The organism is Gordonia polyisoprenivorans (genome assembly GCF_017654315.1).
GTDB classification, from domain to species: domain Bacteria; phylum Actinomycetota; class Actinomycetes; order Mycobacteriales; family Mycobacteriaceae; genus Gordonia; species Gordonia polyisoprenivorans_A.
This window is the reverse complement of sequence record NZ_CP072203.1, coordinates 2243923-2301593: the sequence shown is the minus strand read 5'-3', so window position 1 is coordinate 2301593 and position 57671 is coordinate 2243923. Positions and strand designations below refer to the sequence as shown.

50 protein-coding genes and 1 pseudogene (2 of these 51 only partly in view) are annotated in these 57671 nt (G+C 66.1%); 23 read left to right on the top strand and 28 right to left on the bottom strand.

Annotated features, from left to right (window positions below):
* The 10 genes from J6U32_RS10265 to J6U32_RS10220 form a co-directional block, all read right to left on the bottom strand.
* On the bottom strand, nt 1–475 hold the 5' portion of the coding sequence (locus tag J6U32_RS10265) for a hypothetical protein (RefSeq protein ID WP_208795243.1). The gene continues 365 nt to the left of window position 1, outside the view; the window shows 475 of its 840 coding nt (coding positions 1–475); its start codon is at nt 473–475; its stop codon lies beyond the left edge, outside the window.
* Nucleotides 476–541: 66 nt separating this feature from the next.
* Nucleotides 542–1504: an MlaD family protein gene (locus tag J6U32_RS10260; RefSeq protein WP_020171837.1), complete on the bottom strand. Its 963-nt coding sequence runs from the start codon at nt 1502–1504 to the stop codon at nt 542–544.
* Nucleotides 1501–2511 (bottom strand): MlaD family protein, encoded by a 1011-nt coding sequence (locus J6U32_RS10255; protein ID WP_208795241.1) that lies wholly within the window; start codon nt 2509–2511, stop codon nt 1501–1503. Before J6U32_RS10255 ends, J6U32_RS10260 begins: the two co-directional genes overlap by 4 nt.
* Nucleotides 2511–3584: an MlaD family protein gene (locus J6U32_RS10250; protein WP_208795239.1), complete on the bottom strand. Its 1074-nt coding sequence runs from the start codon at nt 3582–3584 to the stop codon at nt 2511–2513. Before J6U32_RS10250 ends, J6U32_RS10255 begins: the two co-directional genes overlap by 1 nt.
* Nucleotides 3584–4597: an MlaD family protein gene (locus tag J6U32_RS10245; protein ID WP_208795237.1), complete on the bottom strand. Its 1014-nt coding sequence runs from the start codon at nt 4595–4597 to the stop codon at nt 3584–3586. Before J6U32_RS10245 ends, J6U32_RS10250 begins: the two co-directional genes overlap by 1 nt.
* Entirely contained in the window at nt 4585–5601 is a 1017-nt protein-coding gene (locus tag J6U32_RS10240; RefSeq protein ID WP_208795235.1) for an MlaD family protein, read from the bottom strand. The genes J6U32_RS10245 and J6U32_RS10240 overlap by 13 nt, the downstream gene beginning before the upstream one ends.
* On the bottom strand, nt 5601–6680 hold the full coding sequence (locus J6U32_RS10235; protein ID WP_208795233.1) for an MlaD family protein: 1080 nt from the start codon (nt 6678–6680) through the stop codon (nt 5601–5603). The genes J6U32_RS10240 and J6U32_RS10235 overlap by 1 nt, the downstream gene beginning before the upstream one ends.
* Before the next feature lies 1 nt (nt 6681).
* The gene (locus J6U32_RS10230) at nt 6682–7548 is read right to left on the bottom strand and encodes an MlaE family ABC transporter permease (protein WP_208795232.1); all 867 of its coding nucleotides are present in this window, start codon (nt 7546–7548) and stop codon (nt 6682–6684) included.
* A gap of 4 nt (nt 7549–7552) precedes the next feature.
* Complete coding sequence (locus tag J6U32_RS10225; protein ID WP_208795231.1) at nt 7553–8413, bottom strand: ABC transporter permease; 861 nt, start codon at nt 8411–8413, stop codon at nt 7553–7555.
* A 92-nt stretch (nt 8414–8505) separates the two neighbouring features.
* Nucleotides 8506–9897: an aldehyde dehydrogenase family protein gene (locus J6U32_RS10220; protein WP_208795223.1), complete on the bottom strand. Its 1392-nt coding sequence runs from the start codon at nt 9895–9897 to the stop codon at nt 8506–8508.
* 323 nt (nt 9898–10220) lie between these two features.
* On the opposite strand from J6U32_RS10220, the gene J6U32_RS10215 reads away from it, so the two are divergent.
* Entirely contained in the window at nt 10221–11036 is an 816-nt protein-coding gene (locus J6U32_RS10215; RefSeq protein WP_208795221.1) for an enoyl-CoA hydratase-related protein, read from the top strand.
* A 42-nt stretch (nt 11037–11078) separates the two neighbouring features.
* Here J6U32_RS10215 and J6U32_RS10210 read toward each other — a convergent pair whose 3' ends face one another.
* Genes J6U32_RS10210 through J6U32_RS10200 form a run of 3 tightly spaced genes read right to left on the bottom strand, consistent with a single transcriptional unit; the run spans nt 11079 to nt 14011 of the window.
* The gene (locus J6U32_RS10210) at nt 11079–12377 is read right to left on the bottom strand and encodes a TetR/AcrR family transcriptional regulator (RefSeq protein WP_208795219.1); all 1299 of its coding nucleotides are present in this window, start codon (nt 12375–12377) and stop codon (nt 11079–11081) included.
* A gap of 9 nt (nt 12378–12386) precedes the next feature.
* Complete coding sequence (locus tag J6U32_RS10205) at nt 12387–13253, bottom strand: alpha/beta fold hydrolase (protein WP_208795217.1); 867 nt, start codon at nt 13251–13253, stop codon at nt 12387–12389.
* Nucleotides 13250–14011 (bottom strand): nitroreductase, encoded by a 762-nt coding sequence (locus J6U32_RS10200; protein ID WP_208795215.1) that lies wholly within the window; start codon nt 14009–14011, stop codon nt 13250–13252. The genes J6U32_RS10205 and J6U32_RS10200 overlap by 4 nt, the downstream gene beginning before the upstream one ends.
* 195 nt (nt 14012–14206) lie before the next feature.
* Between J6U32_RS10200 and J6U32_RS10195 the strand changes: the two genes are divergently transcribed.
* Both J6U32_RS10195 and J6U32_RS10190 read left to right on the top strand, forming a co-directional pair.
* Entirely contained in the window at nt 14207–15532 is a 1326-nt protein-coding gene (locus tag J6U32_RS10195; protein ID WP_208795213.1) for an oxygenase MpaB family protein, read from the top strand.
* Nucleotides 15529–16680 (top strand): annotated as a pseudogene (locus J6U32_RS10190) (CaiB/BaiF CoA transferase family protein). Before J6U32_RS10195 ends, J6U32_RS10190 begins: the two are co-directional and overlap by 4 nt.
* A 67-nt stretch (nt 16681–16747) precedes the next feature.
* Here J6U32_RS10190 and J6U32_RS10185 read toward each other — a convergent pair.
* Genes J6U32_RS10185 through J6U32_RS10170 form a run of 4 tightly spaced genes read right to left on the bottom strand, consistent with a single transcriptional unit; the run spans nt 16748 to nt 22978 of the window.
* Nucleotides 16748–17887: an acyl-CoA dehydrogenase family protein gene (locus J6U32_RS10185; RefSeq protein ID WP_208795211.1), complete on the bottom strand. Its 1140-nt coding sequence runs from the start codon at nt 17885–17887 to the stop codon at nt 16748–16750.
* Nucleotides 17884–19068: an acyl-CoA dehydrogenase family protein gene (locus J6U32_RS10180; protein WP_208795209.1), complete on the bottom strand. Its 1185-nt coding sequence runs from the start codon at nt 19066–19068 to the stop codon at nt 17884–17886. The genes J6U32_RS10185 and J6U32_RS10180 overlap by 4 nt, the downstream gene beginning before the upstream one ends.
* Nucleotides 19069–19073: 5 nt before the next feature.
* A complete protein-coding gene (locus J6U32_RS10175; RefSeq protein WP_244332774.1) occupies nt 19074–22046 on the bottom strand; it encodes an alpha/beta fold hydrolase in 2973 nt (990 codons plus the stop codon).
* Nucleotides 22043–22978 carry an alpha/beta fold hydrolase gene (locus J6U32_RS10170; RefSeq protein WP_208795208.1) on the bottom strand — a complete coding sequence of 312 codons (936 nt, stop codon included), beginning with the start codon at nt 22976–22978 and terminating at the stop codon, nt 22043–22045. The genes J6U32_RS10175 and J6U32_RS10170 overlap by 4 nt, the downstream gene beginning before the upstream one ends.
* A 79-nt stretch (nt 22979–23057) precedes the next feature.
* Between J6U32_RS10170 and J6U32_RS10165 the strand changes: the two genes are divergently transcribed.
* Nucleotides 23058–25100, top strand: coding sequence for a flavin-containing monooxygenase (locus tag J6U32_RS10165; RefSeq protein ID WP_208795206.1), 2043 nt, complete (start codon nt 23058–23060; stop codon nt 25098–25100).
* Between the two features lie 92 nt (nt 25101–25192).
* On the top strand, nt 25193–27031 hold the full coding sequence (locus J6U32_RS10160; protein ID WP_208795204.1) for an AMP-dependent synthetase/ligase: 1839 nt from the start codon (nt 25193–25195) through the stop codon (nt 27029–27031).
* 75 nt (nt 27032–27106) lie between these two features.
* Here the strand turns inward: J6U32_RS10160 and J6U32_RS10155 are convergent, their stop codons facing one another.
* A complete protein-coding gene (locus tag J6U32_RS10155) occupies nt 27107–27739 on the bottom strand; it encodes a TetR/AcrR family transcriptional regulator (protein WP_208795202.1) in 633 nt (210 codons plus the stop codon).
* Between the two features lie 126 nt (nt 27740–27865).
* On the opposite strand from J6U32_RS10155, the gene J6U32_RS10150 reads away from it, so the two are divergent.
* On the top strand, nt 27866–29038 hold the full coding sequence (locus tag J6U32_RS10150; protein WP_208795200.1) for an acyl-CoA dehydrogenase family protein: 1173 nt from the start codon (nt 27866–27868) through the stop codon (nt 29036–29038).
* A gap of 83 nt (nt 29039–29121) precedes the next feature.
* Here J6U32_RS10150 and J6U32_RS10145 read toward each other — a convergent pair whose 3' ends face one another.
* The gene (locus tag J6U32_RS10145) at nt 29122–29913 is read right to left on the bottom strand and encodes an enoyl-CoA hydratase/isomerase family protein (RefSeq protein WP_208795198.1); all 792 of its coding nucleotides are present in this window, start codon (nt 29911–29913) and stop codon (nt 29122–29124) included.
* Nucleotides 29914–30079: 166 nt separating this feature from the next.
* Between J6U32_RS10145 and J6U32_RS10140 the strand changes: the two genes are divergently transcribed.
* From J6U32_RS10140 to J6U32_RS10100, 9 genes are all read left to right on the top strand, one after another.
* Nucleotides 30080–31702 carry a class I adenylate-forming enzyme family protein gene (locus J6U32_RS10140; RefSeq protein ID WP_208795196.1) on the top strand — a complete coding sequence of 541 codons (1623 nt, stop codon included), beginning with the start codon at nt 30080–30082 and terminating at the stop codon, nt 31700–31702.
* A gap of 4 nt (nt 31703–31706) precedes the next feature.
* The gene (locus tag J6U32_RS10135; RefSeq protein ID WP_208795195.1) at nt 31707–32576 is read left to right on the top strand and encodes an acyl-CoA thioesterase domain-containing protein; all 870 of its coding nucleotides are present in this window, start codon (nt 31707–31709) and stop codon (nt 32574–32576) included.
* Nucleotides 32577–32578: 2 nt separating this feature from the next.
* Nucleotides 32579–34159, top strand: a complete 1581-nt coding sequence (locus J6U32_RS10130; protein WP_208795193.1) for an AMP-binding protein — start codon at nt 32579–32581, stop codon at nt 34157–34159.
* Nucleotides 34160–34185: 26 nt separating this feature from the next.
* Entirely contained in the window at nt 34186–34950 is a 765-nt protein-coding gene (locus tag J6U32_RS10125) for an enoyl-CoA hydratase/isomerase family protein (protein WP_208795191.1), read from the top strand.
* A 17-nt stretch (nt 34951–34967) separates the two neighbouring features.
* Nucleotides 34968–35456, top strand: a complete 489-nt coding sequence (locus tag J6U32_RS10120) for a nuclear transport factor 2 family protein (protein WP_208795190.1) — start codon at nt 34968–34970, stop codon at nt 35454–35456.
* Between the two features lie 31 nt (nt 35457–35487).
* Nucleotides 35488–36360: an SDR family NAD(P)-dependent oxidoreductase gene (locus J6U32_RS10115; RefSeq protein ID WP_208795189.1), complete on the top strand. Its 873-nt coding sequence runs from the start codon at nt 35488–35490 to the stop codon at nt 36358–36360.
* A gap of 184 nt (nt 36361–36544) precedes the next feature.
* The gene (locus tag J6U32_RS10110; protein ID WP_208795188.1) at nt 36545–37519 is read left to right on the top strand and encodes a pirin family protein; all 975 of its coding nucleotides are present in this window, start codon (nt 36545–36547) and stop codon (nt 37517–37519) included.
* Entirely contained in the window at nt 37516–38010 is a 495-nt protein-coding gene (locus J6U32_RS10105; protein WP_208795187.1) for a MarR family winged helix-turn-helix transcriptional regulator, read from the top strand. Before J6U32_RS10110 ends, J6U32_RS10105 begins: the two co-directional genes overlap by 4 nt.
* The gene (locus tag J6U32_RS10100; protein WP_208795185.1) at nt 38007–38747 is read left to right on the top strand and encodes a pirin family protein; all 741 of its coding nucleotides are present in this window, start codon (nt 38007–38009) and stop codon (nt 38745–38747) included. The genes J6U32_RS10105 and J6U32_RS10100 overlap by 4 nt, the downstream gene beginning before the upstream one ends.
* Before the next feature lie 72 nt (nt 38748–38819).
* On the opposite strand, the gene J6U32_RS10095 is transcribed toward J6U32_RS10100, so the two are convergent.
* The 3 genes from J6U32_RS10095 to J6U32_RS10085 form a co-directional block, all read right to left on the bottom strand.
* Nucleotides 38820–39797, bottom strand: coding sequence for a cation diffusion facilitator family transporter (locus J6U32_RS10095; protein WP_208795183.1), 978 nt, complete (start codon nt 39795–39797; stop codon nt 38820–38822).
* A gap of 135 nt (nt 39798–39932) precedes the next feature.
* Complete coding sequence (locus tag J6U32_RS10090) at nt 39933–40598, bottom strand: MspA family porin (RefSeq protein WP_208795181.1); 666 nt, start codon at nt 40596–40598, stop codon at nt 39933–39935.
* Nucleotides 40599–40638: 40 nt separating this feature from the next.
* Nucleotides 40639–41325 (bottom strand): MspA family porin, encoded by a 687-nt coding sequence (locus tag J6U32_RS10085; RefSeq protein ID WP_208795179.1) that lies wholly within the window; start codon nt 41323–41325, stop codon nt 40639–40641.
* 337 nt (nt 41326–41662) lie between these two features.
* On the opposite strand from J6U32_RS10085, the gene J6U32_RS10080 reads away from it, so the two are divergent.
* The 6 genes from J6U32_RS10080 (at nt 41663) to J6U32_RS10055 (ending at nt 48162) form a co-directional block, all read left to right on the top strand.
* Nucleotides 41663–43534 (top strand): amino acid transporter, encoded by a 1872-nt coding sequence (locus J6U32_RS10080; protein WP_244332919.1) that lies wholly within the window; start codon nt 41663–41665, stop codon nt 43532–43534.
* Between the two features lie 97 nt (nt 43535–43631).
* Nucleotides 43632–44051, top strand: coding sequence for a hypothetical protein (locus tag J6U32_RS10075; RefSeq protein WP_208795175.1), 420 nt, complete (start codon nt 43632–43634; stop codon nt 44049–44051).
* 622 nt (nt 44052–44673) lie between these two features.
* Nucleotides 44674–45576 carry an ABC transporter ATP-binding protein gene (locus J6U32_RS10070; protein ID WP_208795173.1) on the top strand — a complete coding sequence of 301 codons (903 nt, stop codon included), beginning with the start codon at nt 44674–44676 and terminating at the stop codon, nt 45574–45576.
* 31 nt (nt 45577–45607) lie between these two features.
* Nucleotides 45608–46423: an ABC transporter permease gene (locus tag J6U32_RS10065; RefSeq protein WP_208795171.1), complete on the top strand. Its 816-nt coding sequence runs from the start codon at nt 45608–45610 to the stop codon at nt 46421–46423.
* 28 nt (nt 46424–46451) lie between these two features.
* Nucleotides 46452–47555, top strand: coding sequence for a sensor histidine kinase (locus tag J6U32_RS10060; RefSeq protein WP_208795169.1), 1104 nt, complete (start codon nt 46452–46454; stop codon nt 47553–47555).
* The gene (locus J6U32_RS10055; RefSeq protein ID WP_208795167.1) at nt 47548–48162 is read left to right on the top strand and encodes a response regulator transcription factor; all 615 of its coding nucleotides are present in this window, start codon (nt 47548–47550) and stop codon (nt 48160–48162) included. The genes J6U32_RS10060 and J6U32_RS10055 overlap by 8 nt, the downstream gene beginning before the upstream one ends.
* 41 nt (nt 48163–48203) lie before the next feature.
* Here the strand turns inward: J6U32_RS10055 and J6U32_RS10050 are convergent, their stop codons facing one another.
* Complete coding sequence (locus tag J6U32_RS10050; RefSeq protein ID WP_208795165.1) at nt 48204–48713, bottom strand: mycothiol transferase; 510 nt, start codon at nt 48711–48713, stop codon at nt 48204–48206.
* Nucleotides 48714–48840: 127 nt separating this feature from the next.
* Between J6U32_RS10050 and J6U32_RS10045 the strand changes: the two genes are divergently transcribed.
* Both J6U32_RS10045 and J6U32_RS10040 read left to right on the top strand, forming a co-directional pair.
* Nucleotides 48841–50304 carry an LLM class flavin-dependent oxidoreductase gene (locus tag J6U32_RS10045; protein ID WP_208796048.1) on the top strand — a complete coding sequence of 488 codons (1464 nt, stop codon included), beginning with the start codon at nt 48841–48843 and terminating at the stop codon, nt 50302–50304.
* Nucleotides 50305–50374: 70 nt separating this feature from the next.
* Nucleotides 50375–52018, top strand: a complete 1644-nt coding sequence (locus J6U32_RS10040; RefSeq protein ID WP_208795164.1) for a YibE/F family protein — start codon at nt 50375–50377, stop codon at nt 52016–52018.
* A 22-nt stretch (nt 52019–52040) separates the two neighbouring features.
* Here J6U32_RS10040 and J6U32_RS10035 read toward each other — a convergent pair whose 3' ends face one another.
* From J6U32_RS10035 to sfnG, 5 genes are all read right to left on the bottom strand, one after another.
* A complete protein-coding gene (locus J6U32_RS10035) occupies nt 52041–52958 on the bottom strand; it encodes a hypothetical protein (RefSeq protein ID WP_208795162.1) in 918 nt (305 codons plus the stop codon).
* A 193-nt stretch (nt 52959–53151) separates the two neighbouring features.
* Entirely contained in the window at nt 53152–54069 is a 918-nt protein-coding gene (locus tag J6U32_RS10030) for a hypothetical protein (protein ID WP_244332773.1), read from the bottom strand.
* A gap of 76 nt (nt 54070–54145) precedes the next feature.
* The gene (locus J6U32_RS10025) at nt 54146–55780 is read right to left on the bottom strand and encodes a serine/threonine-protein kinase (RefSeq protein ID WP_208795160.1); all 1635 of its coding nucleotides are present in this window, start codon (nt 55778–55780) and stop codon (nt 54146–54148) included.
* A gap of 92 nt (nt 55781–55872) precedes the next feature.
* Nucleotides 55873–57141, bottom strand: coding sequence for an SfnB family sulfur acquisition oxidoreductase (locus J6U32_RS10020; RefSeq protein ID WP_208795158.1), 1269 nt, complete (start codon nt 57139–57141; stop codon nt 55873–55875).
* A gap of 1 nt (nt 57142) precedes the next feature.
* Nucleotides 57143–57671, bottom strand: partial view of a dimethylsulfone monooxygenase SfnG gene (gene sfnG, locus J6U32_RS10015; RefSeq protein ID WP_014359358.1) — the 3' portion only. It continues 581 nt past the right edge of the window; the window shows 529 of its 1110 coding nt (coding positions 582–1110); its start codon lies beyond the right edge, outside the window — the gene reads right to left on this strand; it ends in the stop codon at nt 57143–57145.

Sequence of the window (57671 nt, the reverse complement as noted above, 5' to 3'; positions counted from 1 at the left end):
CCTTGCGGAGACGGTCGGCGAGTTCCGGAGTGGTGTTCTGGGTCAGTCGCGTACGCCAGTCGTCGGGGTTCTGGTAGTTCATCTGGGCTGCGCCGGTGGCGTAGTCGAGGGCGACCTTCTCGGCCCGAGCGCTGTTCGCCGTGGCCGACTTCATGTCGTCGACCTGCCCGGAGACCGCGACCAGCCGCCAGCTCAGTACTGCGATGACGGCGACCACGACCACCGCCAGCACACCGAGCGCGAGGGTGCGCATCGATACCGATCGCGCAGCGAGACGACCGGTCTTCGACGGCTTCTCGTCCTTCTTCGACTCCTCGGTCTTCTCAGTGGTTTTCGCGTCGCTCGTCGTCCTGCCGGTGGAGTCGCTGTCGGTCGTGGCCGTGTCCGTCGTGGCCGTGCCGGTCGTCGCACTATCGATGGTGTCGGTGCTCTCGTCGGCGATGCCGTCCACGGAGTCCTTGGTTGCTGAGGTCATGGGTGGGTCTCCTTCGTCAGGTGTGTGATCGTGCGTGCGCCGCGGCGCCGGTGGGGTCATCGGGTGCTATCGCCCCCCACCGGCGGGGACGTGGATCGTCAGGGCACCGTTCGGCTGCGTCGAGGCGAGCATTTGGTCGAGGACGCGGCCGAGGTCGACCGTGCGCAACGAGGCCGCACCCGCTCGCGCCGCCGGGAGCAGGTTCACGCCGATCACATTGAGGTTGGCCGAATTCACGTCGAGGAACTTCTGGAGTTCGCCGAACAATGGACTGGCACCGTACTTGACACCGTCGTAGAGCGGTCCACCGAGGACCACGGCATCACGCACCGAGGCGAGCAGCCCCTCGAATCCCACGCCGAAGCCGTTCATCAGCGGTGTCGTCTGCCGCAGCAGATCGGGGATGGGTCCGGTCCGCATGATCAACGGCTGCAAGGTACTCAGCAGCGACACCATCGCATCGGACTGCTGGGTGAACTCGTCGGCGAACAATCGGCCGGCGCGGTTGAGACTGCCGATCACCTCCTGACCTTCGGGAAGTCCGGTGTTGAGTTCACCGAAAACACGTTGTACCTCTTGCGGATCGACCTGGTTGAGGATGTCGGTCAGCCGTTGCGAGAGTTCTTTGAAGGTGGTGGGCACGGTGACCTGCTGCGGATCGATCCGGGCGTTGTTCTGCAGGTACGGACCCGCCGCGCTGTTCGGGAGCACCGCCACATAGGCCTCGCCGAGTGCCGAGAGATTGTCCACCCGGAACGTGCTGTTGAGGGGTATGTGGTCGGAATCGGGGTAATCCCAGGTGATCACGGCACCCGACGTGGACTGACTGATGTCGGTGACGTGCCCGATCTCGATGCCCCGCAACAGTACTCGCGATCCCACCAGGAGACCGTTCGTGTCGGGCACGGTCATCGAGGCATGCCGGGCACCGGGCGAGGCGATGTGCAGACCCACGTTGAGGATGTAGGCGATCGACAATCCGGCCAGCACCAGCATGGCCAGGACCGACACACGTGTCTTGGTGATCATCGGATCGCTCCCAACATGCGCAGCAGATTCTCTGCGTCCCCGATGAGTTGGCCACCATTACCGCCGGACACCGACGTCACGTTTACCGACGGATTCTGGGCGAAGGGCAGCAGCGTGCTCTGCAGGAACTCGGTCAGTTCGGCGCCCGCATCGGGCGCCTCGTCCCACATACCGCGGCCGGCCATCGTGGTCGCGGCGACCGAACGCAGCATCGGGATCAGCCACACACCACCGATGAAGATCGAACCGACCGACGGCAGGAGCGTACTGATGTGTGCCACCACCGATGTCGCCACGCGATCCCAGTAGTGGGCGGCCTCCGGCCCGAACACCCCCGCGATCTGCGGTGCCACCCGCCCGAACATCAGCGACGTCTGGTTCATGCCGTCGATCAGGCGGTCGAGCTCATCGGTCTGACCGGCCAGGTTGTCGAGGTCCTTGGCCACCGTTGTCGACATGCGGCGCACATCGGGAATCGAGGGCATCGTCTTGTTCAACGTGGCCATCGTGTCCTGCGCCTTCTGGATACTGCCGCCGTTGACGAAGTAGGCCAACACGGCGATCGTGTCCTCCAGCGTGGGCGGGGAGGTCGTCCGGGCCAGCGGCACCACTCCCCCGTCCTGCAGGTAGCCGCTGCTGTCGGGACCGGCGGCCGGTGGCGTCAACGCCAGGTAGGTGTCACCGAGCAAGGTGTTCTGCCGGATGATCGCCGTGGTGTCGGCAGGTACCCGGGTGGAGTCGCTGAGGCCCACCTTAACGTCGACACCGTTGGCCGATTCCGACGTGCTCTCGACGGTGCCGATCCGAATGCCGTTCATCATGACGTCGGCGCCCGCCGGGAGGTTCAGGACACTCGCGAACTGCAGGGTGACGTGGTAATCGGTGCTGACTCCGGCCCGCACCGACGGTAATTTGTTGGGGCTCAGCGACGAACATCCTGTCGCCGCGGCCATGATCGTCACCGCCAGCACGAGGGCGAACACGGTGGTGAGGTGTCGTCTGGTCATCACTGGCCCGCCTTGTCGAGCAGAAGTGTGAAGAGGTTCATCGTGGTCGTCCGTCCCGCGTCGCAACTGACCCGCAGTGCCGAGCACTGTGCAGCCGAAAGTGCCACTCCCGGCGCACGATACGGAACCGACAGTCCACCTGCTGACTCCTGTTGATTCAATGCAGCGGAGATGGAGGGCACCATCGCATACAACTTCTGCAGATCCGGTGCGCGTGCTGCCGCCAGCGCGATGAGGTCCTTGACCGGTCCTTGGACGATCGGCCAGATGATGGAACCGTAGTTGCGCTGGATGTCGTAGACGGTGGCCACGGTCCACCCGACGCCCACGTCGAACTTGGAGACGTCACCGAACAGGGTTGTGCCCTTGGCCGCGACCGTCGGCATCTGGTTGAGGATCGACATGATGGACCCCCAGTCCTGCAGTGCATTCTGCGTCAGCGGAGCCATGTTGGCGATCGCCGAGCCGATGTTGGCGACGAAGTCGTCGGGGCTCTTCGCCGCGGCCGAAGCGTGTTCGAACATGCTGTTCGCGGTGTTGCCGGTACCGGCGAGCGCCTTGTCGATACCGTCGAGCGACCCTTGCAGGTCCGGGCTTCCGTTGTCCGACAACGACTTGAGAAAGTCCGACGCCGAGCCGGTGATCTCGGAGATGCTCTTGGGGGTGAAAGAGTTCTCCTTGGAGATGCAGTGCCCCGCCGTCAACACCGGGCCACCGCGGTAATTGCCGACCAGTTCCACGCTGCGATCGGCCAACAGTGACTTGGATCGCGTGACCGCCTGAACATCCGCCGGGTAGGAACGTCCGCCGTCGAGCGAGAACGTCACCCGGACATGGTCACCCTGCGCCTCGATCTTGGTGACCTTGCCGACCCGATATCCCATCTGGGTCACCGGGTTTCCGACGTAGAGGCCGATGGCATCGGGGAGATCGGCGCAGAAGCCGTCGCCACCTGCGGAACCGCCGGTGTCACCGGAGTTGGCCGACCCGACACCGACCGCGAGCACGGTGGCCGCGACCGCGATCACCGCGGCGATCGAGAGACCGACGAGCCCTCTTCGACGAGACATCATCAGCAGTCCTTTCCCGGTACCGGGATGCAGAGGTTGTTCAGATCGACCGTGCCGCCGCCGAGTTGACGCATCCCGTCGGGACCGATCCACTGCGCCAGCCGATCCCGCAGACTGAGCAGACCATCGATCGCCGGCCCCATCTGCTTCTGCCAGGCCAGGATCGCGTCGCGGATCGCATAGACGTTCTGTCGCACCAGATCCGAGTGCTCGAGATAGAACTTCTCGAAGGGCATCAGCCGCGACAGAATCGATCCGAGCAACTTGTAGGTGTAGTTGAAGCCCGCGGAGTTGTTGTTGTAGGTCGTCACCACGGTGTCGATCTTGTTGATCAGGTCGAACACGAACTCCCGATTGGCGTTGAAGGTCTGCAGATACTCCTGGGCCAGAGCGGCGATCTGATGGACCTGGGTGCGCTGCTGGTCGAAGACGGTGGTGATCGAGTTCATGCCGTCGACGATCGAGCGCAACGAGGTCGAATTGCCTTGCAGGGCTTGGGCAACCTGGGCCAGGTTGGCGTTCACGGTCGACGCTTTGACATCGTCGGTGACCTTGGGTGCCTGCTGCAGGACATCACCGATCGAGTAGGGAACCGAAACCCGGCTCGCCGGGATCGTCGCGGCGGTCTCGGAGCGGCCGAGGGGGATCAGCGTGACTGCGTAACCGCCGACCGGGGTCAGCATGCGGACCTCGATCCGCGACAGGTCGCCGACCCATGTGTTGTTGTCGATGCGCGCATCGACGGTGACCGCGTCCTGCCCGATGCTGATCGAGGACACCTTTCCGACGCTCACGCCGGCGACGCGGACGTCGGCACCGGTCTCGATCGCCGACGCGTCGGTGGTCTCGAACGAGATCGTCTTCTGGTCCGGTGGCCGGATGTAGATGATCCCGAATACCCCGAGGACCACGATGGCCAGGACCACCACGCCGATTCCGAGGAGTGCGTCGCTGGAGCTGAAGCGACTCAGCCACGAACCCCGACGTGCCGAACTCCGTTGTGTCACTTTGCGCACAGGACCACCTCGCTACCGCTGAGAAGCACTTGCACGTCGGAGGGCAGTTGTGCGCGCCCGTTGGTGCAGTGGGTGTTGACCGCGCCGCGTGTCTGGGTGGTCTTGAGTCCCGCCAGGGTGTTCGGCATGAGTGTGAACGAGTTCAGCGCGTCGGTCATCGTGCGGAAGACATGGGTGAGCAATACGTCGACGTCGAGGTCGGGGCTCACCCCGAGCGAGGCGAGGATCTGCTCGATCGGTTCGAGTAGCGCCGGACCGTAGGTCGCGGTCTTCGGAAACTCACCGAGCACCTTCATCGCATTGTCGATCGGCTTGTTCACCGCCTGCATGAACGCCAGCACGTACTGTGACCGTCCGCCCATCGAGTCGGAGATCCGACCCATGTTCTGGGCGAGGGTCGAGATGACGGCCTGCCGGTCCTTGGCGAAATCGGCCAGCTTCTGGGTGCTGTCGAGCATCGGTCCCAGTCCGGAGCCGTCACCCTGTAGCAGCGCAATCGCATTGGCGCTGAACGCGTTGATCTGATCGCTGTTCATGGTCGCCAGTACCGGTTGCAGGCCGTTGAACAGTTGGGTGATGTCGAACGACGGAGTCGTCTTGTTGGCGGCGAGATGCGTCACCGGCGTGCCCGGTGTGTCGCCGGCTTCGACATCGACGTACCGCACACCGGTGAGGTTCTGGTACTTGATCGCGAGCTTGCTGGTGTCGGTCAGCTTGTGCTGGTCGTCCATCGTGAAGGTCACGTGGACCGCCGGCGGGCCGTCGGCACTGCCCTGCTGTAGATCGACGCCGGTGACCTTGCCGATCCGCATCCCTCGCGTGCGGACGTCTCCGTTGACATGCAATCCCGATGCGTCGGTGAAATCGGCTGTGTAGGTGTCGGTTCGGATGTTGTCGACCGGGTTGCGCATCGCGTTTACGACCAGGATGAACAGGAGCACGGTGATCACCGCGACGGCGGCCACCTTGGCCCCGGTGATGAGCATCCGCGTATTCGGTGACATTATCGGGTCCCTCCCTGTGTCGCGGCGGTCATTCGGGCGAGCGGACCCGCCATTGCCGGCATACTGTCCAGGACGATGCGCAACTGCAGCGTCTTCTGCCGGTCGGTGCCGGTGAACGACGATTCCAGGCCCGCCAGCGCTGCTCGTGCCTTGGCCACCGTGGCACCGCCGCCGATTGCCGCGGGCAGCGGATCGGTGAGGTATTTGATGATGGTCACCAGCGGGGTCAGTTCGGTGCCGTGCGAGGCCAACAGCGCGCCCGCCTTTCCGAACAGGTCATTGGCGGCGACGGTCAGCGAATCGTCGGTCAGGGTGTGGAAGCCCTCGTTGACCCCGCGAGAACCGTCGGGCAGCTTGTTGTACGGGCTTTCGGTGATCGCGTACAGCCCGATCATCGTCTGCTCGGTGAATCCCGGGAAGACGTCGAGAACATTGTTCACGCGATTGATCAGGGTCGCCGGCAACTGCTGTTGGGTGCGCGCCACGTTGTTGGCCACGATGACGCCCGTCTGGATCAGCGGTGCCAGTCCGTTGGCATAGCGCATCACCTTGTCGAGGCTGTCGATCATGTCACGGGTCAGTGAGCCGTCCACCACGATCGATCCCCGCTCGAGCATCGTCGACATCGTGAAATCCGGTGCGGTGGTGCGGTCGAGGGTCTCACCATCGGTGAGTGCCTTTCCGCCGCGTTGGGCGACCAGGTTGACCGCGGTGACCCCGAAGTAGTTCTCGGGACGGAAGTCGACACCGAGCGAATCGGTCAGGGTCTGTGCCGCCTCGTTGTCGAGCACCACCGCGAGGTCGACCGAATCGGCGCTGGGCGCCACGATGTCGGTGACCTCACCCACCTCGGCTCCGCGCAGCAGGACCTTGGAACCCGACTTGATGCCGGGGCCCAGGGCGGGCACGACGAAATGGATGGTGGTGCCGCTGGGCGCCTTGGCTTTCGGGTAGACGATGGCCACCGCCGCGATCAACACGATGACCACGGCAAGCGAGCTGAGCCCAGCGATCACGAGGGTACGCATCTGACCACGGGTGCCACCGCGCAGGAAGTCTTGACTGGTGAATCCGGCCACGTCAACCCCTAAAAGGCAATGCGGGGTTGAGTCCCCAGATCACCACTGTCATACAGAAGTTCAGGACAACGATCGCGACCAGGCTGGCGCGGATGGCCCGGCCGGAGGCCGCGCCCACGCCGGCCGGTCCACCGCTCGCGAAATAGCCGTAGTAGCAATGGATCAGCGTGACCACCGCGCAGAAGATGAGCGCTTTGGCGATGGATGCCAGGAGATCCGGCAACGTCACGAATTGCGCGAAGTAGTGGTCGTAGGTGCCCGACGGCTGACTGTGGAAGGTCTTGATGATGATGCCGCCGGTGATGAAACTGACCACCACTGCCATCAGGTAGCTCGGCAGGACGACGAGCATTCCGCCGATCAGACGGGTGCCCACCACGAACGGGATGGCCCGCAGCCCCATCACCTCGGTCGCGTCGATCTCCTCAGAGATCCGCATCGCGCCGATCTCGGCGGTCATCCGGCATCCGGCCTGGGCGGCGAAGCCGATTCCGGTGATGATCGGGGCCACCACGCGAATGTTGCCGAAGGAACCGATGATTCCGGTCAGCGCCCCGAAACCCAGGAGGTCGAACGCCATGAAGGCCTCGATCGCCACCACTGCGCCGACGGCGATTCCGAGGAAGAACATGAGGCTGACGACGCCACCGTCGACGATGATCGACCCACTGCCCCAGGCCATGTCGTTCATCGTCTTGAAGGTCTGCTTGCGGTAGTGGCGGATCGTGGTCGGTAGTAGCGCGAAGGTCTTTCCTACGAAGACCACGATCTGACCGAACTGGGCGATGGCTCCCAGGATCTTGTCGACACAGGCGCGGGATGCACGCACGGCGAAGTTGTCTCGCGTTGCGATTCTGTTGGCGGTCATCGGATCACGCCAACTGTGCCGGGAAGAACATGGTCTGCAGCTGACTCACGACGAGATTGGTCATGAAGATGCAGAACACGCTGAGGACGACCGAGGCGTTGACCGCGTTGGCGACACCTTTGGGCCCGCCTTTGGCTTCCAGGCCGCGCAGACTGGCGATGATCACCACGATCACCGCGAACAGCAGCGCCTTGACCACCGAGAAGATGAGGTCGACCGGGGTGGCGAAAGCACCGAACGACTGCCAGAAGCTGGCCGGCACCACGTCGTTGACGTTCGCCGAGATGGCCAGGCCGGCCGCGACGCCCGAGGCGATGATGATGATGCACAACGCCGGCGAGATGGCCACCATGGCGATGAATCGCGGGACGATCAGTCGCTGAACGGGATTGACGCCCATGACACGCATCGCCTCGATCTCTTCGCGGATCGACCGCGCCCCGAGGTCGGAGGCGATGGCCGACGCCGCGGCACCGCTCATCAGCAGCCCCGCCGCCATGGGTGCGCCCTGGCTGACGACGCCGAGGCCGCTGGCGGCGCCGGCCAGGGAGTTCGCGCCCACCTGGTCCATGACCCCACCGACCTGGACCGACACCTCGGCCCCGATGGGCACGGCCATGAGCAGGGCCGGTAATGCGGTGACCTTGAACAGTTTCCACATCTGTTCGATGACCTCGCCCAGCGCGAGTCGCAAGGTGAGGGTGTCGGTGACGGAGAACCGGACGACCTCCATTGCGAGCCGGGCCGAACGGCCGATCGTGTTGATGCTGCGGACCATGCGGTCCACGATCGAATCGATGACCTTCCGGACTCCCGCGCCGACGGCCACTGCGGGCCGGCGTCTGTCGAGCGCGCTGACGCTCATCTCCACCTCTTTCACTTCAGGATTCACCGCGTGCGATCGGGACATGACCGCACGGGGCACCGGGCTACCCGCCGACGGCGGGGTGATGTGGGCTAACCCATGACGCGCCGCAGGATTCGCCTCATCCCCGGGCTGTAGGGCGGATAGGCGAATGACGGATCCGGTCGAGCCGGCTTGCGCAGCACCGCTTTGTGATGGCTGAACGTGTCGAAACCGAACTTTCCGTGGTATCGACCGAGCCCCGATTCTCCGACGCCACCGAACGGCAATTCGGGAACAAGGAGCTGGTAGAGCAGGTGATTGATGCCGACCGCGCCGGACGAGGTCTTACCGACGACGAGGTCCTCGGTGCGTCGAGAATTGGTGAAGAGGTAGAGCGCCAAGGGTTTCGGCCGCGCATTGATGAACTCGACCGCGTCGGCGACGCTGGGCACCGAGATCAGTGGCAGGATGGGGCCGAAGATCTCCTCGGTCATCAGCTCCGAGGTCGGGTCGGGATCGGTGATCAGCGCCGGCGTGATCGTCAGCCGATCGATGTCGGTGTCGCCGCCGTACTGCTCGCCGCCGTGCGAGCCCAGCACCTCCGAGAGCCGATCGAATTGACGGCGGTTCACGATGTGCGTCGAATCGTTGGCGGCCTGGGCGGGCAACTCGGCGAGGAGTCGTTCGACGAGCGCGGGCCGAACAGAGTCCTCGACGAGTACGTAGTCGGGGGCGATGCAGGTCTGGCCCGCGTTGATCGACTTCGCCCAGGCGATACGTCGCGCGGCGACCTCGATGTCGGCATCTGCGGTCACGATGACCGGGCTCTTGCCACCGAGCTCGAGGGTCACCGGGGTGAGATGGCGTGCACTGGCCTCCATCACCGCCTTGCCCACAGTGGTGGACCCGGTGAAAAAGGTGTGGTCGAACCGCAATTCAAGCAGCGCGCGGTTGATCTTGCCGTCACCCAGCACGACGCGCACCGCGTCCGGGTCGACGTACTTCGGCAACTTCTCGGCGATCATCCGCGCGGTGGCACCGGCGACGTCGGAGGGCTTGACCACGGCAGCATTGCCGGCCGCCAGGGCACTGACCAGTGGCTGAATCGTCAACAGCAGCGGGAAATTCCACGTGCCGAGGATGAGTACGACGCCCTTGGGTTCGGCGACGATGCGAGCGTTCCCGGGGGCGGTCGCAGCACTCACGCGGACCCGCGACGGCTTCATCCAGGTCGCCAATTTCGTGAGGGTGTGCCGGATCTCGTGGCGCACCGGGCCGATGTCGGCCATGAACGAGGCCATGGCCCCGCGGCCGAGGTCGGCGCTGATCGCGTCGGCGATGTCGTCCTCGCATTCGTCGATGAAGCGCAGCAAACCCTCGAGTTGCGCCACCCGCCACGAATACGAGCGGGTGCGGCCGGTGTCGAAGGCCGACCGCGCGCGGTCCACCTCGTCGGCCACATCGGCGGGACGGGTCGTCCCCCGCAACTCGGTAACGCTCATCTGATCTCACCCCAGACGGATCGAGCGGTGGGCTTCAACGGACGGCCACACCGGGTCGTGCTTTGTTTGGACAGCGCGAGCATACAATGTGTTCAGACGTGACGTCAATCACTTGGCAATGGTGCTGTCGTGCACCCGACACTGCCGTCTCCCACCACGAGCGGGGCTGTGGCATTGTGATGTGGAACACGAAACGAACGACATGACGTTAACAGACACGAGACGTTTCGTGTCAAGTGTCATCAGCTAAGTTTTCACTCTGCTGCAGGTCCGCCGCTTGTGAACACCTTGTCTGGACAGCAAGTCCTCGCTACTGTGCACAGGTGACCGATTGGGAGAAGATCCGCAGTTCGCAGGTAATCGAGGTCCATCGAAGACGATCGGCGACGCGCGTGACGCTTGCGCGACCGCAGGCTCTCAACGCCTTTGACACCTCGCTGCAGTCCGAACTCCGGAACACACTCGACGAGCTCACGGCCGATGATTCCGTGCGCTGCGTGGTCCTCACCGGGGCGGGCCGCGCCTTCTCCTCGGGAGCCGATCTGACGCTCGACGACCTCGGTCCGCAGACCCGGCTGGCTCCGCGTACCGAGGAGGAGCTGCGGATGCGCTACAACCCGACGATCCGTGCGATCCGCACCATGCCCAAGCCGGTGATCGCCGCGGTCAACGGCACCGCCGCGGGGGTGGGGTGTGCGCTCGCTCTTGCCTGTGATCACGTGGTGGCGGTCCGGTCGGCGAGCTTTGTCCTGGCCTTCTCCCGGGTGGGTCTGACCCTCGACGCGGGCGCCTCGGCGTTGCTCGGTGCGCGTGTCGGATTCGGCCGTGCCACCCGGATGGCCATGTTGGCCGAGCCGGTGGACGCCGACACCGCGCTGTCGTGGGGGATGATCGACGCCGTGGTCGCCGACGACGCGCTTGCCGCTCGGGTCGATGAGGTCGCCGAGCATTTCGCCGCCGGGCCCACCCGCTCCTACGCCGCCACCAAACGCAGCCTCAACGCCGCGCTGCTCCCCCATCTCGACGAGGCCTTCGAAACCGAGATCGCCGGGCAGACCGAGCTGGTCGACTCCACGGACTTCCGCACCGGCGTGGATGCCTTCATGAATCGGCGTACACCGCACTTCACCGGTCGCTGAACAGAATTCGGCGCAGACCCGCACGTGTGGGGGCGGGTGGTGTCAGCGGCGTCCGTAGACGGCTGCGTACAGGAATCGACCGACCATCTCGGTGACCGCATCCAGATCGGCGAGGTGCTCCTCGCCGGCCAGGGCACCGGCCACGGCTCGTTCGATCGTCCACAAGATGACCGCCGCATACGCCGGCACGGGCGGCCCCGCAGGCGCGAGTCCGGCAGCACGATCGGAGTCGATGATCGACTCCAGGGTCGTTTCCATGGCGTTCATCGCCGCGAGGTACTCCGCGCGCAGTTCCGGCAGTCGCGGCCACGCGTGGACCGCGTTGCGGATCACCGGACCGGCGAAACCCTCCAGATCGAGCCACTCACCGACCTGGGCCAACAGCCTCTCCGGCTCGTCGCGATCGATGTCGGCCAGCCCGCGTAGGCCCGCCACGATGTCGGCCGCCGCCTCGCGGAACAACACCACGAAGGCGTCCTCCTTGCTGCGGAAGTAGAAGTAGAACGATGCGCGCGAGATACCGGACTTCTCCAGGATCTTGGCCACGCTGACATCGGCCAGGCTTTCTTCGACGAGCAGCTCGCGCATCGCCTGCAGAATCGCCGTCGCGGTTTCTCCCTCGACGACGGGTGCGGTGATCTCCGGCATCGGTGATCGTTCGAGATCGGTTGCTGCAGAAGAACTCTTGTCCGATTCCGCGTCATGACGTCCACCGAAGATCGCCGCCTCGTTGACCGCACGCAACGGTTCCACGACGTCGTCGACCGTGGCCAGCCGCGGATCGAGCCCCCGCGAGCTGACGTAGAACACGCGCTCGGCCGCACCGACGAGCATGGTGGCGATCATGTCCGGCGGCGAGCCCGCCGGGGCCTGACCCGAATTCCGCTCGTAGACAACCTGTTCGGTGATCGCGTCGACAAAACGCCCGTACATGCGCTGCCACGCCGCGGCCACCGCCGGCTCGCTGTGCATGTGCTCGATCACCGAGCAGATGACCGCGCCGTGCGCCGACCACATCTCGAGCGTGCTCTCCAGGCTGGTGCCCATCCGTTGCGCGCGGGCCTTACCGGGAGTCGTGGACCACGGCGCGTCCTGGCCGTACGAATCGTCGAAGACCCGCCCGAGCAATGCCACGAGGACGTCATACTTGTTGGCGAAATAGTGGTAGAAATTCGCCCGGGACAGTCCGGCGGCACGCAAGATCTGCGCCACAGTGAGTTTCTGGAGCGACGTGTCGCGCAGCAGCTCTTCCGTCGCGGCGAACACGGCCAGTTCGGCGGACGAGGTGCCGTCGAACTCGCGAGGTCGGCGCCGCACGAAAGAGCCCTGGGTCATGACCATGACTTTACATTATGTCCGGACACGTAGTATTGACGCTTCTGCGCCGTATTCTTCCGCCTTGGGCACTTCCCGACGCTTACCGATTCCGCCGAGAAGCGCGGCGTCGAACTCGTCGGGGCATTCGAGCATCGGATAGTGCCCACAATCGAGTTCCACCAGCGTCGAGGCGAGGCGATCACGCACCCATCGCGCGCCGCGCATGGACAACGCCGGATCCGCGGCGCCGACGATCTGGGTCACCGGTACCGAGAGCTCGTCGAGGACATGGGTCTGATCGGTGCACATCAGCGTCCGCATCGCCGCCTGCGCGGCCCAGGTCGGCGTCTGCAGCGACACGCGATGGAGCCAGTCGAGCGTCTGCGGATCGGGGTCGCCCTTGAACGGGTCGCCCACCGCGCTGCGCCGCAACGCAATTCGATCGGCATGCTCGGCGCCGAGGATCGCGGCGAGTGGCTTGTCGGCGGGCACGCCGAAGGCGAAGGCGTCGGTACGCGAGGCCGACACCCCATTGGATGCCACCATCACCAGCGCGTCGACGAGGTCGGGGTGGTCGTGGGCCAGACGCAGCCCGACCATCCCGCCCAGCGACCAACCGACCACGACCGCATGGTCGACACCGAGTGCGCCGAGCACGTCGACGGCATCGGCGACGAGGCCCTCGATCTCATATCCCTGCTGTGGCGCATCGGAATCGCCGTGTCCGCGTTGGTCCATTGCCAGCGCCCGATAGCCGGCGGCGGCCACAGCGCCGAGTTGTCGATCCCACACCTCTCCGCTGAGACTCCACCCGTGGATGAACAGGACCGTCGGCCCCTGCCCCACCTCGCGGACGTTGATCCGCGTGCCGTCGCGGGTTTCCACGAGCCGCCCGCTCATGACCGCGCCCCCGTCGGGCCGACCGCACCGGGACCGTCGTGGAATGTCGCGATGTCGCCGACCTCCTGCCGTTCGGTGCGATAGACGTTCACCGGATCGTCGAGGTCGGGGTATCCCAACGAGATACCCAGTAGCACCAGACGATTATCCGGGTAACCGAAGTAGTCGCGCAGCACCGGCGCCTGGGTCGCCAGCGCCGCCTGCGGAATCGTGCCGATGCCGCGACTGTGCGCCGCGAGCAGGAAATTGTTGACGAAGAGACCACAGTCGACGGCCCCGTACGTTCCCAGCGCCCGCTCGGTCGTCACGACCGCGACATGGGGTGCGTCGAAGAAGTCGAAGTTGCGCAGGGTTTGTCGTGCCGATGCTGCGCGATCACCCTTGGCGATTCCCAGGCTCTCATAGAGCTGCCATCCACTGGTCCGCCGCCGATCCCGGTAGACCCCCTCATACGCGGTCGGGAACTCGATGTCCGGATTCTCCTGCGAGCCTTGCGAGATGGCGTCGTGCAACGCATCGCGCAGAGCGTCGGTGGCCGACCCGGTGGTGATGTCGATGTGCCAGGGCTGGGTATTGCACCACGACGGTGTGCGGCGGGCGATGTCGAGGACCCGGTCGAGCTCTTCGCGCGGAATCGGTTGCGGCAGAAAGGCGCGACAGCTCCACCGGGTCGACAACAACCTGCCGAGCGCGTCGGTGGCCACCTCATCGGCGGATATGTCGGACGCGGCGGCGACGCCCACGGGGTCGGCGGTCATGACGGCACCTTTCTTCTGTCGGACCTCGTCGTCCGAGATCTCCCCACCGCACGCGGGAAACGGTGCGGGCGGCCACACTCTTCATACATGCGGCCATACAGTGAGTGTAGACATAGTGTTCACCACGGTCTACCCTGAGTTGTAACGGCCATCACAGGGGAACCGCCCAACACACCGCGATCCACAGGAGGCGACATGACCACCACTGAGCCGAAGACCACTCGGGAGATGACCTTTCGAGGAGACCTCGATGTACCGCCGGGTCTGCCGAAGGGTATCGACCTGGGGCGAATCGCCAACAAGGACAAGGCGATCGCAATGTACGGACGCGAGATGGTCGAGACATTGACCGATCACGCGCTCCTCGCCGACGACTACGCCTACCAGGCGATGCTCGACTTCAAGGACAAGAGCAACACCACCAGCTGGCGCACCTTCGACCGTGCCCTCGAGCACGGCATCGATTCCATCGACGACCCCACTCCGGGCCTGGTGGCCATCTTCGAGCAGCTCGATCGGGTACCGGAGTGGGTCGATTTCGACCAGCTCTATCGCGGGGCGGTGGCCTTCTGGCGTGCCGGCCCCATCGTGCCGCCCGTGCTGGCGTGGGGCGCGATCGCCGGTGGGTTCTCCATGTACAGCGCCACCCGGCCGGTTCTGTTCAGCGGACGTCTGCGGAAGATGGATCAGGTCGGTACCCGTCTCATCGAGAGTTTCCGATATGTGGTGGCCGCCTACACGCCCGGGGGCATGCATCGCTACGAAGACGGCTTTCGGCTGACCGCCAAGGTTCGGATGATCCATGCTGCGGTCCGCCACAGCCTCGGCAGTTCCGACGCGTGGGACTGGGCCAACTGGGGCATCCCGATCAACAACCTCGACGGCATGGTCACCCAGGCCGGACAGTTCGGTGTCAAGTTCATCGATGCGGTTCAGAGCTCCGGAATCCGCTACAGCGACCGTGAACTCGAGGACATCTTCGCACTGAGCCGCTACGTGGGATACGTCATCGGTGTCCCCGAGGAGATCTTGCACACCGGCTACGAGGACGCGCGACGCAAGACCGAGTTGCACACCCTGATCGAACTGCCGCCGGACGAGCTCTGCCGCGACGTCGTGCACTCGATCGTCGAGTACAGCGTGGAGAACCCGCCCGGGGACGTCGAGGTGTTGCCCGGCCCGGTCGCCAAGTTCATGACCAACGAGCGCCGCCTGAAACTCGCTTACGGACTTCTGCATTCGTGGATTCCGGCCGACGTCATGGAAGGTCTCGAAGCGGAGAAGACGCCGTGGCGCCACATCCTGCCGACCATCCGTCCCGCGGTCGCCCTGGCCAGCCGCGTCGGTCGACTCCTTCCGCATGACGACGAGCGCGCCGCGTTCACGATGCTGCGTCAGTTCAACGACGCGATCGAACTCCCCGACGGCTCCAACAAGGAGATGGCCGTGGCCAACCCCGACGAGGTGCACGCCGACATCGTCGCCAACAAGGGCGGTATGCCGACCGTGTCGCACGCGTGACCGCTGCTGCGGCACCGCTCGACGGTGTGCGGGTGATCGAGCTCGCGTGTATCGGTCCGGGCCCGTTCGCGGGGATGTTGCTCGCCGACATGGGTGCCGAGGTCATCACCGTCGACCGTCCCGGCGGTAATCCGTGGGCGGTGGCGGGCCACGACATCCTGTTTCGCAGTCGACGCCACGTCGCCGTCGATCTGAAGAGACCGAGGGCGCCGAGGTGGTTCGCCGGTTGTGCGTCGGGGCGGACGGACTGTTCGAGACGTTTCGTCCCGGCGCCGCCGAGCGCCTCGGGGTGGGTCCACAGGACTGCCTCGCCGTCAACAGCGATCTGGTGTACGGGCGGATGACCGGTTGGGGGCAGACCGGGCCGCTGGCGTCGGCGCCGGGTCACGACATCAACTACATCGCCCTGACCGGCGCGCTACACGCCATCGGCAGGCCGGCCAGGCGCCGGTCGCCCCGTTGAATCTCGTGGGCGATTTCGGTGGTGGCGGAACGTTTCTCGCGCTCGGCATGCTTGCCGGTATCGTGTCCGCCCGGGCCGGCGGCGGAGGGCGCGTCGTCGACGCCGCCATGATCGACGGCGCCTCCGCGCTGATGTCGATGTTCCATTCCTATCGCGCCGAGGGCGACTACACCGAAGAGCGTGGAACCAACCTGCTCGACACCGGCTCGTTCTTCTCCGACGTGTACCCGACACGCGACGGGAAGTGGGTCAGTATCGGGGCCATCGAGGACCAGTTCTGGATCGAACTGTGCGACGTCCTCGACCTTCCCGAGTCGATGCGCACCGGTCATCGTGATCCCGAGCGCTTCGACGAGTATCGCAAGGTACTCACCGATCGATCGCCGAGCACAGCCGGGACGAGTTGGACCGCCTGTTCGCGGGCCGAAACACCTGTTAAACACCGGTTCTCGCGTTGTCCGAGACGGCGGTTCATCCACATCACGTCGAGCGTGGGACATTCGTCGCGAACGACGGCGTCGTGCAACCCGCCCCCGCACCACGCTTCGACGGTGTTGCGCCGACGCAGCCGCGCAGTTGCCGTTCTCCCGGGGCGGATTCCGACGATGTCCTGGCCGAAGTCGGTTTCAGCGATTCCGAGATCGGCCGGCTGTGCCAGTCGGGCGTCGTGGCTTCTGCGAACTGACCGTACCCACACGTAGGCCGTGGGCCCGACCGTTCTCGGTCGGGCCCACGGACTCGTGTCTGCGGGTTCACAATCCGAGTGAACGCCCGACGATCTCTCGCATGATCTCGTTGGTGCCGCCGTAGATCCGCTGGACGCGCGCATCCCGCCAGCGGCGGGCAACCTCGTACTCCTCCATGTATCCGTATCCGCCGTGCATCTGCAGACATGTGTCGAGTGCCTCGAATTCGAGTTCGGTGGTGAGGAACTTCGCCCCTGCCGCCTCCGCCGCGGTCAACTCCCCGGTGTTCTGCGCCTCGATACACCGGTCGACATGTGTGCGGGCCATGGCAACTCGCGTGTGCAGCTCGGCCAGCCGAAAACGATTGGCCTGGAAGCTGCCGATGGACTGTCCGAAGGCCTTGCGCTCGCCGGCATAGTCGACGGCCAGCCGGACGGCGTACTCGGCGCTGGCCACCGCCACCACCGCCATCGACAACCGCTCTTGAGCGAGATTGCCCATCAGGTAGTGCAGACCCTTCCCCGGCTCACCGAGGACGTCGGTGTCGGGGATGCGTACATCGGCGAAGAACAGTTCGGCGGTGTCCTGCGCCCGTCGTCCGATCTTGTCGAGTTTGCGTCCGCGGGTGAAACCCGTTGCGCCGTCGGGTACGACGAACAACCCGAATCCCCCACCGTCGGATTCACCGATACGCGCGGCCACGATGACGAGGTCGGCCTGAATCCCTCGTGTCACAAAGGTCTTGGACCCGCTCAGGCGCCAACCACCCGGCTCACGCACCGCTGTCGAGGTGATGGCACGCAGATCCGATCCGGTACCGGGTTCCGACATCGACACAGCGATCGCGGTGTCGCCGTTGACGATGCCGGGCAACCACCGCGCCTGCTGTTCGGCGGAGGCGATGTCGAGGAAGTAGGGCAGGACGATGTCGTTGGTCAGCGAGAAGCCATCGCCGACTGTTCCGGTGCGGACGACCTCTTCATCGAGGATCGCGTTGAACCGGAAGTCGCGCTGCCCGGCTCCCCCGAATTCCTCCGGCGCGGAGAAGCCGACGAATCCCTGGGCGGCGGCCAGCGACCAGAATTCGCGGTCGACGAGCCCCTGGGCCTCCCACTTCTCGGTGTGTGGCACCGCCTCTTTGGTCAGGAATGCCCGCACACTGTCGCGGAACTGGTCGTGTTCGGGCTCGAATATGGTGCGCTTCATGCGGTCAGTCCCATCGACTTGCCCACGATCTCCTTCATGATCTCGCTCGTCCCGCCGTAGATGCGCTGGACCCGCGCATCGACATAGGCACGTGCGATCGGGTACTCGGCCATGTAGCCGTATCCGCCGAACATCTGCAGGCATGCATCGACGACGCGTCCCTGCACCTCGGTCGCCGCGAGTTTCGCCATGGCGGCCCGATCCGCGCCGAGCTCACCGGTGGCGTGATCCCGTAGGCATTCGTCGACGAACGCACGAACGACCTGGACCTGCACATGGGCATCGGCCAGGGTGAACCGCGAATTCTGGTTGGCGGCCAACGGCTTACCGAACGCGGTGCGCGTCATGATGTGATCGCGGGCCAATTCCACCGCCCGGTTGGCGGCGGCGGTGCTCGCCACCGCGATCGTCATCCGCTCCTGAGGCAGATTCGACACCAGCTGCCGGAACCCGCTGCCCGGCTCCCCGAGCACGTTGTCCACCGGGACCCGGACATTTGTGAACGACAATTCCGCGGTGTCCTGGGCGTGCATCCCGATCTTGTCGAGATTGCGGCCTCGCTCGAATCCGGCCATCCCACGCTCGACGACCATCAACGACAGTCCGTTGTGCCGGTCGCCGGTCTCGGTGCGGGCTGCCACGATGACCACATCGGCGTTGATCCCGTTGGAGATGAATGTCTTCGAGCCGTTGAGAACGTAATGATCACCCTCGCGCACCGCGACCGCGGTGATGCCTGCGAGATCCGAGCCGGTACCCGGCTCGGTCATCGCGATGGCAGCGATCAGTTCACCGGAGGCCAGACCGGGCAGCCAACGCGCCCGCTGTTCTGGGGTGCAGTACCGCAGGAAATACGGAACGCAGATGTCGTTGTGCAGGTTGATACCGAACGACATCACCCCGGCGTCGGCGACCTCCTCGGCCATCACCGCGTTGAACCGGAAGTCGTCGACTCCTCCTCCGCCGTATTCCTCATCGATAGCCATTCCCAGGAATCCGTGAGATCCGGCCTCGGCGAACACTTCTCGGGGAAACAGCCCTTCGGCTTCCCATTTCGCATAGTCGGGTACCACCCGCGTGTCCAGGAATCGGCGGAAGCTGGCGCGGAAATCCTCGTGCTCTGTCTCGTAGACCCGGCGTACCGGGGATCGTGTGTCGTTCGTCATGAGTGAAACATACATCCTATCTATACAGTCTGTTCAGCGCGCGTGACGAGGCGTCTGAGTGCAGGCACATCCGGTCGATACCACCGGGTCAGTGGTATCGCCTCGACCTCGACGATCTCGACGCGCCCCGCAGCATCCGAGACCCCCTCGAGCACCAGCCGCGCTCTCCCTGAATCGAAGACCTCGCCGGCCTTGGTGGCGATGGCGGCCAGCACTTTTCGCCGCTCCGTGATCACCGCGACCGCTGCGACGCCGGGCACTCGTGCCAGCGCGTCCTCCACCTCGCGGGGCCGCAACGGTCCGGCCGGGGTGGTGATCGTGTCCGACGATCGTCCCGCGGGCCAGAAGTCACCCTCGGCGTCGACGGTGAAATCCTCACCGGTGTCGACCCAGGCGTCATGGGCATCGAAGACTCCGCGCATGGGCACGTCGTCGGCGTGCGGATGCCCGCGATCCACCTCGACGAGCAACCTGCCTCGGTCACCTCGCTTGGCCTTGCGCACGTATCCCTCACCATCACAGCGCAATTCACCGGTATCGGGGTCGATGGCTGCCAGCTCGACCCGGGCGGTGCCGGGCAGTGGCCGACCGATGGAGCCGATCTTGCGCCCGGAGATGTTCGCCAGAATCGCGTCGGTGCGCACCGGGACGAACATCTCGAGGATCTGTGCGGGCGCGAATCGCTCGAGAGCGTCGCGCCAGACCGTCGTCGGTATACCGGAACCGATGAACAGCCGCACCGGGTGATAGGCCTCGTCCGGACCGGGCGGTTGATCGAGCAACAGCCGGAGCATGCTCCACGTGTACGGAACGACCGTTGCACCGTAATGGCGCACATCCGACCAGAAGGTCTGCGGGTCAAAGGAATCGGTCAGCGCCACCCGCGCGCCCACAGCGACCGGCGCCGCCGTGGCCAACAGCAGTCCCGATGGGTGGTACAGCGCATTCGCCGAATACACCGTGTCGGACTCGGTGAGGGCGGCCGCCGAGGCGGCACCATACGCCGACAGCGCCCAGCGCCGGTTGGTCACCGGGATCGACCGGATTCCGTCGGGCCCGTCACCGAAGAGCACGAAGCCCAGGTCCCGACCACGTCCCGGGTTCGGCCGATACCAGTCCGGGGTCCGCACGGCGGAGGTGTCGATGCTGTCGAGATCCTCTGCTGTACTCGACTTCTCGGCGGTGCTGGGCTTCTCGGCGGTGCTGGGCTTCTCGGCGGTGCCGGACTTCTCTGAGCTGCCGGAACCACCGATCACGTGTGTCCGTACGCCGGCCTTGCGCACCTCGTCGAGATGACTCGCGTCGACGAGCACGCGGCGCGCGCGCCCGATGCGCAGTTCGGCGGCGATGTCGCTGCCCGGTCGCAGGAGCACGGCCACCGCACCGATGCGACTCAGAGCTGCTGCGGTCCAGAGCAGCACGGCCCCCGAATCAACGAGCACCCCGACGTACTCGCCCCGACGGACGCCGACCCACAACAGCCGCAGGACCAGGTCGTCGACCTCGCGTGCGACGTCGGCGCGGGTGTGGGCACGGCCGCGGTAGAGCAGGCAGACCGCGGTGGGGTCGCGCTCGTACGCCTCGGCGAGCAGCGCACCGTAGGACACCGTCGTCGATCCGCGGACCCGTTCCAACCGCAACAATCTGGGCACCTGATTGACCGCTTCGGTGGTGACCTCGGCGAGCGTCCCGGTGGCGCGTCCCAGCACATCTCGTGCCAGGCCGGGCGCCGCGAGCATGCCCTCGGTGCCCGCGTTCAGTAGCTGCCGTACCGTGCCGCCGCCCTCGGGTTCGCGTTCGTCGAGGCCCACTTCCCGCGCGTCCGCCAGGTTCTCCGGCCGCTCGTTGCGGCCACCGATCCATCCCACCCACCGTGCGACGGTCGGCCAGGTCTCCCGATTGGCCCGGGATCCCACTCCGAGGCCGAAGTGCCCGGTGGGCATGGTGCATTCCCAGACCTCGGTGTGTGGCAAACCCTTGACGACGTCGCGGACCGCGCGCGGCGGCGCGAAGGCATCGTACTGGCCAGTGAAGATCAGGACCGGGCAGGTGATGTCGGCCATGGTGACCGCGCGGCCGTCGAAGACCAGGCCGCCCCGCACGAACCGGTCGTTGGTCATCGACTCCATGACCTCGGCGATGGCAGGCCCCGGGAAGGCGATCCAGCCCTCGTTCGAGAGGAAGCGACGTTGACGCTCTCGTGGGAGCAACGCGTCGCGGTCGCCGAGTGCCATCAGGTACTGCAGGCGTTGCTTGGCCGTGGCGATCGGAGAGGTCCAGCTGAACAGATTCGCCGATGCCCAGCCGGGCAGGCCGGTGCGCGAGAGCACCCCGATGCCGAGTGTGCTGATCGCCGAGAAGACCTCCTCCGGGAGGTCGAGTCCCGGTAGCGAAAGCGGCTCCATCGGACTGCCGAGCGCGAAGATACTCGCGATCGATTCGGTGCGGCGCAACGCCGCTGCCTGGTAGCAGAAGAGTCCTCCCTGGGAGTAGCCGCCGATGTGCACGTCGCGTCCGGTGGTTCGACGTACGGCATCGATGGCGTCGGACACCGCGAGGACGTGGTCGGTGACGTTGCGCTGCAATCCGTTAGGCTCCGCTGCCGGGTCGCCGAAGTCGACGACCCACGGGTCCATACCGGAATTATGCAGGTGCGCAACGGCACTGGTGGACGGTGACACATCCCATACATCGGCACTGAGCATCAGCGGCGGAACGAGCAGCACCGGATCACGGTCGGGCGACTTGCGGGTCTCGGCGGTGAAACAGCGACGCAACGTCACCAGCGGCGTGCGCAGCATGACGTCGTAGGGCGAGGGCTCCTCGCCGGTGTCGAGGCCGCCGAAACGCAGGTATTCCACCACGTTGGCGACCGTGTGGACGGCCTGCGAGATGCGGCTGCCCAGACCGTCGTCCGTCGGGGAGTCCGCCGCGTCGGTGCTCGCCGTGTCGTTCTTCGCCGTGTTGTTGTTCGTCACATCGTTGTTCGTCACCGTCGGTTGCCCTTTCGATCCATCGGTTGCGAGCCAGGAGCGGCGAGGTCGGACGCTGCTGCGACCTCGGCGAGAATGTCGGCGACGCGTTCCGGCGCGTCGATCTGGGGTAGGTGGCCGGCACCGGGAATCATCACCAGCCGGGTACCGGGGACGGCCTCGATGAAGGCGTCCGCGCCACGGACGTCGCACACCGGGTCGGCCGACCCCCAGACGAGCGTGATCGGCCGCCGGAAATCGTCGACGGACCACACTCCCTGCTGTATCTCGGCCATGAGTCGCCGGCCCAGTACGCCGACGCGACGGAACTCCCCCATGCCGCGGAAGTGTGAGCCGAAGCGCCACGCATTGCGCGCGCCGTGCGCAAGGCGGACACGGTAGTAGACGGCGATCGCCCCCTGGACGGCCACCGCGGGATAGGGAACCCGATAGGCGACCCGAAGCATCGGCAGCAGATGGTCGATCGCGTCACTGGCGTGGTGCAGCGCGGGCCGGAACCCGAGCCCGGCGGGCGCGAGCGCCACCGCGGCGGCGACGTCGTCGCGCGCCGTGGCCGCGCGCACCGCGACGGTGGCGCCCATCGAGTTGCCGACGACGATCGCCGGTGGGTCGTCGGGACCGCGCAGAGCGGCGAGCACCGCGGCGACGAAGTCGTCGTAGATCTCCAGCAGACGTCCGTCCCGGGAGATCCCCGAGGCCCGACCGAATCCCGGAAGGTCCACCGCGGCCGCACGGATTCCGCGAGAGCCCAATACTTCCAACAGATCTCGCCAGGTGTCGGCACTGTCGGCGAAGCCGTGCAACAACAGCAACAGCGGTCCGTCGCCGTCGGACTCCAACACCCTCGTGCGATGCGAACCGACGACGAGCCGACGCTCGCGCACCGCGGTCCGTCGTCGGGAAAGCATGGTTGTCGGGCGGGTCTGCCCCATGGGTTCTCCTCTTCACCGGCGGCATCCGTCCTCCACATTCGGAGTGGACTGTGATTGACACCACGTCTGAACAGATTGTATGGTCGCACGTATGGTGCAGTCCAGACCCCAATCGAAGAAACTCCGCTCCGGACATCAGCCGTCGGGCGCGTTCACCCCGACGCCCGATTTCACCGACGCGGAACTGACCGATGCCCTCGCCGAGGCGAATCTGCCGATCCTGCTCGGCTCGCTCGCCCTGCTCACCGACGACGACCGCTGGATCTCGGAGCCGTATCTCCCCACCGCCCCGAGGGACCTCGGCGATCACGATTCGGGCGGGTTCGACGACGAGTGCGCAGCGCGGATACGCACGGAAGCGGCCGAGGTGCTCATCGCCTGGCGGGACGGAACGTTGCAACCGCCGGCCGATCTGCCGGAACCCGAGCGACTTTCGGCCGCCCTGTCGGTGATGCTGCACGATTCGATCCCCGCGGATTACGGTCGTCTGCTCGGTGAGGAGATGGGAATCTATGCCCGTCACAGCGAACCGCAGTCGACGCCTCGGTCGGGCTTCCGGGTCCTGATCATCGGCGCCGGCATCTCGGGGTTGGCGATGGCAGTGCGTCTGGCGCAGGCCGGTATCGCCTACACCGTCGTCGACAAGAACCCCGACGTCGGCGGCACGTGGCACGAGAACTTCTATCCGGGGTGCGGGGTCGACACCCCGAGCTACCTCTATGCCCTGTCGTTCGATCCCAAGCCGGACTGGTCGAGTTACTTCGCACCGCAAAGCGAGCTCGCCGACTACTGGCGCACCCTGGCGCAGCGTCACGGCGTCCTGGCCAACACTCGGCTGAGCACGCTCGTCCACGAGGCGCAGTTCGACGAGGCCACCTCGAAGTGGGAGGTCAGCATCGGACCGGCCGACGTCGATGAGGCGACGGAGACACTCGTCGCCGACGTCGTCATCAGCGCCGTCGGGCTCCTCAACCAGCCGAGCATCCCCGATCTACCCGGACTCTCCGATTTCGGCGGTCCGACCCTGCACACCGCCCGTTGGGATCGCTCGATCGATCTCGCGGGCAAACGGGTCGCCGTCATCGGAACCGGCGCAAGCGCCATGCAATTCGTGCCCGCAAGCGCGGAGGTGGCGCAGGAGGTCCGCGTCTTCCAACGGACCGCGCAGTGGGCGATTCCACATCCTCTCAAGGGTGCCGATGTGTCGGCCGCCGTGCACTTCCTCAATGAGCACGTGCCCTACTACCTGGCCTGGTATCGCGCCCGGCTGTTCTGGCGCATGGGTGACAAGGTGTGGGGTCTACTGCAGGTGGATCCCGAGTTCCCGCATCTCGGTCGGGCCATCAACAAGGGAAACGACCGGCTTCGCGCGCAACTCACCGCCTACATCGAGCACGAGCTCGCCGAGCACCCGGACGTGCTGGCCCGCAGCGTGCCCGACTATCCGCCGTACGGAAAACGCCTGCTGATCGATGCCGGCTGGTTCCGATCACTGACCCGCGACGACGTCGTACTCGTCACCGACGGCATCGAGAAGATCACCGAGACCGGCGTCCGAACGGTCGACGGCACCGATCACGAGGCCGACATCCTGGTGCTGGCAACAGGTTTCAAGGCGGTCGACGTCCTCGCGTCACTCACCGTGCGAGGCCGAGGCGGGCACACACTCCGAGAGGTGTGGGGCGAGGGCGACGGCCGCGCCTTTCTGGGCATCTCGGTTCCCGGGTTCCCCAACTTCTTCTGCCTGTACGGCCCGAACACCAACACCGGGCACGGCGGCACAGTGATCGCGGGCACCGAGATGCAGGTACAACACGTCACCGCGTTGATCAGCTCGATGATCGATGACGACCTCGCCACCATCGAGGTGCGCCAGGAATCCCACGACTCCTACAACGAGGAGCTCGACGACGCACTCGCGCACACGGTGTGGGACTTCGGCGGTACCACCACCTATTACCGCAATGCCCGCGGGCGGATCGTGACGAACAGCCCGTGGCGCTACGTCGACTACTGGGATCGCGTCCACGAACCGGAGCCATCGGATTTCATCGTCACCCCCCGCAACGGATCGGCGGCAGAGCATGCCACCGAATCGACAACGGTCACCTCGCCCCAATAGGGAATGTCCCGGTAGGGCATGCCCCACCCCACCCCCACATCTCGATCCCACCGAAGATCCATCGCCACCACGAGCAGCGAGGTCACGTCCCCATGTCCCAGAGCACCGACACCCGTACTCCACAGGCCGCACCCGGAGTTGCCGCCGCCACGATCCCGGCGGCATTCCAGGCCACCGTCGCCGACCGCGGCGACCGGCTCGCACTGTATGACTTCGGCACCGAGAAGTCGTTGTCGTGGAACGACTACGCGAGGATCGTGGCAGAGGTGGCCGCCGGGTTGGCCGATCTCGGCGTCGGGCGGGGCGACACCGTGGCGATCATGCTGCCCAACTGTCCGGAGTTCCACATCATCGACATGGCGACCCTGCATCTGGGTGCGACGCCGTTCTCGATCTACCTGACCTCGGCGCCCGAGCAGATCAGTTATCTGTTCGGCAACGCCGAGAACACGGTGCTGGTGACCGAATCCCGCTTCCTCTCGGCGATCGGAGCGGCGGCGGCTCCGCGACTGGCGCATGTGGTCGTCGTCGATTCCGTCGACGGCAACGATGCGGTGGGCGCGGCCCGGGTGAGCACCCTTGACGAGCTCCGGAGCCGCCGGCCGGACGGATTCGATTTCGAATCAACGTGGGGCGCAGTCCGGTCCGACGATGTCGCCACGCTCATCTACACCTCGGGGACGACCGGCGACCCCAAGGGCGTGGAGCTCACGCACGCCAATCTCATGTTCGTCATGCACACCTGTAATCTGCGTTTCCCCTTCGCCGTCGAGGGTGCAGCGATCTCCTACCTGCCGACCGCACACGCAGCAGACCGGGTGTTCTCGCACTACCTGGCAACGGCTACCGGATGGCCGATCACGACAGTCGCGAACGCGTCGTCGGTGTTCGCCGCGGTCGCCGAGACCCATCCGTCGTGGTTTCTCGGCGTCCCCCGGATCTGGGAGAAGCTGCGCGCCTCGCTCCTCGCGAAATTCGATGCCCTGCCGGATGGTTCACGGGCGACCACCCTCGCCGCGGTGGACGCCGCCATCGAGAAGGTTCGGATCGAGCAGCGACACGAGGAGGTGCCGGGTGATCTCGCCGACCGGGTTGCCGAGGCCGATGCCGAGATCCTCGCACCGTTGCGGACCCAGCTGGGTTTCGATCGCGTCGCGCTCCTCATGACCGGTGCGGCGCCGATTGCGCCCGCGGTGCACGAATTCTTTCTCGCACTCGGTCTTCCGCTCCAAGAGGGCTTCGGCATGTCGGAGACCGGCGCTCTGGGCTTCACCAACCTGCCCACCGACATCCGGATCGGGAAAGTCGGTATCGCGCAGCCGGGAACCGAGGCGAAACTCGCCGACGACGGCGAACTGTTGCTCCGCGGACCCCATGTCATGAAGGGCTACCGCAAGACTCCCGAGAAGACCGCCGAGGCCATCGACGCGCACGGCTGGCTGCACACCGGCGACATCGCCGTCATCGATGACGACGGATGGGTGAGCATCGTCGACCGCAAGAAGGAACTCATCATCAACGCGGCGGGAAAGAACATGTCGCCGGCCAACATCGAGGGGACCCTGAAGAGTGCGTCCCCGCTGATCGGGCAGGCCTGTGTCATCGGTGACCGCCGCCCCTACAACGTGGCGCTTCTGGTGCTCGACCCCGATTCGGCGCGGACCTTCGCCACCCAACGTGGCCGTGCCGATGCCGCATTGTCGGACCTGGTCGACGATCCGGAGCTCAAGCAGCTCATCGCCGAGGCCGTGGAGCAGGCGAACGCGCGACTCTCGCGTGTCGAACAGATCAAGGCCTACCGTCTCCTCGACGCCGAGTGGTTGCCCGACTCCGAGGAACTCACCCCGACGATGAAGCTCAAGCGACGCGGTGTCGCAAGCAAGTACGAGGGACTGATCGAGAGAATCTACGAGCAGTCGGCACGGCCGTGACCTCTGGCGCACGTGGGGTAGGGGGATCGCAACCATCCGGCGTTGGTCCGTCCCGGTGCACACAGACATCCGACATCATCCGATCTCGTACAACGCCCGCCAGATGATCTCGGTCAGCGCGTCGACATGACGTGTGACCATTCGTGGTTTCGCGACCCGAATCTGTTGATACAGACCTCGTTCGACCATCCACACGATCCACCCGGCGGTCGGCTCCGCATCGATGTCGCGGCGAACGGTACCCGCGTCCTGCCCCCTGGTGATGTGTTTGGCCAGCTCGACGTGACCGGCGGACAGGAGCCGGTGGAACTCGTCACGCACCGCCGGATCGGAGGTGGAGGCCTCGGCCAGAGCCCCCAGGAGCTTTTGCCGGTGTCGGTAGACCTTGACCACGCCGTCTAGCGCGTCGCGCAGCTTATCGTGGGTGATGTCGGCGTCGAGATCCATCCATTTGCGTGCGGCGACGATCAGCTCGGTGACCACACCGTCGCCGAGTTCGCGCAGCAGGTGGCCGAGATCGTCGAAGTGTGTGTAGAACGTCGAGCGCGCAATCCCGGCTCGTGAGATGACTTGTTCGACACTGATCTCGGCGAACGGCACACCGTCGGCAAGTAGCGTCTCGGCCGCTTCGGTGGCACGGCGGATCGTGGTCTCCCGCTGACGTTCGCGTCCCGGGGTGCGCGCCGGCTCGCGTGTTCGTGCTGCCATTGGTCAACCCTAGCCGCTGATCGGGCGACGTTGTGAGCCAGAGGGAGCCGGGTCAATTCGAACATGGTGTACGGTTTCGGTATCAGGCGAACATGTTGTTCGATTTTTGGGAGCAGAAGGCAACTCATGACCACCCACACCCGCCCACACTCGTCAGACCACCGAATCTTCGACGCCGACCACGATGACTTCCGAAACACGGTTTCGGCATTCATCGGTCGAGTCGTGGAGCCGGATTTCGACCGGTGGGAGGCCGACAAGCGCGTCGATCGCCGGTTCTTCGAGGAGGCCGGTGCGGCCGGTCTGCTGTTGTTCCCCACCCCCGAACGGTTCGGCGGGGCCGGTATCGACGATTTCCGCTTCAATGCGGTCGTCGACGAGGAGTTCGCCAGGTCCGGCTTCGGCTCGGCGGGGCTCGGCCTGGCCTTGCAGAACGACGTCGTGGGACCGTACCTGCTCGATCTGACCACTGACGAGCAGAAGCAACGGTGGCTTCCCGGTCTCACCGACGGATCACTCATCGGCGCCATCGCGATGACCGAACCGGGCACGGGCAGCGACCTGTCGGGCATCCGGACCCGAGCGGTGCGCGACGGAGACCATTATGTGATCAACGGCTCCAAGACATTCATCTCGAACGGGCAGAACTGCGATCTCGTCGTTGTCGCCGCGCGTACTTCCGATGACACACACAAAGGCCTGACATTGGTTGTGGTGGAAGATGGCACACCCGGCTTCGAGAAAGGCCGCAACCTCGACAAGCTCGGCCTGCACGGGCAGGACACCAGCGAACTGGCCTTCACCGACGTCCGGGTCCCGATCACCAATCGGCTCGGCGACGAGGGCGAGGGCTTCTACCAACTCATGCGCAACCTTCCCCAGGAGCGGCTGTCGCTGGCGGTGACCGCGGTTGCCGCGGCCGAGGGGACACTCACCCGGACCATCGACTATGTCAAGGATCGCAAGGCCTTCGGCCAATCGATCGGGTCCTTCCAGAACAGCCGTTTCCTCCTCGCCGAACTCGAGACCGAGGTCGACATCGCCCGGGTGTTCGTCGATCACTGTGTACAACTGCATGTCCGCAAGGAGCTTTCGCCGGTGCAGGCGGCAAAGGCCAAGTGGTGGACCACCGAACTGCAGATGCGCGTCGCCGATCGGTGCCTACAACTGCACGGCGGGTACGGATACATGAAGGAGTATCCGGTCAGTCGTGCGTTTGTCGATGCCCGCATCCAGACGATCTACGGCGGCACCACCGAGATCATGAAGGAGATCATCGGTCGCTCGATCGGCCTGTGAGACAACCGCTCCCCCTGACACTGCTGCGCCCCGGGTACTCACCGGGGCGCAGCAGTGTCGGGGATCGTCGTCTCATACGGGGATCACAGCGCGGTCCGCTCGGTCGCCCTGCTCCGACCCGACTTCAGCCGCTCGAGCCCGGTCGCGATCCGCTTGGCGAACAGGCCGCGCTGCACCAGATCATGGGTGACCCGCAATTCGTAGGCGGTCGCACCGACGTGATCCATGTTCTGTGCTCGCAAGGCGACCTCTTTCAACACCGAGGTCAGTTCCGCACCGTTCTCGGCGATCTGTTTCGCCAGCGCGAGAGCGCTTTCCCGGAGCGTGCCCACCTCGACCACCTCGTCGACGAGTCCGACCCGCACCGCCTCCTCCGCCGAGATCGGGTCGCCGGTGAACAACATACGACGGGCCCGCTGCGTGTTCATCTTGCCCAGCATGCCGTGGTAAAAGCCGTTCATCGCGTACTTGACCTGGGTGGAACCAAATGAGGCATTTGCCGAAGCGATGGTGATGTCGCACATGTTGGCAACATCCATGCCGTAGCCCGGGCAGACCCCGGCGGCGGCGGCGATCGTGGGCTTTCGATAGTCATAGATCGCCACCATCAAACGCAACGCCAGATCCGTGAACCTGGTGCGATCGGAGTCCTTCGTGTCCTGCAGGACATCGAGCGCCCAGCCCGCGCAGAAGTACTCCTCGGTACCGATGATCAGAACCGCCGCCACCTCGTCGTCGTAGGCCCATTCCTCGAGCGCCGCGATGATCTCGTGATGTAGTTCCCATCCCAACGCGTTGCGCTTCTCGGGATGGTTCAGCGTCATGATGCCGACGCCGTCCTCGATCGAGGTCAACAGGTACTCATATCTCGACATCAGTGATAGTCCTTATTTCCCAGTGGATTACGTGATCAACACGGCGTCGATCGCGGGTCGGTTCAAGCGACACACAAATCGTACACAGCGTTCGTTTTTATTTCCATAATTTCCGGACATGCTGTAGGGTTTGTCAGACACGACACACTGACGTTCCGGAGTCCCCATGCTCAAGAGTTCCGCCAACCGCGCCCAGCACTACGCCGAGCTGGGACTGTGGACCGACGAGCGGATCGGCGACCTGATCGCTCGCCAGGCCGCCCGCTTCCCGGACCGGGAGTTGTTCTCGTTCAACGACAGCCGCCTGTCCTACGGTGAATTCTCGGCGTGGACCGAAGCGGTGGGCTCGGCGATGGTGGCGGGCGGTGTGCGCCGGGGCGACCGGGTACTGGTCCAGTTACCGAATTGCCTGGAAGCCCTGGTGCTCCAGGTGGCGGCCTTCCGGATCGGCGCGGTCAACGTTCCGGTGGTGCCGATCTATCGCGAACACGAGACGGCCCAGATCATCGCCGACGCCCGTCCGACGGTGATCGCTGTGGCCCACGCATTGGCAACGAGGTCGCCGTGGCGCGAGATCGACACGGCGCTCGACAAACTCGGACACCGACCGCGCATGAAGTTCTTGGTGGGCGGCAACGCTGACGGCTGGACCCGGGTTCCCGCGATCGGGTCAGCGCCGACGGCCGAGCTCCCCGCTCCGCTGGCAGCCGAGGAGCCGGCGCTCATCCTCTACACGTCCGGCACGACGTCGGCGCCCAAGGGCGCCCTGCTGTCGTCGCGGGCGCTGATCGCCCACCTCCGCAACTTCGCCTCGGTGATGGAACTCGACGAGACGACGGTGCTCGCCGCCGCAACCCCGTTGTCACACCTCGGCGGTTTCGTCGCGGGGGTGATCTTTCCCGCGTTCTTGGGTGCGCGTTCGGTGATCATGCCGGGCTGGGATGCCGATACAGCCGTCGAGATCATCGAACGTGAGGGCGTCACGCTCATGATGGGCGCGACGGTCTTTCTGCAGGAACTGGTCGACCGGTACCGCAAGGGAGCCGGCACGCGGCACCGTCTCGACGACTACATGTGCGCCGGAGCGACCATCTCGCCCGGTCTGGTACGCGACGCGCAGACCGTGGGCATCCGGGCGACGCGCTGCTACGGGATGACCGAAACCGCCGGAATCTGTACCGCCGCAGACCGATCGCAATCGGTCGACCAGCGTGCCGAGTGGGACGGATGCCTGCTCGACGGGATCGAGATCGAGGCGGTCGACGACCAGCGGCAGCCACTGGCCGACGGCGAGATCGGTGAATTCCGCATCCGCGGACCCCAATTGTTCGACGGCTACACCGATCCCGTCGTCACCGCGGCGCAGATCGACGGCGATGGCTGGTTCTACCCCGGGGATGTCGGGCTCGTCGCCGACGGTTGGGTCCGGATGACCGGGCGGTCCAAGGACATCGTCAATCGTGGCGGTGAGAAGTTCTCCACGCAGGACATCGAGGCCGCCCTGTTGTCGCATCCCGACATCGCTCAGGCGGCGGTGACCGCGGTGCCCGACGAACGCTTCGGCGAAGCCGTGGGCACCTGGATCAGCCTCGCGGACGGGGTCGCGTGGACCGGCGCGGACAAGTACCTGCGCCACCTCGACGGCCTCACACTCGCGCGCGTCAAGTTTCCGGTCGAATGGCATGTCGTGGAGTCGATCACGACCACCGCGTCGGGAAAGATCCAGAAGTTCCGGCTCCCGACCATTCCCGACCTCGCCACCGAATACGGCGCGCGGCTGAGTGACTGATCAGATGCCGGGTTCCACGAACCGCCTCGAGTCCGACCTCGACACCCTACGATTCGTCGACGACTACCGGGACTGTGCCGACTCTTTCACCGGTCTGACAGGGCCGACGGGTATTCCCGACGAACTGTTCGGCGTTCGACTCGTCGGTTCGACGGACAACCATGTTGCGGCGGACACGCACAAGCCACAAGCGGATGCGAATCCTGGCTGGCTGACGGTCGCGCTCGACCTGTTACTCGCCCGGGCCGCGCTCGGGGGTTGCTCGATCACCAGCGCCGTCACCCTACGGATGGACCTCAATGTGCACGCTCCGACGCTGTGGTCTGCGACGTCGATACGCGGCATCGGCCGCCGATCGTTCACCTCCGATGCGCTCTCGATGAGTACCGCCGAGTTCCGCACCGCCGACGGCGCATTGGTCGCCACCGGCATGGGTGCCTTTGTCGCCGTTGATGTTCCTCTTCCCCACCCCTACGTGGCGCGGTCGACATCTGCCCCGTCGGCGAGCCTGTCCGACCTGCTGCACCTCGAGATCGATCACCGCTCCGGCACCGGCACACTGCCCACCGGAGATGCCATCGCCAATCCGTCCGGGGTGACCCATGGCGGCGTGCAGGCCGCTGCCCTGTGCGAGGCCATCGCACGCGTGACGACCGCGCGGTTGGGCGAGCCGGTCGGCATCGTCAACGTCGGCGTCGAGTTCCTGAAGCCACTCGTCGCGGACAACTCGGTGCTGCAGATCGGAGTACGCGAGCGACGGCTCGGCCGGGCGTTCGGCACCGTCGAGGCGGAGCTCGCCGGTACCCATGGGGTCGGCACCCGCGCCACGGCCACCCTCAGCCGCCCGAACCGGCCATCACCCGAGAAGGAATGATCATGAGCCAGTCCAACTATCCCGGCGACACCGCCCGCACCCAGCCGGACAAACCGGCCATCGTGATCGCCGACACCGGCCGCGTACTCACCTATGGTGAGCTCGATCGGAACTCCGCGGCCCTCGCCCGGGTACTCGTGGATGCCGGTCTGCGAGCCGGTGACACCGTCGCGCTTCTGACGACCAACACCCCCGAGGCGTTGGAGGTCTACTGGGGCACCCGGCGGGCCGGTCTCTACATCACGGCGGTCAACCGGCATCTCACCGCCGACGAGGTTGCCTACATCGTCACCGACAGCGGCGCCCGCGCCCTGATCGTGTCCGCCGACCTCTCCGACCTCGCGCTGCAGGTAAACATGCAGATCGATACGCCTGCACTGCAACTCGCGTTCGGTGGCGGTGTCGACGGTTTCGGATCGTATGAACAGGCTCTCGCCGCGGCCGGCGAACCGCTCACCGATCAGCCATGCGGGGCGATGATGCTCTACTCGTCCGGTACCACGGGCTTCCCCAAGGGCATCAAACCTCCACTACCCAACCGTCAGGTCGACGAGCCGGGCGAACCCCTGTACCTGCTTCTCGACCGATTCTTCGGTCTCGGCAGTGACGACGTCTACCTGTCGACCGCGCCGATTTACCACGCGGCACCGCTGGGCTGGACGGCCGGGCTGCTGGCAGTCGGGGCCACCGTCGTGATCGCCTCCCGGTTCGAGGCCGAGGAGACGTTGGGCTATATCGAGAAATACCGGATCACCGCGACGCAGATGGTGCCCACCATGTTCGTCCGGCTGCTCAAGCTCACCGACGAGCAGCGTGCACGCCACGACGTGTCGTCGCTGCGCGTCCTCGTTCACGCCGCGGCTCCGTGCCCGGTGGATGTCAAACGGGCGATGATCGACTGGCTGGGGCCGATTCTCTTCGAGTACTACAGCGCCACCGAGGCGAACGGCCTGACGTTCATCACCTCGGAGCAATGGCTCGCCAAGCCCGGTTCCGTGGGCCGAGCCGTCATGGGTATCGTCCACATCTGTGACGACGACGGGCACGAGATACCCTCCGGCGCAACCGGAACCATTTATTTCGAGCGCGATGTGCTGCCCTTCGAATACCACCGAGATCCCGAGAAGACCGCGCAGGCACAGCATCCCGATCATCCCACGTGGACCACCGTCGGGGATGTCGGCTACCTCGACGACGACGGCTCTCTGTTCCTCACCGACCGCAAGACATTCATGATCATCTCGGGTGGCGTCAACATCTACCCCCAGGAGGTGGAGGACGTGCTCACCTTGCACCCGAAGGTCTTCGACGTCGCGGTCATCGGGGTCCCCGACCCGGAGATGGGTCAGCAGGTCAAGGCCGTGGTGATTCTCGAGCCCGGGGTGAGCGCCGACGACGCGACCGCCGACGAACTGATCGCCCATGCGCGAGAACGAGTTGCGCACTACAAGGCACCCAAGTCCGTCGACTTCGTCGACTCGCTACCACGGACACCCACCGGCAAGCTGCAGAAGAAGCGGCTCCAAGAGACCTACGCCCGTGCGCACACCGCATCAGACGTATCGATTTCCACCACCCCCTGACACCGACACACACCAGAGGAATGTCCATGACACGCACATACACCGAAATCACCACCTCGATCGACAACGGGGTCGGCACCATCACGTTCAGCCGCTACGAACGTCGCAATGCCTTGAGCCTGGAACTGTTCGCCGACCTGAGTGACTGCCTCGACGACTGGGCGGCCGACGACGACGTCGCCTGCGTCGTACTGACCGGTGGTGAGGAGATCTTCTGCGCCGGACTCGATCTCAAACTGCAGTCGATGTTCACCAATCAGGAGCGCCGCGACGCCTATTCTGCTGCGTGCCTGCGCGCGTACGGAACGCTCCTGGATTATGTGAAGCCGACCATCGCCGCGGTGGGCGGCCCGGCTCTCGGCGGCGGGTGCGATATCGCGGTGTTCTGCGACATCCGGATCGGCGCGGAGAACGTGATCATGGGATTCCCCCAGATCAAAATGGGCCTGACACCGTACTTTTCGCCCCTCTGGAAGATCGTCGGTCTCAGCCAGGCCAAGCTGCTGACGTTCTCCGGCGATCGGATCGACGCGGCCGAGGCGTCCCGGATCGGGCTCCTCGACCGGCTGGTACCCACCGGAACCGTCGTCGCGGAGGCCACGAGGCTGGCACGCTCGATCGCCGAGACCACCACCGCATCCGCAGTCAACAACAAGGAGATGGCACGACGCTCCACCGCGATGGACCCCATCAGTGCACTCACCTACGAGACGCTCGCCTACCGTGAGGTGATCTGGCACGCCGATGTCATCGAGCGTATCGGCGCCGCCTACAAGCGAATCACCAAGTGAGATCATCGATGTCAGACATGAGCACAACCGGAGCTGCTGCCTCGCGCAGCTTCCTCGACGACTTCTCCACCCGCTGGCTGGCCGCTTGGAACTCGCACTCCACCGACGAGGTGCTGGCTCTGTTGCATCCCGACATCACCTGGGACGACCGGGTTTTCTGGCCCGAGGTGATCCACGGCATCGACGGCGTCGCCGAGTACACCGAGAAGATCTGGCAAGCCATGCCCGATGTGGCCTTCGAGGAGATCGAGCGATTCTCCTCCTCCGACGCGCAACGCGGCATCGTGCTGTTCCGTCAGTTCGGCCACGGACCGGCGAAACTCCATCCCAAGGCCACCTATGATGCGCACGGCTGCGACATCTTCCTGGAGTTCACCGACCACCGCCTGTCGCACTACCGCTCGGCGTACGACATCTCCGACATGCTCCGTCAGCTCGGTGCGCTACCCGAACGTGGCGGACTTCTCGGCGGCGCCTACCTGATGTCGCTCACGCGCCGTCGATGAGCCCCGCGTCGTTCGTGAGCACCCGTCGTCCATGAGTACCGAGTCGCCGACCCCACTGCGTGATCGCGCGATGGTGATCCCCGGATCGACGCGCGGACTCGGCCGTGCGTTCGCGCAGGCCCTCGCCGACGCCGGTGTGGTCGTCAACGGCACCGGCCGAGAATCCACCGATGCCGCGGTGGACGAGATCACCGCGCGCGGAGGAGTCGCGGTGGGACTGGCCGGTTCGGTGGCCGACGACTCGTTCTGTCGTGACCTGATCGATCACTGCGTGCGCTCCTTCGGCCGCATCGACATGCTCATCAACAATGCCGGTATCACCCGCGACCGATCCTTCACCCGGATGTCGGTGGCAGAGTTCGACGAGGTGCTCGCCGTCCACCTCCGCGGAACCTTCTCGTGCGGTGCCGCAGCCGCTCGGGCCATCCGCGGAGCGGGTGGCGGACGAATCCTGAACATCACGTCGGGATCCGGGCTGTTCGGCATGTTCGGACAAGCCAACTATGCCGCAGCCAGGGCCGGCATCGTCGGACTGACGAGGGTCATGGACCTCGAACTCGCCCGCCACGGCATCACCGTCACTGCCCTGGCACCGATCGCCGCCACCGACATGACGGCTGTGTTCGACGGCGACACGACAGTGGAACATGCACTGGCCTTTTCGCCGGCCGAGTCCATCGCTCCGCTGGCCGTCTACCTCGCCGGCGACGACTCGGCACATGTCCACGGTCAGTGCCTGTCCCTCGACGGCACCGACTTGTCGGTGTGGTTGCACCCTGCGGCGACGGCGACGTGGACTCAGGACGCCGGCTGGTCGGCAGCCGATTTCGGGGCAGCCCTCCAACAATCCGTTCTGCAGTTCCCCAATCCCGATCGCTGGGGAGCCGGCGCACACCGGCGCTGATGTAGCCCAGACTTCAGCGGCCGAGGGGTTGTCGCGGCGACGACAGACTCACCGGGATACGCCCGAGTGAGTGGGCGTTCACCTCCAGACAGGCTCGTGTGTGGGGACGGAATACCTCGAGCACCTCCCTGGTTGAGTCGTTCAGTTGCTCAGATTTGAGCAATCTCGATCCGAGGAGGACCCCATGCCCGCCGTCACCGCCGACACCACCACCCTGCCCCGGCTGACGCCGGCACCGCTCGAGGCCACCGAACGCCCGGTCCGCACCATCACCCGCGGCCCGCGCGGCTATGAGGGCGAGGGTTTCCCCGTGGTGCGTGCCTTCGCCGGCGTGCCCACATCGGCGCTCGACCCGTTCATCCACATGGATCAGATGGGCGAGGTCGACTATCAGCCGGGTGAACCGAAGGGCACCGACTGGCATCCGCACCGCGGATTCGAGACCGTCACCTACATGATCGACGGCCGCTTCCAGCACCAGGATTCGACCGGCGGCGGAGGTCTCATCGAGAACGGCGCCACCCAGTGGATGACCGCCGGATCGGGCATCCTGCACATCGAGACCCCGCCCGCCGAACTGGTGGAATCGGGCGGTCTGTTCCACGGCATCCAGCTGTGGGTGAACCTGCCCGCCAAGGACAAGTTCCTCACGCCGCGCTACCAGAATCTCGAGGGCGGCAACGTCGCCCTGGTCGCCTCCCCCGACGGCGGTGCGCTGGTGCGCATCATCGCCGGCGAGATCGACGGACATGCCGGTCCGGGGTCCACCCACACCCCGATCACTGTCGCGCACACCACGATCGAACCGGGCGCGTCGGTGTCGGTGCCGTGGCGCACCGACTTCAACGCACTGGCCTACGTGTTGTCCGGTCGGGGAACCGTCGGCCCCGACGCCCGGCCCATCGAGCAGGGACAACTCGCGGTCTTCGGCGCCGGCGACCGCATCACCGTCAGTGCCGACGCCGGGCAGGACAGCAACCGGCCGGCACTGGAGGTGCTGTTTCTCGGCGGTCAACCGCTCCGCGAGCCCGTCGCCCAGTATGGTCCGTTCGTGATGAACACCCGCGAACAGTTGATCGAGGCCATGGAGGATTTCCAGGCCGGACGTCTCGGCGTCGTTCCGCCGAATGCGCTGATGCCGCACACCGGTACCCGATGAGCCGAGCCCCTGGCACCGCAGGCGGGCGGGCGAGTGCTGATCCCGTGACGGACGCGTGGCGTCCGTTTATCGAGACCAGCGCTCGCCTGCAAACCCTGCTCGACGACGATCTGCGCCGACACTGCGGAATGTCGTTGTCGGACTATCACATTCTGTTGATCCTGCACGAATGCCCCGATGGTCGAGCCCGGATGCGTGAGCTGTCGCACCGGATGGTCTTCTCGACCTCGCGGCTCTCGTATCAGATCGATGTGATGGTGCGGCGGGGTTGGCTGTCACGCGCTGCGGTCCCCGAGGATCGGCGTGGGAGCTATGCGGTGCTCACCGACGACGGGCGTGCGGCGTTCACAGCCGCGGCTCATGATCACGGCACGGCCGTGCGGCGCCTCTACTCCGCGGCACTGACCGCGCAGGACGGTGCGGCACTGGGCGATCTGATGCGCACGCTGGCCACCCATCTCGACGACCTGGAAGGCGAGACCCCTCGATGACGACCACCGAGCACACGATTCAGGTGATCCGTTCCGACGCCCGCCACCGGTGGGACAACGAATGGCTCACCTCGCTCCAATCCTTTCCCGCCACCGGCAATTTCGACCTCGTCGGCAACGCGCACGGCGTCCTGCTGGTCAACAACGACGACACCGTGGACGCCGCCGAGGGCTTCGACACCCACGAGCACACCGACGTCGAGATCATCACCTGGGTCGTCGACGGCGCACTGCATCATCGGGATTCGCGCGGCAACTCCGGAATCCTCACGCCCGGCGTCGTGCAGCGGATGACCGCGGGCACCGGCATCACCCACTCCGAACGCAATGCCGCCACCCGCACCGAGCGCACCCGATTGCGCGTCGTGCAGATGTGGGTGGCGACCGAATATGCCGGTCGCGAACCGGAATACGCCGAAACCGACGTCACCTCCGCACTGTCGACCGGCGAACTCGTGCCGATCGTGTCGGGACTCGACCGCGATCGTCACAGCGGCGCACTGTCTTTGCCGAATCCGTTTGCCGCACTGCATGCTGCGCGAATGACCGCGGGCACCTCGGTGGTGCTGCCGGGCGCCCGATTCGGTCACCTGTATGTCGTGCGTGGATCGGTCGCATTCGACGACACTCGTCTCACCGACGGTGATGCCGCACGCCTGACCGATGCCGGCGACGTCTCGGTCACCGCGGCCGGCGACGCCGAGATCCTCTACTGGGAGATGCACGCCGGATTCTGAACACTCATCATGCCGTCGTCCTTATGGTCTCCCAACCACCTTCACTCCGGACGTCGTCAGTCCGGCCCGCCTTCATTCCAACAACGACGGCTCGTCGGCGGTGGACAGCGTGAGTACCGCCTCCACGATCGCGTCCTGCTCCTCGATCTCGGCCTCGATGCGGCGCAACAGAACCGCGACGTCGTGCTCTCGCAGATCGCCGCGGATGTCGATGGCGGCGACGAGGTAATACTGGACCGGCCCAACATATTCGATGTGCAGATAGGTGACGCGGTCGATGTCCGGGTGGTCGAGGAGCCGACGCAACATCGCCTGCCGGGTGGCGGGCAAGGCACTCTGCCCCAACAGGAATTCGCCGTTACGTTTGATCAGGAAGATCGCGATGACGCCCAGCAACAGGCCCACCAGGATTGAACCGACCGCGTCGTACACCGCCGACCCGGTGATCTCGTGCAGCGCCATCCCGGTGGCCGCGATCGCCAGGCCCACCAAAGCCGCGGCATCCTCGGCGAACACCGCGCGGAGCGTGGTGTTGGAGGTACGACTGACAAAACGTAACGGGTGCATCGAGATTCGTCGCCCGCCCGCACGGGCCTGCCGGATCGATTGGATGAACGACGTCGCCTCCAGAACCGCCGAGATCGCCAACACGAGGTAGCCGACGACGTAGTCGGCGTCGGGCTCGGGATGCGAGAGCGAGGTGATGCCATGCATCACCGACACCGCAGCGCCGACGGCGAACAAGCCGAAGGCGGCGAACATCGACCAGATGTAGGTTTCCCGGCCATGGCCGAACGGATGTGCCCGATCACGCCCCAGGCCACCACGCCGTTCGGCGATCAGCAAGAACACCTCGTTGCCCGCATCGGCCCACGAGTGCGCCGACTCGGCGACCATCGACGCCGACCCGGTGATCACCGCTGCAACGGTCTTCGCCACGGCCACAAGGATGTTCATGGCGAAGGCGATGATCACGGTGACCATCGACTCATTGGCCGGCCCCGTCGGCTCGTTCACCGTCGGCTCGTGCGTCGTCGGCTCGGAAGTCATTGCTCGATCGTCTCACGCGGCGAGCCCGCCACTGCGCCCACCACACGCTCGTGGGCGCACAGATGGACGTGCGACGCGACCCCTGCAGGGATGCGTCGCACGTCGTCACCTCAGCCAGTCCCGGCTGTGAGAGGGTTACCCGAGACTGAACGGCTGTCCGTAGAAGCTGACGATCTGCTCCCCGTGGTCGCCCATGATGTACACATTGGCGAACGACCGCGCCTGCGCATAGCCGGCACACCCGTTGACCTGCATGGTCTCGTTGGTGTAGCTGACCTCGCCATGGGTGGTCTTGACGATCGGCACCCACGACTTGTGCTGGTCGTTGCCGAACGGATCGGCGCGCTCGTAGTCGTAGACGTAGTAGTTGACAGCCTGGCCGGGGCCGATCGAGATCGAGCCACCCTCGTTGACTGTTCCCGAGGCAACGCCCGCGGTAGACACCGACCCCGACGGGGTGTTCGAGTTGGTGAAGCCGTTGAGGTTCACCTGGCAGCCGACGGTGTAACCGGCCTGGAACTTGATCTTGCTGACCGGCTTGCTGGTGGTGACGTTGTAGGTCGCCGACACCCAGGCGTTGCGGTGCAGCGGGGTGCTGCCCAGCGACGGGCTGATGGTGGCGGTCTCGCCCGATCGAGTCAGGGTGACCCCGACGCCGTCACCGGTGGTCAGCGTCTGGGTCTGAGACGGGAGGGAGACGTGGACATCGGCGGCCGCGGCACCCGCGGTGGCCAGGACGGCGATCGCCGCGGCGGCGGGCACACCGGCAAGAACCGAGAGACGCGTGAAACGGATTGTCATTGTGTTCCTTGTGTAGTTCGTCGGTGTCGAGTGGGGCCGGTCAGCCGATCGAGAACGGCTTGCCATAGAGGTTGATCTTGTTGTGGTCGTTTCCGCCGGTCTCGACGGTGACGAACGACCGCGCCTGCGCATAGCCCGCGCAGTTCTGGATCTGCATGGCGAACCGCTGGTAGTTGAAGTAGTAGGTGCCGGCCTTGGCGATGTCGTAGCTGTCGATCTGCACGAAGGTCACCTGACCAGGGGTCAGCGGAACGCTCAGCGACCCCGACGCACCGGGCACGCCGGCCGAGGTGATGCTGCCGGTGATACCGGCGGTCAGGCTGCCGATGTTGACCTGGCAGCCGACGATATACCCGGCCGACAGGGTCGCGGCCGAGCCGTCGTTGGAGGTGCCGTTGGTGCCCGGCATCGTCGCCTCACCCGCGGGACCGTTGGCCGGGAACGATCCGGTGGGCTGCAGCTTGGGGGCCTTCAACGTGATGTTGGCGCTGACCCACACGTTGCGTCCGGCACCGTTGGCGGCCATCGACGGTGACACCTGTGCCGACTCGTTGGTGCGCGTCAGCGTGAGGTCGTGCGCCGACACGCTGCCGTTCGGCAGCGGAACGAAGGTGTCGGCGTGGGCGGGTGCCGCCGCGCCCGCGGTGATACCGGCCGCGATGGCGCCCGCGGCGATCGCCGTCAAGGCCCCCCGGCGTGCGCGCACCGGTGACTCGATCGTGCTCATGAATTCCTCTCGGAGTGTCCTTCGGTCGCCGCCTTCGGCAACGTCGGGCGAAGCGTACTGATATCTCGGCGAACAAAAGGTGAACGCAGCAAGCCTCCGGGACGTCGATCTGACCCCACTCAGGCAAAGCGCCAGAATGCTTGAATTCGTTGCGTCGCAACGAATTCTGACAATTTGGACAATCTCCGCCAAGCGGCCTGTCGGAGTGAACACCCACATTGACAACAACTCCGACGGCCGTCGGTACTACGCTGATCCGATGCCGAAGACGACGATGCCGCACGGAACGCTGAGACGGTGGTTCCTGTCCGACATCTCTCCCGAACCCGCGGGCTTGATGGGGCCGTACCGGCGCACGAACACCGAGACAAAAACCCACTCGTGGTGGAAGGTGATGTGCCTCACGGGCGTCGACTACTTCTCGTCGCTGGGGTACCAACCAGGCATCGCAGCACTGGCCGCCGGCACCATCGCACCATTGGCCACGATCGTGCTGGTGGCCCTGACGCTGTTCGGCGCGCTGCCGGTGTATCGATACATCGCCGCACGTTCACCGCACGGCTCCGGGTCGATCGCGATGCTCGAGCGACTCCTACCGTGGTGGGGCGGAAAGGTATTCGTCCTCGTACTGCTCGGATTCGCGGCCACCGACTTCTTGATCACCATGACACTCTCGGCGGCCGACGCCACCGCGCACTTCATCGAGAATCCGTTCGTCCCGGACATTTTCACCGGGCACAACGTCGCCATCACCCTGGTGTTCCTCGCCTTCCTCGCCGCGATCTTCTTGCGCGGCTTCACCGAGGCCATCGCGGTCGCCGTCGGGCTCGTCGCAATCTATCTCGCACTCAACGTCGTGGTCATCGCCGACGGTTTGTGGCGCATCGCGACCTCGCCCCACGTCGTTGTCGACTGGAGCCACGCCATGACCGCCGAACACGGCAGTCCATGGATGATGATCGCGATTGCGCTCCTGGTGTTCCCGAAACTCGCACTCGGTTTGTCCGGATTCGAGACCGGTGTGGCGGTGATGCCCCAGATCGACGGCTCGCCGGATGATCCACCGAATCGCCCGACCGTTCGTATCGCCGGTACCCGCCGACTGCTGACCACCGCCGCGGTCACCATGAGCATCCTGCTGATCACCAGCAGCCTGGTGTGCACGATCCTTATCCCGGAGAAGGCGTTCGACGTCGGCGGCCAGGCGAACGGACGTGCCCTGGCCTTCCTCGCCCACGCCGACCTCGGCAACGCCTTCGGCACGGTCTACGACATCAGTACGATTCTCATCCTGTGGTTCGCCGGGGCGTCGGCGATGGCAGGACTGCTCAACCTCGTTCCGCGCTACCTCCCGCGGTACGGCATGGCACCGGACTGGGCGCGCGCCAACCGCCCGCTGGTGGTCGTGTTCATCCTGATCGCCGCCGGTGTCACGATCTACTTCGACGCCTCGGTCGACAAACAGGGTTCGGCGTACGCAACCGGTGTGCTGGTGTTGATGACCTCGGCCGCCATCGCGGTGATGCTCTCGGTACGCAAACATCGCCGACGCGTGGCCACCATCTGTTTCGGCGGTATCGCCCTGGTGTTCTGCTACACCACCGTCACCAACATCATCGAACGCCCCGAGGGTGTGCAGGTCGCCGCGTTCTTCATCGCCGCGATCCTCATCCTGTCGTTCGCATCCCGGGTCAGTCGCTCGTTCGAGCTGCGCAGCGGGGAGATCACGTTCGACGAGACTGCTCAGCAGATCATCGACGGTGCCGCACTGGCCGGCGAGATCCACATCGTCACCCACGACCCCGACGATCGCTCCCTGGTCGAATATCGCGAGAAGGAACTGCAGCAACGCGCCGAGAGCCACATTCCCGACGCCGATCAGATCGTGTTCCTGGAAGTCAATGTCACCGATTCGTCGGACTTCGTCACCGACCTGGAAATCCACGGGCGCTATCACGAGGGCGGATTCCGCATCCTGTGGGTGAGCTCGGCGGCGGTACCGAACACGATCGCGTCCACCCTGTTTGCCATCCGCGACTGGACCGACCTCGTACCCAACGTCTATTTCGAATGGAGCGAGGACAATCCGATCGTCAACATCCTGCGCTTCTTGTTCATCGGGCAGGGTGAGGTGGCGGCGGTGACCCGCGAGGTGGTGCGCCGGGCCGAGCCCGATGTCGCACGCAGGCCCGTGATTCACGTCGGCTGACGCACCACACCATCGCGTGGATATCGCGGGCAATCCGTGACGCGCAGCACACCGAACCCCTGATGTCCGCCCATCACTGACATCGAGGAGCAACACCATGCGTTCACCAGCCCGCCTCGCACTCGGATTCGCCATCGCCACCGCGGGAGCCGGCGCGATTGCCTTCACCGCCGCACCGCACGCCGCAGCCGCGCCGAGGGTCTGTCCGGCCCTGCCGGGCCAGACCGCCTCCAGCGAGAGCTGTTCGGCCAGTGCGTCGAACACCGGTCTGAGCCTGGCGATCACCGCCGACGGCGGCCACGCCAGTTCTACCGCCACCAACTACGCCGGGCCCGCGGCGATCGCCATCGGCCCCAACGCCTCCGTCACCATGACCGGCGTACGACCCGGACTGGCGATCGGCATCGCCGGACCCGGCGCATCGGTGACCGTCGATGGTGTGCACGGACCCACCTGCACCGGAACGGGAATGGCCTTCGCCGGCGACTTCCAGACACTGCAGGGTTGCTGGCGTTAGTCGGATTAGTCTGCCCACCATCGGATGGGGGGCGATCCCCGACAAACGAGGCGCTTCACCCGATCGTCGAGGTACGACGAGCCGCCAGGCGAGGAGCCCCGAGACGCGGCGAGACAACGCCGTACCTAACCGGCCGGTCTGGCGACAACCGCCGACTACGAATACAACTTCCACAAAAACGGCCCAAAAAGCCCGAATTTCCGGGTCGCCCACCCGCTCCGGTGGAAACCATATTCGTAACCGGCGCATACCAGCCTTGCCGCACAGTTGGTCTCGAGACGCGACGTGCTCGCTGCGCTCACTCGGCGCTCCTCGACCATCGGATAGGGGCGGCGACCACGACCACGACCACGACCACGACCACCGTCCTCGACCATCGGACGGGGGACGATTCCCGACAAACGAGGCGCTTCACCCGATCGTCGAGGTACGACGAGCCGCCAGGCGAGGAGCCTGGAGACGCCGCAAGGCAACGACGCAACGAATCCCCCACGTAGCAACAACCGACGACAACGAAGCGGATGTCGAAGGGGTGCGGCGACACGACACATGACAAACGTCATGGACGATCGATGACATCTGCTCTGGGGACGGGCGGCGCATCGACGGCATCGTGAGATGCATGAACACACCAGCAATCCGCACGAGAGATCTTCGCAAGACGTTCCGGGGCGGGGACGGCGGTCGGGTCACCGCCGTCGACGGCCTCGGTCTGACCGTTGCACCCGGAGAGGTCGTCGCCTTCCTCGGCCCCAACGGCGCGGGTAAGACCACGACGATCGACATGATCCTCGGTCTGACCCAACCGGATTCGGGCTCGGTCGAGGTGTACGGGCAGGGCGCGCGGTCTGCGGCTCGCGGCGGACGTATCGCCGCGGTACTCCAGAACGGTGGTCTGCTGCCCGATTTCACCGTCGAAGAGACCGTCCGCATCATCGCCTCGTTGCACGGCCGTAGCGCCGACGCCGAGTCGGCGATGGCCCGTGCCGACATCGCGCATCTGGCCGGACGCAAGGTGTCCCGCTGTTCCGGCGGTGAACAGCAACGACTCAAGTTCGCGCTGGCGACCCTGCCCGACCCCGACCTCATCGTCCTCGACGAACCGACCGCGGGCATGGATGTGGAATCGCGCCGAAACTTCTGGTCCGCCATGCGATCCGATGCCCGACACGGACGCACCGTCGTGTTCGCCACCCACTACCTCGACGAGGCCGACGACTTCGCCGACCGCATCATCATGATCGCGCACGGTCGGATCGTCGCCGACGGCTCCACCTCGGAGATCCGCGCGATGGCCAGCCGGCGTGTCGTCTCGGCGATCGTGGACGAATCCGAACTCGCCGCCGTTGCCCGCGCCATCCCCGACCTCGAGGTCGTCGAACGCCGCGGTGGGCGGATCTACCTGTCCGCCAAGGATTCCGATGCACTTGCCCGTGCCCTGCTGACGGGCACGAACGCCCGCGAGGTCGAAATCGCCACGCACAACCTCGAAGACGCCTTCCTCGCACTCACCTCCGCTGCCTGACTCCACCACCCTTCGACAGAAAGCTCGCGCCATGACCACCGCCTCGGCCTCAGCCGCCGCCCCTCGATCGGCGTCACACGACACCGCGCTCCGCGGATTCCTTCCCGCTCCCCTGTACATGCGCACCGACATCCGCCGCGTCCTGCGCAATCGGCGTGCCCTGATCTTCACCGTCGCCATGCCAGGTCTGCTGTATCTCGTATTCGGTGCCACCCAGAAGACCTCTGACACAGTCGGTTCAGGCAATGTCGCGTTCTACGTCCTGATCGGCATGGCCGTCTACGGCGCTGTCCTCGCGGCCGCCTCTAATGCTGCGTCGGTGGCACTCGAACAGCAGGCCGGTTGGACGCGCACCCTGATGATGACGCCGCTCCAACCCACCGGATACGTGGCCACCAAGGTGTGCGTCGCGTTGGCGATGGGGGCGCTGCCGATCCTGGTGCTCACCGTCGCCGGGATCGCCACCGGCGCCCACGCCCCGGTCGGGGTGTGGATCGCCTGCCTGCTGCTCGGATGGATCGGCGCTTCGGTGTTCGCCGCCTTCGGTCTGGCCGTGGGCAGCATCATGAAATCCGACGGGGCAATGCAGGTGATGGGCGGCGTGTTGGCGCTGTTGGCCTTCGCCGGCAACGTGTTCGTCCCCCTCAAGGGTGTCATGCTCACCATCGCCCAGTTCACCCCGATGTTCGGAGTCGTCACGCTCGCTCGTTATCCGCTCGATCACGGTGTCACCGTGTACGGCACCCACATCTCGCTCTGGGTGACCGTCGCCAACGTCATCATCTGGGCGGTGATCTTCGCCTCGACCGCCTCCCTCTTCTACAGTCGCAGTACGACACGGCAGTGATCGGACCGCCGACCAGCAGAATCCGGAGATGATGAGCAACCGCACGACCGACCGGTGGGCACCCTGGCGCAACCTGCGCTGGGTGTTCACTGCTATCTGGATGCTGTTCCTGGCGTACCCGATCGGGGCGGTCGCCACCTCCGATCACAGCCACACCACCAAGACCGTGGGCTTCGTTCTCCTCGGGCTCTTCGCCGTGATCTACCTCCTGGCCTCGGTGTACCTGCTCACCGGTCGCTCCGAGGTCGAACCGCGTGGTGTGTGGGTCTTCGTGGTTTTGCTTGTCCTGGCCGCCGGGCTACTGCCCATCATCGGCGAGAACACCTTCGGCTCAGGGCCTTTCCTGATGGTCGTCGCCGCCTTCAGCTTCCCCACCCTGTGGGCGGCAATCACCGTGGCAGCGGTGATCGTCGCGTCGGTGGCGGTGCCGACGATCGCCGGGTGGGAGATCGACGTCAGCGTCGTCATCGTCCTGGTCGCGGTCGGGTTCACGATGCTCGGTTTTCGCACGATCGCCGTGCGTGAGGGCGAGCGCGAACGCGCCGAGGAGCGCCAGCGTGAGCTCAATTCCGAGTTGGCGGTGGTCGCCGAACGGGAGCGGGTGGCCCGCGACGTCCACGACATCCTCGGACACTCACTGACCGTGATCACCATCAAAACCGAATTGGCCGGTCGCCTCGTCGATCTGGATCCGCAACGCGCGAAAGAGGAGATGGCCGAGGTCAATGCGCTGGCCCGCTCCGCACTCGCCGAGGTCCGGGCAACCGTCGGAGCCCTGCGCACCCCGGACCTGCCGAGCGTGATCGCGTCCGCACAAAGCGCCTTCCGTGCCGCGGATATCACTGCGACACTTCCCGATCCACGGCCGGACACCCCACACGGGGAACTGTTCGCGTGGGTACTGCGGGAGGCCGTCACCAATGTGGTCCGGCACAGCCACGCCACGCAGTGCGAGGTCCGGATCGACGACGCCACACTAACGGTCCACGACAACGGGTGCGGACTCGGTGCAGCCGTTCCCGGCAACGGATTACGCGGACTGATCGAACGGGTGGAGTCCGCAGGCGGCACCCTGACAATCGAATCGGACACCGACGGAACGACGTTGACGGCGGTGGTCGACGATGAGTGAACCGATCCGCCTACTACTCGCCGACGATCAGGCCCTGGTACGTGGCGCGCTGGCCGCCCTACTCGACCTCGAGACCGACCTCGAGGTGGTCGCCCAGGTCGGCCGTGGCGACGAGGTCGTCGACGCCGCGCGCGAACACGCCGCCGACGTGTGCCTGCTCGACATCGAGATGCCCGGCACCGACGGCATCGAGGCCGCGGCCGCCCTGCGACGGCACCTGCCGGGGGTGCGTTCGCTGATCGTCACCACCTTCGGCCGCCCGGGGTACCTACGACGCGCCATCGACGCCGGCGCGTCCGGCTTCGTCGTGAAGGACACTCCGGCAAGCGAACTGGCCGACGCGGTGCGTCGAGTGCACGCGGGTCTACGCGTCATCGATCCCACGTTGGCCACCGAGAGCCTCACCAGCGGCGACAATCCGCTGACCCAACGCGAATCCGAGGTGCTGCGCGCAGCGTTGTCGGGGGCGACGGTGGCGACCATCGCCACGCAGGTCCATCTGTCGGCCGGCACCGTGCGCAACCATCTGTCGTCGGCGATCGGCAAGACCGGCACCGCCACCCGCGCCGAGGCCGCCCGCGTCGCCCGCGAACGCGGCTGGATCTGAGGCGGACTGGCGGGCGCTGTCGGCGTTGAGAGGGCAGAAGGTCAGCCCAGGTCGACGTTCAGGCCGCGGAGATAGGAGGCTTGCCCGACGTGTTGGGCGTCGTCGTCGAGGATGCTCACCAGCCGCACCCCCAGGGTCACCGGCGGATCCCAGTTGTCGTCGATGACCCGATCGAGGTCTCCATCGCCGACGCGGGCGAGGTACTCGAGCGTGGCGTCATGGCTGGCGTCGTAGTAGCCCAGCAGCAACTCCGCTGGTCCGACGACGCGGAAGATGTCGTCGGGGCTCTGCCCATACCCACTCGCCGCCGGCGGGAACGGCAACGCAAAGCGGTCATACCAGCCCTGCGAGGTCCAGATCTGATCGGTGCCCGCAACGTCGGCGATCTGCGCATCCTGCACGCGCGCGAGATGCCACACCAGCCAGGCGATCGTGTTCGCGCCGGGCGCGGGCTGCCAGGACAGGCGTACCTCTTCGATCCCGTCGAGCACGGCGTGCACGTTCTCCTTGACGCGTCCGAATCCGTCGGCGAGTACTTCGGTGGCTCTCATGCCTCCACACCTACTCCGGTATTGCACTCCGCGCATGCATGTACGGCAGAAACCCTTGTCGACGCTCACGCAAACTTTTGCCTCGCGCCGATCCCAAACCTGGTCACCGGTGCTCGCCTTGCCCACCATGGGCGGGGTGTCCGACTCTGCCTCGTCCCTGCACCGGCGTCCGATCCGGTTCAACGCCTTCGACATGAATTGTGTTGCGCACCAATCCCCCGGGCTGTGGCGCCACCCCGATGACCGCTCGTGGGAGTACAACACTCTCGACTATTGGGTCGACCTGGCGATCCTGTTGGAGAGCGGCGGATTCGACGGGTTGTTCATCGCCGATGTCCTCGGCACCTATGACGTCTACGGCGGCACCGACGAGGCCGCGATCCGACAGGGCGCGCAGATCCCCGTCAACGACCCACTGTTGTTGGTGTCGGCGATGGCGTATGCGACCGAACACCTCGGATTCGGGATCACCACCGGCACGGGATTCGAGCATCCCTACCCGTTTGCCCGGAGGCTGTCGACGCTGGACCATCTGACGCGCGGTCGGCTCGGCTGGAATGTGGTCACCGGCTACCTGCCGTCGGCGGCCCGCAACATGGGCGCCGCCGATCAACTCGAGCACGACAGCCGCTACGACCACGCCGACGAGTACCTGACCGTCCTCTACAAACTGTGGGAGGGCTCCTGGGAATCCGACGCGGTACGCCGCGACCGGGCCGCGGGCGTGTTCGCCGACCCCGACAAGGTCCATCACATCGGCCACCGCGGCGAGCACTTCACGGTGCCCGGCATCCATCTGTCCGAGCCGTCCCCACAACGCAGTCCGGTGATCTACCAGGCCGGCGCGTCGGTGCGCGGCCGTCGGTTCGCCGCGGCCAACGCCGAGGCCATCTTCGTCGCCGCACCCACCAAAAACGTTCTACGCGAAGTGGTGTCGAAGATCCGGGAGGAACTCGTCGCCGCCGGCCGCGACCCGTACGATGCCCGCATCTACACGCTGTTGACCATCATCACCGACTCGACGCCGGAGGCCGCCCGCGAGAAGGCCGCCGAGTATCGGCGTTACGCCAGCGACGAGGGGTCGCTGGTGTTCATGTCGGGATGGATGGGCCTGGACCTGTCCTCCTACGATCTCGACGAACCCATCGGCAACGTGCACAGCAACGCCATCCAGTCCGCTGTCGCCGCCTTCTCCCAGGCGGACGAATCGGGCCACGAGTGGGCGGTCCGCGACATCGCCGCATGGGGCGGCATCGGCGGGATGGGACCGGTGCTCATCGGGTCGGGTGATGAGATCGCCGAGGCCCTGCAGGGCTGGGTCGACGACACCGACGTCGACGGCTTCAACGTGGCCTACGCCGTCACACCCGGGTCCTTCGCCGACATCGTCACCCACGTCATCCCGGCGTTGGAGCGCCGCGGGGTCTACCGTCGCCAGTACACGCCGGGTACGTTGCGTCACAAGCTGTTCGGACGTGGCGACCTGCTCCCCGACAACCATCGGGGCGCGTCGTTCCGTGTCGGCGGCGCGAACTCGACCATTGACGACTCGGTGCGCGCGGCCGCGCGTGGGAGGGTGCCGACCCGATAGTCGTCGCCCGGCCCGCGCGTCGTCGGCGACGCCTATCACCCATCACGCGGTGCCGGCGTCATAGGGTGGCGTGGTGAGCAGCGAGCGCGGCGCGACGCCCGACAGTCCGGACAAAGCCGCCCGAAGGCGACGGGCACCGCGAAACGGGCACGGCCACAGTCACTCCCATTCCCTCAACGACATCGCCGCCGACCTGACGCCGATGGCACGACGCATCGTCATCGGTGCGCTGAGTGTGTTCGGGCTGGCGATGATCGCCGGAATCGTGCTGCTGTGGCCCTCGGGGGGTGAGCATCCGATCCCCGCACAGTTCCGGAGCGCCGACGGCGGCGCGATCCACGCCGTCGACGGAAAGATCGTCAGCCAGACCCGAGGTGATTGCCTGAACCAGATGGTCGGGACGATCGCCGACACCGCCGACATCCCGATCTCCGGCGCGGGCACCGGCCCGTGCATCGAGAGCGTCGTGTCGATCACCTCGGGCTCCGATTCCGGGAAGTACACGCTGCTGGAGGTACCCACCAATCGGGCGCAATCCGGCAGTGGGCCCGACTCGTCCGCGCAAACCCTCGGCGCGCCCGACGACCCGCAGCCCGGCCAGCCCACCCTGCACATCGGCGACGCGATCCGGATGAGCACCACCCCCGGCCCCGACGGCCAACTGCGCTACACGTTCTTCGACTTCGGTCGGATCACCTCGACGATCGTGTGGGCGATCCTGTTCGCAGGCGCGATCATCCTCGTCGCCGCATGGCGCGGGCTGCGGTCGTTGATCGGACTCGTCTTCGCCTTCGTCGTGCTCGGTGCCTTCACGCTGCCCGCCATCCTCGACGGCGAATCGCCGGTGGCGGTCGCGGTGGTCAGTTCGGCCGCCATCCTGTTCGTGGTGCTCTATCTCGCGCACGGCATCAGCATGCGAACCAGTTCGGCCCTGCTCGGAACGCTGATGTCGTTGCTGCTGGCCGCAGTGCTGAGCTGGGCGTCGATCACCACCATGAACCTCACCGGACTCTCCAGCGATCAGACGACGAATCTGCAGGTCTACCAGGGAGGGATCTCGGTCAGCGGTCTACTGCTCGCCGGGTTCATCATCGGCACGCTCGGCGTGCTCAACGACGTGACGATCACGCAGGCGTCGGCGGCGTTCGAACTCGCCGCGGCCGGGGAACCGAGCCGCCTGGCCACCTTCCGCGCGGCGATGCGGGTGGGACGCGATCACATCGCGTCCACCGTCTACACCCTGGTGTTCGCCTATGCCGGTAGCGCTCTGCCGCTGTTGCTGTTGTTCTCGGTGGCCCGCCAGCCGTTCGGTTCGCTGCTGACCAGTGACACCGTCGCCGTCGAGTTGGCGCGATCGTTTGTCGGCGGTATCGCCATCGCGCTGTCGGTACCGCTCACCACAGGCATCGCTGCGGCCCTGGCCCGACCGTCGGGTGCGCGTGTCGCCGCCGATGGCCCCAGCGCCGAAGCCCCCGACGCACCGGTCACCGAATCACGAACGGCGCCGGCACGACCGGCGTCGTCGCGAGTCGAATCCCCCCACCCGGAGCCCGCGCGACGGGCACCGGCACGACAGGCACCGGCACAACAGGCATCGGCACAAGGGACGCCGGCACCACAGACCCCGATTCGGGAGTCGCCAATCCACCAACCGCCACCGCGGCGCGCACCGGAACCGCCACCGCGCACCGGCAGGCATTCGATGCCGGACTGACCTCAGCGCGAGATCAGCCCGGTCAGCACCGTCCGGTGGGGACGGAGGAGAGATTGCGTCCGATCCAGTCACCGATCTTGGTGAGCATCGTTGTGCCATCGGAGAGCTTGCCGCTGCGCGGGACGGCGGCCATCGACACCGCCACCTGACCACCGGGGACGGTGATGATGCCCAGTTGACGCACCAGGAACGCCGACGACGTCCCGGTGCCCGGGCCCCAGCCGCCCTTCACGGCCGTGGCGCTCACCTTCTGGTTGGTCCGGGCGAGGTTGGCCACGCCCCATCGCTGGTTGGGCCCGACCGCACCCATCAGGGCCAGCAGGCGATCGGTACCGGGCATACAGGGCAGGTGTGCCCCGAAGATCGCCTGATCGGCCAGCGCCCACATGGTGTAGCCGGGATAGGACGTCGCCGAGTCGAGCTGCGAGCTGACATGGGTGTTGAGGTCGTGGCCCTCGCGCAGGACCGCGGTCACCGCATCGACCGGTGTCGCGCCGGGACCGAGCTGCGTCCAGAGGTCCCCCGCCGCGTCGTTGTCGGACACCGTGATGGCCTTGGTCTCGTCGTCGACCACCGCCGAGCCGAGCCGACGTTCGGCGGCCAGCGACACCGGCACCTTCAGCGTCGACCACGCTCTTCCTGTGGTGAAGGTGCCCAACGAGATCACCGAATCCGACCCGACCGGAGCGAGAGCGAGGCCGATCGCACCGGGGGTGGTCTTGGCAAGCGACTTCTGGAACGGCGCAAACGACTTGGTCAGCGCCTCCTGCGGAGGGGCCAGCCAGCTGCGCAGCGGTTCGGGGAGGGGCGGGAGCGCGGGCATCGCCGGGACAGGAAACGGTAGGGGGGCCGCACCTGCCACGCCGGCACCGGCGAGACCTGCGCTTGCCACCACGAGTGCTGTCGCACACGCCACCGTCCAACGCTTCCACAACGCCACACACGCCTCCTGAGTCACTTCAGTAACATCAGGAAGTCTAACGGCCAACCAGGCAGCGCCGCCTGCCCGGCCGATGAACCGAGACCGCACCGTGTGCGGGCCGTGACCGGGAAATGTGCGGCGTCCGACGATCGGGGCGAGCCGCCGACGCGCGTCAGCTCGTGGTGATCAGTGGTGGGGTCAGCGGTCGGGGTCAGCGGCACCGGCCGCGCGGCAAGGCGGCGGTGTTCTGGTTCAGCCAATTGCCGAGCGCGTTGAGCGCCGCGGTCCCCGACGACATCGACCCGCCGACGGCACTCATCGCCACCGCGCTCTGCTGACCGTCGCGGTAGGTGAGGACGCCGATCTGCCGCACCAGGTAGGCTCCGTCGACGCCCGGCCCCCATCCGCCTTTGACGGCGGTGGACTTAGGGATCTGCATGATCTCCACACCCCACTGCTGGTTGCCGGCGACCTGTCCCATCAGCGAGAGCACGTGACCGGTGCCCGGCATGCACGGAAGATGCCCGGCGAAGGTCGCCGCATCCGGCAGCGTCCAGCGGGTCTGCCCGAAGATCGTGAAGCCCGAGCGCAACTGCTGCGAGGGCACCACGGTGTTCGGGTTGCCGCCCTCGCGCAGTACAGCGGTCACCTTGGCCGACGCCTCGGTGTTGCTGCCGAGCGACGCCCAGAGTTGTTCGGCGGCTTGGTTGTCGGAGTTGATGATGGCGTTGCTCTCCGCCGTGGACGTCCCGTTCTCGCGTTCGGCGGCCACCGCGAGCGGCACCTTGATCGTCGACCACGCCACGCCCGGATCACGGTCACCGAGCAGCAGGCTCGCCGTCGCATTCGGGCCGACCGGGGCGACCGCGATGCCCACCCGCAGTCCCGTCCCGCCGGCGACGCGTCGGAATCCGGCGGCCAGAGCGGGATTCGCGCCGGCGCTGGGCTGCGTCGACGATGCCGACGCCGCGGCCGAGGTCGACGAGGAGGGCGAGGCGTACACGGTGACCGTCGATCGCGGTGCCGGCGACTCCGTGGTCGCGCAGCCAGTCATCACCATCACCCCGGCAACGGCGAGCGCCACGCCGGCGACCCACACGCTCACCGCTCGGCCACGTCGCTTCCCCATCGACACTCCCCTCACCTGCGTTTCCCGGTCACCGGTCGGTGCGGCACGCTGTGCCACGATCCGCCCGGGCGCGACATCACGGCAGGACATAGACGACGGCATTGTTGCCACCCTGACACACCACCGCCGAACCCTGTGGGGCACACGCCATCGTGTAGGCCTGCCCGGTGACCGGGCTGTAGGCGACCACCGGGCGTGACTGACCGTAGGCACCCGAATTGTTGTACGCATCGCGCACCGCCTGAGCGAACGCACAGCTGGTCACCTGCGAGCCGATCGCCGACGTCGCATCACAGGGAACCGCATTGGGCGGGAACGACGGCGCGGCGGTCACCGTGGGCTGGTTGGTGATCGGCGGGGCCGCGGTGATCGTGGTCGTCGTCGGTGACTGCGCCGTCGAGTCGTCGCCCGAATTGCGCGTGAACAACCAGTAGGCGCCGACGCCGAGCAGACCGAGGACGGCCACCACGATCACGGCGGTGACCGCGACGACCAGCGAACGGTCCCGCCGCGGTTCGGTATAGCCGGGTTGCCCGTACGGCGGGTACCCCGGGGGCATGCCGCCGGGCACCTGCGGGCCCGAGAACTGTTGCGGCCCCGACAGATTCTGGGGTCCGGAGTAGTTCTGGGGTCCGGAGTAGTTCTGGGGTCCGGAGTAGTTCTGGGGTCCCGAATAGTTCTGGGGCCCCGACACATTGAGTGTGCTCCCACCGCCGACCGGACCGATCGGCCCGACGGGCCCCGACGGTCGGATCTGGGTGGCGCGCATCGCCTCGTCGTTCGCCGCGGCAGCACCGAGCACGGTTGGCGGAGCCTTGCTCAGGTTCGGGCCGGGTTGTCCGGGCATGGCGGTCGGGACGATCGTCGTCGTGCCGTCACCGGCCTCGCCGGTCAGTGCGGCGCGGGCCGCCGAGGCGAGTTCGGTGGCGCTGCCGTAGCGTCGCGTCGGCTCGGGATCGAGGCCGCGGCTGATGACCGCGTCCATCGCCCGGGGCACCTCTGCGTTGACACTGCTCGGTGCGGGAGGCGGGGACATGACCGCGGCCTTGATCGCCGAGCTGATCGTGTCGGCGGGATGCGGCACGCGGCCGGTGAGGCTTTCGAAAAGGACACAGGTGAGTGCGTAGATGTCGCTGGCAATGCTCACCGGGACGGCGTCGAACAATTCGGGCGCCATGTACGCGATCGACCCGATGGCGGTGCCGGCCTGCGTGAGGTGGGTGTCGTCGGAACCGTGGGCGATACCGAAGTCCACGAGATAGGCGAAGTCGTTCTGCGCGACGAGGATGTTCTCGGGTTTGATGTCGCGATGCACCAGACCGTCGGCGTGGGCGGCGTCGAGCGCCGAGGCCACCTGCTCGATGATGGTGACCGCCCGCGCCGGGGCGAGCGCATGCTCGCGCCGCAACAGCGCGCGCAAATCCTCCCCCGCGACGAGTCGCATGTCGATGAACAGCACACCGTCGATCTCTCCCCAGTCGTGGATCGGGATGACGTGGGGTTCGCCGAGCCGCGCGGCCGCGTGGGATTCGCGCCGGAACCGTTGCTGGTAGACGGCGTCGTCGGCGAGGCCGGGATTGAGCAGTTTGAGCGCGACCTCGCGGTCCTTGGTGGTGTCGTAGGCCCGGTAGACCTCACCCATCCCGCCCCGACCCAGCAACTCGTCCAGGCGATACGGCCCGAACTGGGTGTTGACGCGACTCGTTGACATGCTGTGAGCATAACGGTGCACACCGACAAATCGACCGTCGTCGGCGGTCCGGGTGAACGACCTCGCGATCGTCTCAGCGGCGATTCATTCGCTCAGATGACACCGTGTACGGGCGGGTTCTCGTCGCGCAGGACCTTGCGTCCGATGTGCTGCAGTTTCCAGCGCACCGGATCGTGCAGAGTGTGCGTTCGGGCGTTGCGCCAGAAGCGATCCAAGCCCGTGCCGGCAGCAGCGCTGCGGGTGCCGCCCACCTCGAACAGCGCTGATCCGATGCCGGTGGCGACGCGGTCGGCGACGACCTTGGCCGCGGCCACCGCGATCGACGCGTCGGCGACCGCGCCCAGATGAGCGTCATCACCGTCGGCGGTGGCGGCGTCGCTCGGGGTGAACCCGGTGGCCCGGTCGACCGCACGTCCGGCGGCGTCGAGGGTCGCCTCGGCGGTGATGAGGTCGACGCCGAGCTCACCGAATCGTTGCACCAACAGCGGATCGTCGACGGCCCGCTCGACACCGGCCTCGAACCACGGTCGGGCACTGGTGCGCGCGAACTCGACGGCGGTGTCGAGGGCGCCGCGTGCGATGCCGACGTCGATCGCGACGTGCAGCAACTGGGCGAACGCACCGTATCCGGTGGGCCGGGAGACCGCGGGCGCACGGGCGACGAGGTCTGCGGCATCGACGGCGACACCCCGCAGCCGCACCGTTCCCGAGCCGGTGGTCTTCTGCCCCAGGGCATCCCAGTCGTCGACGAGCTCCACCCCGGGCGCGTCGGCGGGGATGAACGCCACGTACTCACCGCCGTCGAGGTGTTCGTCGGCGTCGTGACGGGCCAGCACGGCCAGCGTGTCGGCGAACAACGAGCCGGTGGCATAGAACTTCTCGCCGTCGAGACGGAACCGGCCTGGACCGTCGGCGACGAGCGTGGTGGAGATGTCGGCGATCGTCTTACCGCCGCGCTCGGATTGCGCGTTGGCCACCCGGCCGCCGCGCAGCACGGCGTCGAAGTGCTTGCGTGCCAACTCTTCCGACGCTGCGAGCCGCAGCAGGTTCAGATAGACGAAGTGACTGTGCGGAATCTGCGCGATGTTGGGATCCGCGGCGGCGAGGATGCGGGTCACATCGGCGACCACGCTCGGCGCCAGGTCGGGCCCACCGAATCGGGCCGGCACGGTGATGGCGAGCAGCCCGCTCGCCGACAGCTCGTCGATCTCGTCGTGGGGCAGCCGTCGCTGCGCGTCGCGTTCGGCGGCGCCGGAGGCGAATCGATCGGCGAGGGCGTGCGCGGCGGCCCGGGCCCGCGCGGCCGAATCCAGCCGCGCGGCGCCACGATCGGCCCGCACCGCGGAAGTGGTGATGCTCATCTCAGCCGACGGTGCTGCGCTGAGCGGCTTCGAGCTCTCGGACGAGGGGGAGGACACGCTCGCCAAAATACTCGATCTCTTCCTGGAAGTGCAGGAATCCACCGAGGATCAGATCGACGCCGAGACGCTTGTAGGCCACGATTCGCTCGGCGACCTGCTCGGGCGTGCCGATCAGCTGGGTACGGAAACCGTCGTTGTACTGCACGAGATCCTCGAAGGAGGAATCGGCCCACATACCGGTCTTGTTGCCGGTGGAGTTGCCTGCCTGCTGCACCGCCGACCGGAAGCCCTCCACCGCAGGACGATTCGCTTTCTCGACGATCTCGCGCAGGGTGTCGCGGGCCTCGGCTTCGGTGTCGCGGGCGATGATGAAGCCGTTCAGCCCGAAGCGCACCTCACGCTCGTGGGCCTGTGCGACGGCACGCAGATCGTCAAGTTGCTCGGTGACGCCGTCGAAGTCCTTGCCGTTGGAGAAGTACCAGTCGGAGAAGCGGCCACCGTTGTTGCGGGCCGCGGTCGAGTTACCGCCC

Bases quoted from the DNA above. Each gene is read 5' to 3' on its own strand.
- J6U32_RS10260 (WP_020171837.1), bottom strand. From the start codon at position 1,504: ATGATCACCAAGACACGTGTGTCGGTCCTGGCCATGCTGGTGCTGGCC.
- J6U32_RS10255 (WP_208795241.1), bottom strand. From the start codon at position 2,511: ATGACCAGACGACACCTCACCACCGTGTTCGCCCTCGTGCTGGCGGTG.
- J6U32_RS10250 (WP_208795239.1), bottom strand. From the start codon at position 3,584: ATGATGTCTCGTCGAAGAGGGCTCGTCGGTCTCTCGATCGCCGCGGTG.
- J6U32_RS10240 (WP_208795235.1), bottom strand. From the start codon at position 5,601: ATGTCACCGAATACGCGGATGCTCATCACCGGGGCCAAGGTGGCCGCC.
- J6U32_RS10230 (WP_208795232.1), bottom strand. From the start codon at position 7,548: ATGACCGCCAACAGAATCGCAACGCGAGACAACTTCGCCGTGCGTGCA.
- J6U32_RS10225 (WP_208795231.1), bottom strand. From the start codon at position 8,413: ATGAGCGTCAGCGCGCTCGACAGACGCCGGCCCGCAGTGGCCGTCGGC.
- J6U32_RS10220 (WP_208795223.1), bottom strand. From the start codon at position 9,897: ATGAGCGTTACCGAGTTGCGGGGGACGACCCGTCCCGCCGATGTGGCC.
- J6U32_RS10210 (WP_208795219.1), bottom strand. From the start codon at position 12,377: ATGGTCATGACCCAGGGCTCTTTCGTGCGGCGCCGACCTCGCGAGTTC.
- J6U32_RS10205 (WP_208795217.1), bottom strand. From the start codon at position 13,253: ATGAGCGGGCGGCTCGTGGAAACCCGCGACGGCACGCGGATCAACGTC.
- J6U32_RS10200 (WP_208795215.1), bottom strand. From the start codon at position 14,011: ATGACCGCCGACCCCGTGGGCGTCGCCGCCGCGTCCGACATATCCGCC.
- J6U32_RS10195 (WP_208795213.1), top strand. From the start codon at position 14,207: ATGACCACCACTGAGCCGAAGACCACTCGGGAGATGACCTTTCGAGGA.
- J6U32_RS10185 (WP_208795211.1), bottom strand. From the start codon at position 17,887: ATGAAGCGCACCATATTCGAGCCCGAACACGACCAGTTCCGCGACAGT.
- J6U32_RS10180 (WP_208795209.1), bottom strand. From the start codon at position 19,068: ATGTATGTTTCACTCATGACGAACGACACACGATCCCCGGTACGCCGG.
- J6U32_RS10170 (WP_208795208.1), bottom strand. From the start codon at position 22,978: ATGGGGCAGACCCGCCCGACAACCATGCTTTCCCGACGACGGACCGCG.
- J6U32_RS10165 (WP_208795206.1), top strand. From the start codon at position 23,058: ATGGTCGCACGTATGGTGCAGTCCAGACCCCAATCGAAGAAACTCCGC.
- J6U32_RS10160 (WP_208795204.1), top strand. From the start codon at position 25,193: ATGTCCCAGAGCACCGACACCCGTACTCCACAGGCCGCACCCGGAGTT.
- J6U32_RS10155 (WP_208795202.1), bottom strand. From the start codon at position 27,739: ATGGCAGCACGAACACGCGAGCCGGCGCGCACCCCGGGACGCGAACGT.
- J6U32_RS10150 (WP_208795200.1), top strand. From the start codon at position 27,866: ATGACCACCCACACCCGCCCACACTCGTCAGACCACCGAATCTTCGAC.
- J6U32_RS10145 (WP_208795198.1), bottom strand. From the start codon at position 29,913: ATGTCGAGATATGAGTACCTGTTGACCTCGATCGAGGACGGCGTCGGC.
- J6U32_RS10140 (WP_208795196.1), top strand. From the start codon at position 30,080: ATGCTCAAGAGTTCCGCCAACCGCGCCCAGCACTACGCCGAGCTGGGA.
- J6U32_RS10135 (WP_208795195.1), top strand. From the start codon at position 31,707: ATGCCGGGTTCCACGAACCGCCTCGAGTCCGACCTCGACACCCTACGA.
- J6U32_RS10130 (WP_208795193.1), top strand. From the start codon at position 32,579: ATGAGCCAGTCCAACTATCCCGGCGACACCGCCCGCACCCAGCCGGAC.
- J6U32_RS10125 (WP_208795191.1), top strand. From the start codon at position 34,186: ATGACACGCACATACACCGAAATCACCACCTCGATCGACAACGGGGTC.
- J6U32_RS10120 (WP_208795190.1), top strand. From the start codon at position 34,968: ATGAGCACAACCGGAGCTGCTGCCTCGCGCAGCTTCCTCGACGACTTC.
- J6U32_RS10115 (WP_208795189.1), top strand. From the start codon at position 35,488: ATGAGTACCGAGTCGCCGACCCCACTGCGTGATCGCGCGATGGTGATC.
- J6U32_RS10110 (WP_208795188.1), top strand. From the start codon at position 36,545: ATGCCCGCCGTCACCGCCGACACCACCACCCTGCCCCGGCTGACGCCG.
- J6U32_RS10105 (WP_208795187.1), top strand. From the start codon at position 37,516: ATGAGCCGAGCCCCTGGCACCGCAGGCGGGCGGGCGAGTGCTGATCCC.
- J6U32_RS10100 (WP_208795185.1), top strand. From the start codon at position 38,007: ATGACGACCACCGAGCACACGATTCAGGTGATCCGTTCCGACGCCCGC.
- J6U32_RS10095 (WP_208795183.1), bottom strand. From the start codon at position 39,797: ATGACTTCCGAGCCGACGACGCACGAGCCGACGGTGAACGAGCCGACG.
- J6U32_RS10090 (WP_208795181.1), bottom strand. From the start codon at position 40,598: ATGACAATCCGTTTCACGCGTCTCTCGGTTCTTGCCGGTGTGCCCGCC.
- J6U32_RS10085 (WP_208795179.1), bottom strand. From the start codon at position 41,325: ATGAGCACGATCGAGTCACCGGTGCGCGCACGCCGGGGGGCCTTGACG.
- J6U32_RS10080 (WP_244332919.1), top strand. From the start codon at position 41,663: ATGGGGCCGTACCGGCGCACGAACACCGAGACAAAAACCCACTCGTGG.
- J6U32_RS10075 (WP_208795175.1), top strand. From the start codon at position 43,632: ATGCGTTCACCAGCCCGCCTCGCACTCGGATTCGCCATCGCCACCGCG.
- J6U32_RS10070 (WP_208795173.1), top strand. From the start codon at position 44,674: ATGAACACACCAGCAATCCGCACGAGAGATCTTCGCAAGACGTTCCGG.
- J6U32_RS10065 (WP_208795171.1), top strand. From the start codon at position 45,608: ATGACCACCGCCTCGGCCTCAGCCGCCGCCCCTCGATCGGCGTCACAC.
- J6U32_RS10060 (WP_208795169.1), top strand. From the start codon at position 46,452: ATGATGAGCAACCGCACGACCGACCGGTGGGCACCCTGGCGCAACCTG.
- J6U32_RS10055 (WP_208795167.1), top strand. From the start codon at position 47,548: ATGAGTGAACCGATCCGCCTACTACTCGCCGACGATCAGGCCCTGGTA.
- J6U32_RS10050 (WP_208795165.1), bottom strand. From the start codon at position 48,713: ATGAGAGCCACCGAAGTACTCGCCGACGGATTCGGACGCGTCAAGGAG.
- J6U32_RS10045 (WP_208796048.1), top strand. From the start codon at position 48,841: ATGGGCGGGGTGTCCGACTCTGCCTCGTCCCTGCACCGGCGTCCGATC.
- J6U32_RS10030 (WP_244332773.1), bottom strand. From the start codon at position 54,069: ATGGGGAAGCGACGTGGCCGAGCGGTGAGCGTGTGGGTCGCCGGCGTG.
- J6U32_RS10025 (WP_208795160.1), bottom strand. From the start codon at position 55,780: ATGTCAACGAGTCGCGTCAACACCCAGTTCGGGCCGTATCGCCTGGAC.
- J6U32_RS10020 (WP_208795158.1), bottom strand. From the start codon at position 57,141: ATGAGCATCACCACTTCCGCGGTGCGGGCCGATCGTGGCGCCGCGCGG.